A 54,448-nucleotide genomic window follows, 5' to 3' on the forward strand; every position below is an offset into this window, starting at 1 on the left:
CACAGTGGAGAGCCGCATGCGGTGAAAGCTGCACGTGCGGTTCGGCGGGGGGATCAGGGCTGACTCCATGAGCAGCACCAATCCTACCCGACTGAGCGAGACCATGGGCCCATACAACTACGACTGCCCGGCCTCGATCCTTGACCTGCTTGGTCCGCCGGCGAACGACTATGCGGTCAACTGGCGCGAGCATTGTCGCCAGCGGCTTGCGCTCACTTCGCGCCGGAAGCCCCGGCCGGGAGATACGCTGGTCTTGCCTGAAACCTTGACCTTCACCGACGGCGTTGCCGAACGCAGCTTCCGGGTCGCGCAGTCGGGCAAGAAGACCGCGCTGCGCCGGATGAGCGACGGGATCGGCGTGCGCATCTCCGGGCTGATGACCCGCGCCTGGACGATTGTTCCTGCACCGCTTGCACCAGCTGCGACCTGATAGCGGACATCAGAGCATTACCATGACCGACCCAGCCTTTTCCAAGCCTTCTGCCAAGCGGGCTAAACTATGTAGCATCGAGAACGCCAACCGGGTCGCAACCCAGGTCGCCGACCACATTCTCAGCGACACCGCCGTGGTCAAGACCGGCAATCCGCTTCAGCCCTTCCGGGTAGTGCTAGCAAGCAACGCGCCGCAGGGACGCACGGTGTCGCGGGTGGTCACCTGCAACGATGACGAGACCTGAACGACAGCCTTTCGCCTCTGCCATTCACTCGCGTGTCGGGTGGCATTCAAGCTTACAAAAAGTCGCGGGCAGTTGGTCAGTGATGCATTCTGCGTCGAGGCTGCTAAGGTCATCGACTATGCTTTTACTCCACATCTCCGACATTCACTTTCGCGAACCGCAATGCCTGAGGCCGGCCACCGATCCTGATCGTGTCTACCGCACACGGATGATCCAAGATCTGCGGGTCGAAATCGCGAAACTTGGCGAACCGGTCGGCGCAATTCTCATTGGCGGCGATATCGCATTTAAGGCGCATCCCGTCGAATACGGCGCAGCCGAGATCTGGATCAAGGAACTGGCCGATACTACGGGCTGTCCGTTCGAGCGCGTCTACGTCATTCCCGGCAACCACGACGTCGATCGGGGCATCATCGCAAAAACGCCGTCTGTGAAGAACGTCCAGGCTGCCATTTTCAACGCAGCCGACAACCGGCGGGAAGCAGTGCTGCGGGAGCAATTCGAGGATGCCGAAGCCGCTAATGCTCTGCTTCGGCCTCATGCAGCTTATAACGACTTCGCCAAGATCTTCAGCTGTCAGGTCTACTCGCCCGAGCACCTATACTGGAAGCAGGATCTCGATCTTGAACACGGCGTTCGCCTCCGTCTCAATGGCCTGACCTCGACGTTATTGTCCGGCCGTAACGGCGATGCCAACGAACGAATGGGACTCTACCTCAGCCCGTTGCAGACCGCGCTCGATCCCGAGGAAGATGTCGTCAACCTCGTCATTGCACATCACCCGCCGGACTGGTGCATGGACCATGATCAGATCGAAGCCTGTATCGCCGACAGGGCGGCCATCCATCTTTTCGGGCACAAACACACCCAGCGCGTAACCCTGACCGACAACTACGTCCGGATCGGTGCAGCCGGGGTTAATCCTGATCGCAACGAAGCGGGCTTCGATCCCGGCTACAATCTGATCGAAGTCCACGTTTCCGGTGAGGGAAATGGACGATCGCTCGACATCACAGCACACCTTCGGCATTGGCAGACGAACCCCGAGGGCTACCAGTCGCGCATGAACGGTAATCAGCCGGTCTATCGGAAATCGATTCCGATCCCAGCGCTCCCGCCACGGATCGGGGCAGTTCAAAACTCTCCGGTTGTGGCGGAACTCGTCGTGATCAAAGCCGAGCCGGTGACGCTACCCGACGCGGTCGATACGGAGGCCGCAATGAGCGATGAAACAACCCGAAATCTTGTCTATCGCTTCTGGAAGCTGACCAGCTCTCAGCGTCGCGATATCGCGGCAGATCTCGGTCTCCTAGAAGAAGAAGAAATGGCCTTGCTAGAACCGGAACGCTATGGCCGCGCGCTACTGCGCGCTGGTGAGCGCGGTCTCGTCGATGCGCTTGGAGCAGAAATCAAGAAAAGGGAGAGGGCATAATGGCAACCAAAGCGCTAGCACCTGTCGAAAGAGAATTCGCGGGTTGGTTTGCAACCTTGTCTGTCGGTGATGATGGCACTTTGCGCGGTCTGCGCCATCAAGGTGTGATCGCTGCGGTCGCCCAGGCAGATGCAGCGATGATCGAAACCTGGGTGCGACTTGCATTCAAATCGAAGAAATCGCCCTCGAGCGCAGCGATCGACGCTTTTCGTGTTCCGTTTGGGGTGGATGAAACTTTCCCCACCTCTGGCAACGCGCGCGAGCTCCAGGTTCTTGCCGCAATCTGCCTCGCTCAGATGATGGAAAGCAGCAATTGGAACGCGATAGCGGCACTCGCGGTGACAACGGCTTCCTGTCAGAGGGCCCGCGCTCCAAAGCTGCCTATGGACCTTGTCTCGCGCGCCGAGGCGACGATCCTCGAGATCGCAGAAATTCGTCGATCGCGCCCAGATATTTCCAGATTCATCTCGGAAGCAGGGCGAGAATTCGATTTTGCGGCAGCCAATGAGAAGATAACCACAACACCAAGCTTTGCTGGCGTCGAAGAAGCGCTAACCGAGGCCGCCGGCATTGTCCGCATCGCGTTTGATGTCTTGATCGATGAGCTTAACGTCGCATTCGGCAAGCTCGGGGAACATATCGAGATGAAGGACGAAGAGCTTCAGATGCTTTGGTGGCTGACAGGATCCCATAGCGTTGATCTCGATTGCGATTTTTCGGTAATCTCGGCGGATGCGCAACCGCTAGTCCTCGGCACCGAACTCGCTGGACTAACCGAAATTTTGCCGGGTCCGGCTTCGGTTAAAGGATTGCTGTCGCGCGCGGGCCTGAAGGCGCGCAAAAAGCTCACACTAGCTGAGGCGGTCAATGCGGTTCCACTCGATTGGGCGAAGACCATCGCCGAAGAGAAGGAGTTCTCACCAGTGACGACCCCGCTTCATTTCGCGCTCGCGCGGCGCCTAGAAACCGGGGGACACGATGATACCTGGGTCGGCAACTGGGCCAGCGTGTCTGAAATCCCGGCCGCCCATGACATGAGTTGCCTTGCACTCGGGGTCCAGTTCTACCGCGAGCGCCTTCTAGTGACACATGCCTGAGGATGTTGAAGCAGCCATGAGCGACGAAGCGGTCATCTGCTCAAACCCGGACTGTCGTGTCGCCGAGACGGGTAAATGCGTCGAGGGACTCGAACTCGCTGATTGCCCTCATTACGGCGAAACCGCCGAGGTCGAGGAGACCGAAGAGGGTGTCGAAGCCGAGTCCCCGCTTGGTGTCGCTCTGCCCAACGGTGCGGCGCTCAGTCTTGTCGATGCCGGCGTCCTGATCCGTCGTGCCGATTCTCGCCTGATAGCGCTGATCGGTCCGCGCGAGACAGGCAAGACAAGCTTGATTGTCGGCCTCTATGACCTGTTCCAGCTCGGCGAGGTTGATGGTGTCGGCTTCGCGCGTAGCTCGACCCTCCACGCGTTCGAGATGGCCTGCCACGACGCGCGGGACGCTTCGCGTCGCGGCGTGCCACATACCGAGCGAACCCAGCGAGGCGAGGTTCTCTTCTATCATCTCGACCTTGACGGCGGAACGGCCGGCGATGGGATCACTCTACTCCTCGCCGATCGATCCGGGGAAGAATATAGCGAAGTTGCCGACGACGTATCGGCAGCAGCCGAGCTGGCTGAAATCCGCCGTGCTGACGCGATCACCATTCTCATCGATGGTGGGCGTCTCCTCGACGCAGGTAAGCGCCACAATATCAAAAGCGAAGTGATCATGATCCTTCAGGGGCTGATCGATGCAGGGGCAATTAGCTGCGAACAGCGGATCGGCCTTGTCTTGACCAAGCTCGACCTCATCAAGGCTTCTGCCCACGAAGCGCGCGCCGAGGAAGATTTCACAGGCCTTCGGGACCAAATTCTTGGAAATTTCCCTGGCATCATCACCCGCGTCGATATCTTTCGGATCGCCGCGTCTCCGTCGATCAATGCAGGCATGCGCGGCGACGGTGTCGATGAAGTTCTGCAGTTCTGGCTCCAGCCGACTCCCACGATCGCAACCGCGATGATCACCCCGCCCCGGATCCAACGTCTGTTTGGTCAGCTTCGGCAACTTTCCGAACCGCTGGGGGACACCCAATGAGCGAGCAGTCGGTTGTGATCATCGGTCTGCCGGAATCGGGCAAGACCACCTACCTTGCCGCATTGTGGCATGTTGTCACCGCGCGTGACGTTCCAACGAAACTGCGCTTCGGCAATTTGCTTGCAGGCACAGCGAAGCACCTGAACGAAATAGCGGCACGGTGGCGCAACGCCCAGAAGCAGGAGCGCACGCTCATGCTCGGTAGCCGCGTCGTTTCCATGAATCTCAAAAGCGCCAACGATAGCGTCGTCAAGGTCACGTTCCCGGATGTTCCGGGAGAAGAGTATCGGCGGATGTGGGAAGATCGCGACGCCAATCCCGACGTGATCGCGATCTTGCGCGCCGGCGGCGTCCTCCTCTTCATGAATGCTGACGACATTCACGGACCCAACTGGATTGCCGACGAAAACGCCATGTACGCAAAATGGGGTCTTGCTCCGATCGCGCCTGGCGAACCTGTCCCCTGGCACCCACGCGCTGCACCGACGCAAGTCCAGCTGGTCGACATGCTCCAACTGCTCCGTTCACCACCAATCGACATCGGTCCCCGCAAACTCGCAATCATGCTGAGCGTGTGGGACAAGGTCAGTGGAGAAGGTCGGACGCCGGCAGCGTTCCTCGCCGAAAAGATGCCGTTGCTCGACCAATATCTCCGTCACAATGCCGACGCTTGGACGCATGTCACATACGGCATCAGCGCGCAGGGCGGCGACTATGACGATGTGGATCCCGAAAAGGAGAAGGCGCTCGAGGCTGAGGCGCTGCGTCAGTATGATAAGGCGTCCACGCGCGTCGATGTCGTGATGGGCGATGTTCATTCGCATGACCTCACCGAACCCCTGGCATGGCTGATGGAATGACGTCCGCAAGCGCCATCAAGATTCATCAGGCCCTCCATGGTTACACCGACGGCCATCGCGAACTCGCTCTCTCAGCGGCCCTAAGTGCCCGCGACACAAAAACGCTACTGACGCTTAGCGATCGGTCCGGACCCGGTGTGAAGATCCCGTCAGGCGGCTACCTGACAGGATATCCGCTTGCGGAATCGAACCTCTACGTCGTCGCGCGAACCTGGGCGGCACCCGAACTGCCGCGGCCCGGCTGCGTGTGGACACATAGTCTGCTCGTCGATTTTACCGACCTCGCGACAATCGAGGATGCGACCGGACTTCTTCGAATGTTCGTCCGGCCGGGGTCAGGCATTCCGTCAGTCTATCATGAGCCAATTCAGTATCTACCGGCCACCCCGAATTCGCCCGCGCTTTTTGGATCCGAGGCGCGGCCTATCCTTGCCGCGCTCTATGGCAGACCAACAGACCGGATCATCGCTAGCGTCTCCCAAGCCGATCCAGACATTCTGGCGCTCAGCGTCTGGAGCCAGCAATGGCCGCGCCTGAGGCGGGCCTTTAGGTTCTGCTCCTTGTCCGCGTCTGACCGCTCGACCGATTCTACGCCGTTCGACCTCCAACTTCTGCCGCCCGACAAGGTCGTCCGCAGCAGATTTCCAAAGAGCATTGAAGCGGAGCGCGTCTTGATACCCGACGCAACCTGGCTCGATGATGCGCTCGATGACTTGCTCCGACCCGGCGCGAACGGCCTGCGATTCTTTCTGCGGCGCGTCGGCGGCGATGTTGCTCACGGCCGAGAATCCTTCGCGTCCCTGTGCCGTCTGCACACAATGCTGGATCGGCTCGAACAGGATGCAACGAGCATTGATGAGGCTATCGCTTTGCTTGACCGGGAGTTCGAAACGGGTCAGGCGCGGTTCGCCCGCATCGCGATCACCCAGGCAGCCGCCTCTCAACCCGAACGACTTCATACCGGCGCGCTGGACTTCGTGCTCCGGAATTTGGAGTTCCTCGGCCCTAATCCTGCACCCGCAACACTCCAAAACATCGGTGTCGAGCTTTGGCGGCGTGAGCCCGAGCGGGTGGCTGTGATGCTTGCAGAGACGGGATCCGGCAATCGCATTGCGATTAGCGCCATCGATTCCGTGCAGCTCGATTCCCTGGTCGCCGGTATCAAGGCCGCGCCGTCGCTGTCGAACGAAGTGCTGCATCGCCGACCGCAAGTTGTGGGCGAACCGTCCTTTTGGTCGCTCGAAGGCTTGGATGTGCGTGCCGCTTTGACACTTGCCGCCTCCGACCTAAGTCTCGCTGCAGCCGCCTCGACCGCGCTAGTCGCGTCGACGCATGATCTTGCCTATCCCGCCGTAGAGGCACTCGGTGCCGCCTGTGTCGGCCGCGCGGTCTTGCAGGTTGATATGCCGCTCAATGTTGGTCGTTCGTGGTATGAAGCAGTGTCGGCCCATCCGCAGGCCGTTGCCGAGCTATTCGCCAGCCACGCGGTTAGCGCTCGGCAATCGCTCGTCCAGTTTGCACGTGCGATGCAGCCCGACACGATGCCAAACGACTTCGGTGCCGACCCGTGGATCACAGCGCTTGCGACGTCGCGCGGCGATGTTCCGGAGCACGACAGAGCGTATTTTCGCGCATTTATCTTGGCACGGGCTTTCGGAAACCGTTCCCAGCAGGCCGCGGAACTCGCAATTCAGACTTTCGAACTTATTCATAACGCGCTCGCCCATCGTCAAATGCCCGACGATGGATGGCAGCTCATCGAAAAACGTCTGCCTTGGTCCTGGGCGGACTGGGACCGTTGCAGCCGCGTCCGGGACGCGGTTTGCAAGCTCTTTTCGGAACGAGGCTTCCCGCCGACCGCTTTTAATCGACTCACCGCAAACGATCAGCTTTTCTCGGCACTGGCCGTTAACATGGCGTCGTCGAAACGTGGCCGCGACTACTTGAAGAATGTTTGGAAAGCGATGAAAAATTCAGGGGATGCTAAATATAACTCGCGCATTAAAATTCTTAGCAAGGTAATTTGAGCATAAATTATGCCTGATTGACTTGAATAATTGAAATTATTGATTGGTTGCGGCGGAAAAACATTCCGCCGACGCAAACTCAGATGTCTGGTCCGTCCTGTTGTGGTTGAGAGTCCACATCAAACGCCTGGTTGTTGCTCCGCATTTCCGACCAAGCATGCTAAAGATCTATATTCTGCCACGCAGTCTCCACTTTCAGCTTCTCGCGAAGTCCAGCAAGTGCGCGAAGTCATAAGCATCGGCGGCTTTCAGCGCTGAGATATAGGCGGCGCGCAACGTGCCGATATCACGCAAGGTTCCACCGCCCCAACTGAACGGTTCCCCGCCCAGTTGGGCGATGAGCAAATCGGCCATGAGCCGGGCATGACGACCATTACCATTGGGGAAGGGGTGAATTGCGACGAGCCCATGGTGAAGCCGGACGGAGATTTCATCGGGTGGGTAGCTTTGATGCTCGATCCAATAAGCAGCATCCCTGAGCAGCCCGCCCAGTTGAATGTGGATCATTTGCGGATCGATGCCGATGTTCTTGCCCGTACGCCGCGTTGAGCCGGCCCATGCCCAGACATCACCGAACATCCGCTTGTGGAGACCAAACACAAATCCTTCGGTCAGGATTTTCGTGTCGCGGCGGCGCTCAAGCCATGCCACAGCGCCGTCGATGTTTGCCTGTTCTGCCTCGTTGAGATCGGCCCGGGTCGTGATCCAGGTCTGAAGAAGGCCCTCGCGCTCTTCGGCGTCGAGGGGCGTGGCATCGTCAGGCTGCGCGAACAAATCTGTCACTGCGCCTCCCACAGATCCCGGTCGCGCAGCGCCGTCTCAATATAGGTCTGGATGCGCAGCTCCATGTCGCGATCTACCTGCTGATCTTCCAGCGCCATGGAATGGGAGACACGCTGAAGCGCCCGCTGGGCGATTTCGCGTGCCCGGCGGTTGACCATATCAGCCAGGCTCGTCTTGGGGACGATGGCATATACGAGTACGCATTCCATAGCTTCAGCAGCGCGACGCAGGGTGTTGAGCTGGATTGTCCCGGCTGCCTCCGAGCGCTCGAGGCCGACGATACCTTGCGGGCTGTTGCCGACGCGCTTGCCAAGCTGCGCCCCGGTCATGCCGATGGCGTCACGGATCGCGCGAATCCATCCCTTTGGGGGCATAGCAAAGCGGTCGAGGGGCCTCAGCGCCTCGAACTTCTTGTCCAGGCGGCCCCGGGCACGGTTGCGAATGGTAGCTTTCATAAGCTCATAGCTTTATCTCGACAGAAAATATTTCAACCCACGACTTTATAAACATCCCAGTATAATAAATCTACAGATTTAATAAGCTATGAAAAAATCAGGCCGTGGCTTGTCCGATAGGGACGTTGATGGGCCTCGCGATACAGGGCTTCAGAATGGACCGGGCCCCCGATCAACGAACCACGACCGGCCAAGCTCAAAGTCTGCATCGGGCGACACCAGCGGCCCATCCGGTGCCTCGCAAACATAGGGCGATACCAGATCCCTTCGCTGGACCCGCGACCGACTCAGCCAGGCAGCTGTGCGGCCACGCGCCTTGAGGATGGCCAGCAACCAATCCATCGCTTCCGCCATTTCACCGACGCCGCGCCCGGCGAGGCAATAATAGATCGCTCGCTGAAAATCATCGCAAGCCGTGCTCAGGATCGTTGCAAGGCGCGCGCGTCCGCCGTCCGCGCCTTCGTGGACCAGAGACACTGCCTCGCGCAGTTCGCGCACCGATAGCCAGGCATCGTCGATACCGACCCCGATGCACAGCGCGGCGATCGCGCGCCTGACCGGCGGCACGCCCGCGTCACACGACACATCGCGCAGCACAATGTCGAGATCAAACCCGCCCAGAACGTCATCCAGCTTCATCGCAATTCCTTTCGAGATTAGAACGTAGCGTGAACGCTCTAACCCCGTCAATTGGGGAAGGGAGGGGAGGGGGGATGAACCGGTGATCAATTGAAGGAGCCTGCCCATGACCACCAGCGTCGCCACCATCGCCCCATCGCCCGAAGCCCAAGAGACCACGAGGACCGCCGAAGTTGCCCGGCTCAACGATGCTGCCCGGTCCGGCACGCTGGCAAACTCCCGGACGGTGCTCACCCGTGCGCTCGCCGACCTGCTGGCAGGGGATTCGGACGATCCCGCGATCCGCCAGGTCAGGCTGTTCCAGGGCCAGTGCGCCATGCGTCGGTTGATCAACGAGACCCCGATCGATCCTGGCAACGATCCACACGGAGAGCGGGACTTTGGGGTGGTGACGTATCTTGAGCGCAAAATCTTCTGGAAGGTCGATGTCTACGAGAACGACGGAACCTATTCGTGGGGCGCTGAGACGCCCTGGGACGCCAAGACGAGCTTCCGTGTCGTCACCATTATGCTCGCGACCGACTACTGAGCCATGTCGCGCTATTCTTTGCGGCCGCTCGCCGAACATACCGACCTGTTCGAGATTGCGCTGGGCTGGGATCAGGGCCTCGGGACCTATTTCGTGACGGTGTTTGGCCCGCCCGACCGCGACCGCGAACCCGGCATTCGCCTGTGGTGCGGCACCAGCCCGCGTGAGATCGGCGTATCTTCCGAGATCGTCGCCATAGCTGCGGCCTATGCCGAGATTCCGGATGACCTCGCGCGCCAACTCGAGATCGACCGGCTCGCCTGTCCCCACAATCCGGACCGACCGGCAAGCAAGCTGCTTGAGGAACTCCTCGGGCGACCTCGTTCAGCCACTGGCTGAACCGCACCCCGTCCACCGGCGTCGATCACACCTGCGCCACCGCGCACATATGTTCGGCTCAGCTCAACAAGGGATCACCACCCATGTCCAACTGCTACACGCATTCCTGCTTTGTCCTGCATATCACCGCTGCCGAATGCGGCCTTCTGCGCGAGGCCATCGCCCTTGCACAATACATCGAAGATCAACCCGACGCTGAAGCCATCAACCAACACTGGCTCGGCCTGTCTGAGGCGTTCCGAACGATCTTCCCGCCTACCGGCGAGGAAGTGATATCGGGGTTCCTCGCCATCTTCCCCGACTGCGACTTCCCGACCTTTGGCACTGACTTTTCCTTCGAGCAGCAGGCCGATGGAATTGTCCGCGTGTTCGCCACCGCCGACCAGTTCGAGCCCGACGCGGTTGCCGCCCTGCTGCACCGCATTATCACCCATTCGCTCCCTGTCATGGTGACCTGGTCCTACGACAGTGATCGTCATCAGCCGGATGCCTTCGGCGGCGGCGGGTTTAGGATCGATGCCGCCGGCATCCACTGGATCGAGACCAGCAAGGTCCACGATACAGTCCACTTCGCCCCCAAACTGGTCATCGCCATGCGCGATCCCGAAGATGGCCTGCTGTTCTGGAATAGCAGAACAGGCTTCGGCTCTCTCGATATCGCTGACGTGTTCACCGAGAGCCAGGCGCAGAATACCGACCTGCCAATTGCGGACGACCAGCCCGAATGGCTCGCGCTACCTGCATGTCTGCCCGCCTGAAACACGCTGACGAATGTCCCCGATGGAAGGTGCCAGAGAAGGACTGCGGGCAGGGCCCGCAGCTCGGCCTGACGGCCGGGAGGGAAGGGGGGGTGGGAATGAGTGATCGGACAAGGGGTTCGGTCGCATTCAATCCAACATTCAGTCCACCTAGGAGAACGTCCATGAACATCGGTGAAATCAAGAAGAACGCCAGCGGCCAGCTGATCGGCACTGTCGAAACGTTGACGATGACGCGCACCATCGGCCTGCGGCCGGTCAGCTCGAGCAATGCCCGCGCGCCCAAGTACGAAATCGTCGCGCTCACCCGGAACGTGTTCCAGGTGCTGGGGCCTGTGCTCGATGCGCCCGCCGACTTCGTCCTGTGCTGGACCGCCGATGGCGAAGCCTCGGGCGGGACCGGTCAGGCAATCCGCATCGCCGCTGCCCACGGCGTTCCCGTCTACAATTTCCAGCGTCCGCGCGAGCGTGCGCACGTCGAACGCCACCTCTCACTCTGAGCATTGCCCTGCCGTTCCGGTCCCCGACGCACCTGCGCCGGGCAGCGCCAGTCTGGGGCGGCTGTGCGCTTCCCGCGAAGGAACTCCCATGTCCGCAATCCATCTCGCCCTCGATATTCCCTGCACGCGCGATGAAGCTGCCCGGCTCTTCGCCGTGCTCATTTTCCTGGCACAGCTTGAAACCGACCCGGATGCCAAACCGGGGCCGGAACTGGACGCGACCTTCGGCGCAAACGCGCGCGAGGCGCTGCTCGGAATCATCGGCCACCCCGTACCGCTCGGGATCGACTGCCGCTATGATCCCGTGACCGACCTGCTGTTGGTCACGGATATCGAGGGCAGGCCCAACCTTGCCGCCGTACCGGTGCTCCTCCTCTGGCTTTACCCCGACAAGCTGCCGCTCGCCTACGCGGTCCACACCGCCGAGCACCCCGAGCACAAGGTCTGGACGCTGATCGGGCTCAATCGCATCGAGATCACCGAGGATGCGGCCTCGGTCGAGACGCGCCTTGCCGCGCTACGGTCCGAACCCGGCGCGACGCGCCGGATCGACCTGCTGCCGACAAAGCCCTTGCCGAAGGGCGACTGACGCCTGGGTGCGTGCCCGCTCACGCAGCAGCGCAGTCCGGCGGGGTGTCGCCGGTTCGGCGCCAGGACCCACGCGGCGGCAGCGGCTCGCCTTCCTTCCACACCATGTGCGTGACGCCCTCGCCTGCGAGCAGGGCCTCGAGCGGTTCGTTGGCCTCGGTATCACCATCATGGATATGGATCGCGGTAGCATCCTCGCCGGTGTCCTTGAGCACCAGGCTGGCGATCGGCGTGCTGGCATCGAGGTTGACCCGCATGCCCTTCACGAACCGGCGCTTTTCAGCGACCGATTTGGCGATCAGATACTGCTCGTCGCTGCTTTCGTAGGGCAGCCATTCGCCGGTCACCGGCATCAGCGCCACCTCGATCAGGTCGAACGTCCCTTGCCTGCGCCGCGCGAACGAGCCGGCAACGACGAGGTGGCCCTGGTTCCCTTGTGCCTGCCACAGCGCCAGTTCGCCCGCGAACCGCTTGTGGAAGCGGCGCGCCATGTCCGGGTCCATGACGAACGGCATGTCCCCGACGTGGCGCAGCACGATCCGCTCAGCGCCATGCGCCTGAGCGATCTCCTTGATCTCGCCCACCACCACCATCAACTCGTCACGCGAACGGTAAACGCGCTCAAGCGCCGCCCGGCGGCGCGCGCGCAGGTCCTCCTTGTCCTCGAGCCGGAACGTCTCGGGCACGAACAGGACATGGGACAGGGTTTCCTGCTTGGCCTTGCAGCTGGCCGCGCCTTCGAGCAGCGCGCGGCGCACCACGAACCAGCTGCGCTTGCCCGCCATCTTGGGATGCCAGTGCGTCAGTTCGGCACGGTCCCACAGGACATGGAGCAGCCCCCGCATCGACAGCTTCTGGCCTGAGGACTTGACCGTCGGCTTGTCGTTGGTGAGTGCCGCTGGCGCAAGCCGCGCCGCGCCGCGCGACAGCGGAAAGGCGAGCTTCAGCGTCGTTTCGCCGGAAGCCTCGTCGTCGATCACGGCATTTCCCCGGACCTGGGCCATGCCAGTCAGAAAGTCCGGGGCCTCGTAATGGTCGCAGGCGGTCGCATGACGCGCGCCCGAACCGGGCCAGCGCGCCAGCACATAGCGATCATGGCGGTGACTGATATAGAGCGGCAGCTCTTCGTGCCTGCGGCATTCGCAGAGCACCCGCTCCTTGCGCGCATAGGCCGCGCCGAGCGCAGCCTGCAGGTCATCCTGGCCGCCGGTGACGACCTTCCCGAGCACACGGTATCGCTGGATCATTGGGATTCTCCAATTTCTCGCGATCGACGCTGCCCGTTCGACCTCTCGCGCATTCTCCTTTGGTTTGTCTGACGCGGCCCGCATGGCGCGCGCTGGGCCAAGTCTATCCTTGCCCGTGGCCCCCGGCAAGGCCGGCGGCGTATAGCGCAGCTTGCGGTCAGATAAGCTGGATCAGTCCGTTTCGCCCGCCTCGTGCGCGAGGCTTTCGGCAATTCCCTCGGCAAGCCCGAGGCACAGTGCGGCTTCTTCGCGGCTCAGCACGATTTCGCTCGCCGCCTGGTCGGCAAGCTTGCCTGCGAGCAGCGTCGCCATGGCCTCAGCAACCATGCGCGCGCTCGGCATCTGGATCTCCTGATCCATTCGCGATTCTCCCTTGCCAGTCGCATGGAAACACTGCCCCTGCGGGCGGTTCCAGGACGGCCCCCCAATAGCCTTTCTAGAGCCGCTGGTCGAGCATTGCCGCAATCCACTGACGCGGTGGGCCCGCCATGCGGGCGACAATCGCACATCGGTATTGGGCTAAAGGTGGATGGGGTGTTGGGAGGCAAAGGGCAGGGGAGAGGGCGGGGGCACCCCTACGCCCGCGCCCCGCGCGGGGCTTGGGGCGACCCGCTCTACTCGCTAGGGCGCGCGGTCGGCGCTCTCGCGCCGCCGCCCGCCCAACCTCGCCGGCAAGAATGCCGGCCCTTCGGGTGACGATCGGGGCCAGTCGGGAAGAGGGGAGGGCTTGGTTCGACAGTGCGGCCGCGCTAGGGATTGCCGATGCCCATCGTTCTCGCCGCTGCCGCCCTATGTCTTTCGCCAAGCGTTCATGATGGCGACACCATCCGCTGCGGCCGCGAGCGGGTCCGCATCGCCAATATCGATGCACCTGAACTGCCGGACAGTCCCAAGTGTCAGGACCGTCGCCGGTCCTACGCCTGGTGCGACTTCACTGCCGGGGAAGCATCGCGCGCCGCGCTCGTGCGGTTCGTCTCGCGCGGGCGGGTCATGATCACGCGGCTTGGCACCGACGCCTATGGGCGGACGCTTGCCACCATCTCGGTGAACGGCGTGGACGCCGGCGACTACCTGATCACACAGGGCCTCGCCAAACCCTGGCGCTGACGCGCCCATTCGCACGCGGTGGCACCCTGAAATTTCCGGATCAGCCCGCTCTTCGTGCAGGTGCTGACGCACAAGGCCGTTGCGGTAAGCGCAGAGAAATCGAGGTTTCTCGCGCGATCTCGTTCTGACTTGCCCGGACATGCGCAGGCGGGAGTACCGCTGCGAGGGGAGGGTGCGCATGGACACCAGCGTGGTGCCGGGGTGCCCTGACGGGATGCAACCAAGGCAGACGGGTAGGAACGCCTGGGAACCTGCGGCCTGAACTGACGAAACCGCCCTTCGTTTGCCGATGAACCCTGCAGCACCAGTCGCTGGCCGCAACCCAAAAGCAACGGACCGTGAAGCCCTGCGGGCTTGCCGCACCACTCCTCGCTTTTGGGTTTCCCTCACGCCCGTTTGATTTTTGGCGTTCGGTGCGGGCCCGCGCCTTTGGCCCTGCCTGTGGTGTTCATCGGCGGGCGGTTCCGCCGAATTCAAGCCACGGAGAAGCCCCATGAAGAACCTCGTCATCCTGATCGGCCGCATCGCTTCCGCGCCCGAAACCCGTCACGCCGGTGAAACCGCGATTACCTCCTTCACTCTTGTCACCGACCGCCCCAAGCTGGTCGATGGCCAGACGGTCAAGAACGAGGCCGGCTACACCGAGACCCTCGCTGAGTTCCACCGCGTCACCGCTTTCAACGGCCTCGGCACTTCGGTCGCCAAGCACAAGAAGAAGGGCGACATGGTCGAGGTCCAGGGCCGCCTCCACTACTCGAAGTGGACGGACCGCGAGGGCGTCGAACGCTACGCGGTCGAGATCGTCGCCGAGGAAGTCCTCTTCCTCTGACCGGAGCCCGGGAGGCGGCAGCGCCGCCTCCCAACGGGGGGTGAGGCCAATCCCTGCCGGATCGTTGCACCCCCGATTTCTCACAAAGACAGGAATTCCCCATGACGATCACTGCCGAAACGCCGGTGTGGGATACGCCGAGCGGCATGGGCGGCACCTTCACGGTGGCGCTGCTTGAAGACGATCCTGCCTGTCCGACCGTCCTCGCGCGGGTCTGTTATGGCCGCCTCGATGAGGCAGGCCGCTACCATCCCTGGCGCGAATGGGACGGCTACACGTTCCGTGTCGCCCGCACCGAACTCGCTCATCCGCGCCGGTTTGCCGATCCGACCCCGCGCTACCGGCCGCCGGGGTGAAGGTGGATGCCGCGTTGCACAAAATTCAACTGCCGGACCTTATTTCGCACTTGCAGCATTTAAGGCGTCACCCCATATCAGGAGTGCCTTTCAGGCATCCTCTCCCAAAACTTTCCAAGGGGCCGGCGCAAGCTGGCCCCATTTTTTTGCGCATGTCGATCTGGAGCGCAAGCCAACGGCACTGGCATTTGGCGGCCGCGGCCCATAGGGTCCGCCATCGCCAATTAGAGAAAGACCGCACGCAATGGCCGATGAAATGCTCCTGGATCACGTCGCTGATATTGTTTCGGCCCACGTCAGCAACAATTCGGTCGCGGTGGTCGATCTGCCGGGCCTGATCCAGTCGGTCTACGCATCTCTGGCTTCGCTTGGTCAGGTGCCCGAGCCGACAGAGGAAGTGCGCATACCCGCGGTCTCGGTGCGCGCGTCGGTCAAACCCGATGCGGTGACCTGCCTCGATTGCGGCGCGAAGTTCAAGATGCTCAAGCGCCACCTCAGCACCGATCATGGCATGACGCCGGCCGAATACCGCGTACGCTGGAACCTGCCTGCGGACTATCCCATGGTCGCGCCCGACTATGCCGCCAAACGCAAGGAACTCGCCGTCCGGATCGGACTTGGTCGCAAGCCCGGACAAAGTCCGAAGGCAGAGGCTATGCCGGTCGCGACCGCCAAACCGCGCAAAAAGCTTGGGGTCGCCTTCGGCTATGCCTGATGCGCCGACGTTGGATATCAGCTTCATTCCCTGGCTCCTTTTCTGTCGACTTATCGGTGCATGTCCTGCCGTCTGTGACACTCTGCCCCGAGGGCAAAGTGTCATCATCGACATCAGCCTTTGCAGGAGCGCGGGTGATACCCGCCCGTATTGAATGCTCTGCCGATCGAATTGGCTGACGATGCAGGTCCCGAATGTTCTGATGCGGTGCCAGGCAAAGTGTCACGGGCGACAAACGACATGGCCTGAACGAAAGGGGATTCACAGGATTCACCTTTTGTGCTCAATACTGATTCATGGAGCAACAGACACCGATCACTGGCGTTGGCGACATTTACGCGGTGCTGGCCGAAGTTTCGAGCCGGCCGCGCTACGCTTTCCTGGTTCTCCAACTCGTATCCGAAGCCGCCGACGGGCGAGGGCAGTCCGGTCCCTTCGTTGCCCGAGATGGAAAGCCCGCACTCCTGCGCGATTGGCTCTGCACCCAGCTGCTTCCTTTGAGCGAACAGCAGGGCCGCCGCGCGGCGCTGCGCGCCCGCGTTGCAGCCTCGCTCAGGCATGAACTCTCCGGCGATGAGGCCCGCGATGCCGCTCAGATTGACCAGGCAGTCGAGGAGCAGGTCCTGGCCGTGGGCCGCGCCAATGTCAGCCGCGCGATCTCGGATCTGGCGCGTGCGGGTCTGGTCACACGGCACTACGCTGGCTACGCCACCAACCACCGCAATCGCGGCGGCGGGCGCCATGCGGTCTACGTGGTGAACCCGGCGGTCCTGAAACTGCTGCGTCGGCCTGCGCTAATGATCGGCGCGGTTCGAGCGTCCGGTACGGGTCAGGGCGAACTGTTCGCAGCCTGACGTCCAGCTTGACAATTTTCGGAGAACGCCGCATATAATGACCTAAATATTGGCATATGGTGAGGCAAATGGCGAGCGCGGCATTTTTGAGCGAAGTCTCCGGCGACAAGGGCGTCTCAGTCGACAGGCTGTCGGCGGCGCTTCATATCACCAAGTCTGAACTGGCGCTCGCCGCGGGACTGTCACGCGATGCCGTCTCGAAGGCCGCCCGCAGCAACAGCATCGCCACCCAGTCGCGGCTGCGTGAAATGAGCGAAATCATCAACCGGGTCATTCCCTGGGCGGGTAGTGAACTTGCCGCCTATGCCTGGTACCGATCGCAGCCGCTGCCGTCCTTCGGCGATGCCACGGCGGAAGAGCTTGTCCGTCAGGGACAGGGCGAGAAGGTTCGCACCTATCTTGGCCGGATTGCCGCCGGCGGCTTTGCCTGATCTTTGGGCCTGATCTTTGAGCCAGATTTCGAAATCGGCTCTGCCGTTCACCCGGTTCGACGGCCTGGTCTATCGGGCGCATCATCCGGCGTGGGCTTATGATCCGGAATCGGGCGAAGGCGCGAAGCTTCACGGCGGCCGCTTCAACCGCGTCGGCACGGCGTGCTTCTATGCGGCGCTCAGCCTCGAAACCGCCTGGCTCGAGGCTCAGCAAGGGTTCGCCTTCAAGGCGCAGCCCCTGACGATCTGCAGCTACCGCGCCGATCTTTTGGAAATTCTCGACCTGACCAGCCCTGACGTGCGGGATGCAGCGCAGGTCACCTTGGCGCAGCTCAGCTGCGCCTGGGAGCGTCTTGCCGGAGACCGCAAGTCCGTTCCGACCTGGGAACTGGCCGATCGGCTCATTGCCGCCGGCTGCGCCGGCGTGATCGTGCCAAGCTTCGCTTCGCGAGCTACGGTCGATGACCGCAATCTGGTGCTGTGGTCCTGGAGCCGCGAGGCCCCGCATCGTCTTGAAGTGATCGACGACGAGCAGCGATTGCCGCGCGACCAGTCATCGTGGCCTGACAATGCGTGATTCATCTAAGCCATTGATTTAACATAAGATATATTATCAATCTTGAATTATCGCGCCAAATAGAGATGTCATCGCCCGCCTTGGGCGGACTGATTATCCTACAGATCGCGCTGATTGCCCGAATGTGGGATAAGCCTGAGGCTGGCGTTTCCGAGGCTCGATCAACCCGCTGCGGTATCGTTTGCTTGGTCCAGCAGGTCCATGAACGTGCGCGCCGCATCGCGGTCGCGCTCGTCCTTGAAGGCGACGTCGAGGTCCGGCGCCGAACCCAGCATGTAGAGCAGCGACCAAATCGCAAACCTGCGGCCCTTGTCGGCTTCAAGGCCAAACTCGACCTGCATCCGTTCGATACCGCTGGCCATCGCTGCGGGCGAAACCGCACCGAGATCATCGGTCCCGAAGAAGCGCCGCATCTGGTCGTCGAATTCCATCCGAGGCATCTCCTGATTTTTCTTATCGCCTTGCCGGTGCCCTTGCGGGCTAGCTGGCCGCATTGATCCGCCCCTCGATATCCGCGAGGCGGGACACCAGTTCTTCGAAGGCCGGCGGTTCCTCCATGAACATTTCCGCCATGGCGGCGTAGTCCGCCGCCAGTTCCTCGCGCATTGCTTCGGTGACCGAGAGCCGCAGTGTTCCGAGCTGCGCCGTTCCATAGGAGGCCTTGGCATCAGCGAAGAGCAGGCTCTTGTTCCTGACGACCTGCTCCAGCAGCACACGCTCGGTCAGCGCCCGTTCCGTGACGCCGGCAGCATCGAGCATGAACACATCGTAGAAGTGCCGCGACAAACCTGGCCGCAATTTGCCGCTGTGGTGCAGCGCATGCAGGATCGTCGCCTTCTCCCAGTAGGTCCTTTCGAGCGCAAGCGTTGGCATGGCAGTCACCGCATCGGGTACTTCGCCCGGAAAGTCCTCGGCGACATAGGGCAGGATGTCCCGCTGCTCGAATGGCTCGGGGTCGCCCCTTGCCCCAAACTCGAGCTTGATCCGCGGCTGCACGTAGCCGGTACGCCCGCCATAAGTATTGCCATAGTCGAGACCGTAGCCCGAGGATACCGGGTAGTTGAAGAGGACGGTCTGCCGATCCTTGTCATCGGGATCGGCCTCAATGCTCCAACCATCACGGGTGCCCAGGGCTGCCTCGATCGCTTGCGCGAGCGTCGGCAGGAGGATCGTCCCAACCCAGTCTTGCGCGGCAGCGCCGAGCGCCTTGCCGCGCCGTTCGCGCTCCTTGCCGCTGATGTCGCTCGCCATCGGCGAAGCAACCTCGCCGAGCAGCGGCGCTGCGCGATTGATGGTGAGATCGATGTCCTCTGAAAACCGTTTGATGATCCCGAATGCTTTTGAGAGCGAGGTCCCGCCCTTGAAGGTCAGGACCTTGGCCAGCTCGGGTACGCCCATCAGCCGGCGCAGGGTCCAGCACACCCAGAAGTCCTTCTCGACGATGAGCGGCGTGAGATCGCGGCGTGCGGCTGCTTCGGCAAAGAACGCCCGCCGCTCTTCGGCAGGCCGCCGGGCAAATTCATCCATGGTGCACCGCCCCGATCTTCAGCACGACATCGCCCATCCACCCCGGCATCTGCGCGCGGCCCTTGAGCAACGTCTGCACGTCCTTGTCATCGAGCCGCGCGGCAAGCTGCGAAATCGCATCAGCATTGATGTTGTCGCGCCCCAGTCCAGCCAGGTACTGGACCACGCCGTTGGCAACCTCCGAGGCATTGCCCAGCACTGGTGCGCGGCTGTGCTTCAGCGTGACGCTTCGGCCAGCGGCCTGGCGCACGCGGGTTCGTCCTGTCGTCGCATAGCTCGTCCTGGCAGGTACTTGCGTTGACAGGCCAAGCCTGTTCGCCGCTGCCGCTGCCGAGGGCGCGAGCCGGTCGCCGCTTTGCGCCGATACGGCCTGCGCGATCATCTCGGCATCGGGTGTCAACGCACCCAGCTTGTCGTGCAACTGCGGATAGTCGTAGAGGCCGCGCCCGATCCGGCGAATCTCCCCAGCCTGCGCTAGGCGCGACAGTGCCATGTCGACCGAGCCGCGTGTGCCGAAGTCGATGAAATGCTTGGGGGTGAATACCCACCCCCTCCCCTTCGCGCGAACGCGCTTCATGATCTTGTCGGCCATGGCGGACATGATTCGAGTGCTCCTTTCGTTAGAAACTAGCACACATATTTCTAACAAACCATATCCCCGTGAAAGGGTTTTTGATGACCATCATGATCATCGCCATCGCTTGCCTGCTGATCATCAACGTTGGCGCTTCTGGCATTGGTGATGCCGATGATCGGCAGGGTGCCAGACATCGCCGGTCAGAAGTGAAGGAGCGGCCCCGTCAAGATTGCCGCACTCGGTCCCGCGCGCCTTGCTGGCGCGCTCCTGCGGGTGCGGGGTTTCCTGCATTGGGCCGCCGGCACTCTTGCCTTCGCCTCCGTCGCCGTCCCGCGCCCGTGCGATGCACCAGACCACGGGCCGACTGACTGTCTCCGACAAGGGGTCCGTCATTTGTTGCTGGCTCCGCCGACCACGGCGCAGCCAGCGCGCGCCGCGACGACCCACCAACATTCTTCGGCCACGGCAATCAAGCGGGGCGCAGAGGACATGGCGTTTTGCGGTTAACCCCGAACGCCCAAATGGGGTTCGGGGGCAAAACCGTAATCTCTCTCTCATCTCGGTGGCTGAGCGAAATCAGCATCGCCATAGCATGACGCCTGGGAGATTGGCGGCCGTCAAGGATCGCGGGTGCCCCCCGATTTTGGCCTGCTGCGGCTACCGCCTTGCGAGCAAAAATCGGCTCCCCCCACGCCCGCTACTCGCGGCGGCAGCGCGTGCGCGCCGCCGTCCCTGACTGCCTGACTCCGGCGTCCTTCAAGGCTCACTTTCATCAGCCTGATGAGAGACAATTCCTTTTGGAGGTTATCATGACGGACCGTTTCTCGAACTTCGCCGACCTTGCCGAACATTATGCGCGCGAAATCGCCACTCCCGACTATGCCGCCGCATTCATGGAGCAGACCGAGCTTGCCAAGCTCTCGATCGAACATGAACCGAGCGCTGCCGAAATGCCCGATCCGGATGTGGCGCAGGCGGCAATCGAGATGATGCTGGCAACGGTGTTCGACCTGTTCCGCGATACCCGGATGGAGGACATGGCAAGCGAGGTCGCCTGGGGCATCGCCAACAGCTTCCATGTCGTCGCCAAGCGGCTCGACACCAGAGAGGATTCGATGGCGAACCGGCTGCAGGAAAAGCTGCGCGAATATGATCCTTCGGAGGTCTATGCGACCGATCTGGAAGACCTCACCATGCAGGCCCGCAGCCTGGCCGAGTGCCGCGATGCGATGGAATGCATGCGCGATCATGCCGCGAAGATCTACCTCGTGGAGACCGGCCGTCCCTTCTCACCGGTGCGCGGCTCGCGGGTGTCGTCCAAGACCAATGCCTCGATGATCGAAGCGCGCGATTACCTTGCCGCACAAAAGGCGCAGCGGCGCGAGCAGTTTGCGCCCACGGGCCCGGTTGTGGTGTTCTCGGGCGGGCAGCAGTTCACCGACATTGCTCAGGTTGAAGACTACCTCAATGCAATCCGGACGCGCATCCCTTCGATGGTGCTGGCAACGACCGCACAGAACAAGGGCGCTGACGTGATCGCGGCAGCCTGGGCATCGAGCAAGAACGTCCCCGTCATCCTGTGCAAGCCCGATGCGTCGCGAGGTCCTTCGGCGCCCTACCAACGCAATGCGCGCATGCTCAGCTTCAAACCGGTCGAGGCGGTGGTGTGCAGCGGCGGCGGCATCCAGGCGAACCTCGCCGACCGGCTGCGCGAGGCGCGCGTGCCGATGCACATCGTGCGCGAGGCCGGTGTCCCGAACGAGGCTCCCCCAGCCCGGTCAAAAGCACCGGCTCAGGCAGAACGCGGCGGTGCAAAGCGCACGGTCAATGGTGACGATCTCCCGCCGTTTTGAGCGGGAGACAACGTGATCCGACTTTACCGAAGGGTGTCCGGTCTAACCGCCGGATGCCCTTCTTTTTTGTCGATTGGAACGCCCCTGGTCTGCCCCGGCTCGCTCGCTGGGCCCCGGGTGACGGCCTGTCGGCCTGCCCGGTTCCCAGCCTTCGCATCGGCCGGGCGGCAGGCCAGCACTTGGACCCACCGGCGGTGCGGACCAACAGGGGTTAAAACTCTCGCAGAATTCCAAGCATGATGACCGCCATTGGCCCGCGTCAAGAAGGGCGGTTCCCCCAATTTTTCTTGCCACTCCGGCTGCGCCTACGCTCCAGAAAAATCGGCACCCCCACCCCCGCTTCGCGGCGGGCCGCGGGCGGCCCGTTCCTGACCCGGGCCAAGCTCGGTCATCGTTTCGGAGGCCTCTTCAATGATTTTGACAGGAGGCTTCCCATGAACGCTCTTACGACCGCACTCGACATCCCGGCTTTCGATCCCATCAGCTATGACGCCGCACTGCGCGCCGCCACTGTCCGGGCCCAGCACAGCTTCTTCGACCAGCACGTTATCGAGGACGACGAGGGCTGCTTCGTCGCCATCGACGAGGGCGACTACAATGCGCTGCCCCAGAACCTGATCGACCGGATCGTCCATACGGTGCCAGGCATGATGGCCGATGATTTCGACGAGGCGAACATCGCCCGCGCCGCAAGTTTCATGAGCGTGGTAATGGATCCCGAATGGGACGCGGACTGCCCGTTCTGACATGCAGAAACATCGCACAGCGCCGGAGGGCTCCTCAGGGGCTCTCCGGCCCCTTTTTTGCTCCGGTTCATAAAGCGCAGCCGGGGCCCCCTCGACTGCCTGCGGATGCAGGCAGTAATTTTGGGAACCCCGGCTGTGCTGGTCTCTTGCGAGACCGGTTTCAGCTTTTCGCCAAGCGCTTTTCCGCTTCGGCCAGGCCGAGCTTTCCGAGTGCGGCGAAGAAGCCTTCAACCCGCTCGAACGGTGCCTTGCCGAGTGCCGATTTTCTCAGCAGTTCGGCCATGGCATGCTGCTCGCTTTCCCGCAGCTTCGCTTCGCGCGCTTCCAGCGCGTTTCGCTCCCTTGCGATTGCCTGTCGTTCCGCTTCAAGACTTCCTTTCCTGGCCATGATGATACCTCTTGGGTTGGCGCTGAAACCTCCCGGCAGAAGCATCACAACGCCAACGCCGGTTGGCAAGTCCTCTTGTTCAAACCATCTGTAATTTGCCGTGGCCTGCGAAGCATAGATTGCTGCTGCTGCGCCTAGAGACTGGCACTGAAGGCCCGATCCTCGATCCTGAAAAAACCAGCAATCCAACGCGAACCAAGTTGCATCGGATCAAGGGGTAAAGGTGCAGACCGTACACTGCACCGCATTAGGAGAAATTGGCAGAACTTCGCGCGTATACAGCAATGCCATTCCTGTATCACAATGTGTGATAATTGCTGAACACAATTGGGGGCGACGCAATTGCGCCATTTTGCGCGTAATACATTTGAATACGGCAGGCACCGGCTCCCCCTTCCCTTGCCAAGCCATCGGCGATGGCCTAAAACATCCAGGCGCAATCTCCACCGGGCCCTTTTCGAAGGGTTTGGTGATGACAGAAACAGTCCTGATTTCGGTCCGGCTTCCCGGACCCGTTGCCGAGGCGGCCAATGCCGCTGCGGTCTCGCGCAGTATCTCCCGATCGAAGCTTCTGCGAATCGCCATCGAGCGCTTCATCGATGACCTTTGCGGTTCATCCGAGCAGGATCGCCGGCGTCAGTTCTCGTCCGAGTATACCTTCCTCGCCCTCGACCTCATCGTCCAGCGCGAATACCCCGAGGTGCACACCGAACTTCTGACCGAAGCCGAGCGGCGCATGGAGGCCTTTCATGGCGGGGCCTGACACCTGGTCCGACCGCGCCCGGCCGGGCAAGCTACAGCACCATTCGGCGCGCGGGACCATGCCGCGCAATGCCGGTGATTTCACCCGCGGATCGCAGCTCATCACCCATGAATTCCTGATGTGGTTTGCCTCCGCGCGCCTGCCTTTCATGGTTTGGTTTTCTACCTTCCTCCTCGTGCTCTCGGTCGCGCTCGCGCTGCGTCTCCACGAACATGAAGTGCAGATGATACTCATGCGGATCTATGCAGCCGGATGGGGGTTCATGGAGTTCAATCCCGGCAAGGTCATCAACCTCACCCTGCCCTCTGGCGAAGTGATCCCGGCGCCGATTTCGATGGTCGCCTCACACCCCGATGTTGCCATCGCCTGGAACCGGATGATGCGCGCGGTCTGGGGCTCGCTGTTCATCTCGCTGTTCCTCGCCGTACCGCTCGCCATCTGGTTCGTCGACTTCTCGAAGCGGCGCGGCAAGTCGATCCTTGAAGAGCGTCACCAGCGCGGCGCGATGCTGGTCGACGGCGTAGAGCTGGCAGCCGTCATCAATGCCCACAACCGGGCTGCGCTCGACCAGGAAATCGCCGAGCGGCTTCCCGACATGAGCTTCGACGAGGTTATGGCGATGCCGCTTGCCCCGCGTAAAGCGGCCGGCATTCACCACGCCTATTCGCTCGCCGGGGTCGCCTTCCCCTGGCGCACCGAACAGTCGCATACGATGATGATTGGCTCGACCGGGACCGGCAAGACCACCCAGATGCGCGCGCTGATTGCCCAGATGCGGGTGCGCCGCGATCGCGCCGTCGTCTTCGACCTCACCGGTGCCTACGTCGAGGCGTTCTACAATCCCCAGACCGACGTGATCCTCAACCCGATGGACGAGCGCTGCCCGTCCTGGTCGGTGTTCGGCGAGGCGAAGAACCATGCCGACTTTACCGGTATCGCCGCGGCCCTTTTGCCCGCCGATGGCGGCGGGGCAGAGCCGTTCTGGATGCTCGCTGCCCGCACGCTGTTTGTCGAGACCTGCATCAAGCTCATCAAGGATGGCCAGGCGACCAACCAGGCGCTCGCCAGCCGGTTGATGATGGCGGATCTCAAGGAGGTCCACAAGATGCTCGAAAACACCGTCGCCGATCCCCTGACTGCGCCTGAAGCGGCCAAGATGGCGGAGTCGATCCGGGCCGTGTTCAACACCAATGCCCAAGCTCTGCGCTTCCTGCCCGAGGGCAAGGAGCCCTTCTCGATACAAGCGTGGATCTGCAACGATGACAAGCCGGGCAGCATCCTGTTTATCACCTCCTCGCACAACGAACTCGTCCTCAACCGCGCACTGCTCTCGCTTTGGATGAACCTGGCAGTGCACACGCTGATGCGCCTGCCGCGCACGCGCTCGTTGCGCACCTGGTTCTTCTTCGACGAGGTCCATGCGCTGCACCGCCTGCCTGCAATCGAGGACGGCTTGCAGACCGCACGGGGATTCGGCGGAGCCTTCGTTCTCGGCATCCATTCCTTCGCCAAATTGTCGGAGACCTACGGCAAGGAAGGCGCGCAGAACCTATCTTCGCTGGCGCGCACCAAGCTCATTTTGGCCGCCGCTGATCGCGATACCGCTGAGCATTGTTCGGACTACATCGGCCACCGCGAGGTGCGAATGATGGATGAGGCCTACAGTTACGGCTATTCCAACATCCGCGATGCCGCGACAATTACCCCGCGCTCGGAAGTCCAGCCTCTGGTCCTGCCCGACGATATCATGAAACTGCCCTCGCTGCGCGGGTTCCTGGTATTCCCCGAGGGCTTCGATGCCGCGCGGATCAAGCTCACCTACAAGGACTACCCGGCGGTCGCCGAGGGCTACATCCTGCGCGAGAATGTCGAGCCAATCGAGTTCGCGAAGCCCGCCAGCGACGACGATGCAGACGAAGAAGGTGGTGGCCGAGAGCCCGCACGCGCATGCGGCAGCTGGATGTTGAAGGGCTGGATGTTCTTCTGCGGAAACCGCGACCAGACCGCGCCACCCGAATAGTAACCCGCCGACTGGCCCTGGTAGGCGCTGGGCCCGGTGATGTTCCCCTGCACGCCCATGTCGGACATGAAGCTCTGCATCTCGCCTTCGACCCCGGCGAGTGCCGGGGTCGGGGAGGCAAGCACGACCGATCCGGCGAGCAGGGTGCCGAGCACCCGCTTCGAGCCACCGGTAAGCCGGGTCAGGAACTTCACTGCGGAGCGGTGGGAGGCACGAGATTTGCGCATCAGTAGTCACTCCCCGCCGCAACCTGGGTCAGCTGGAACACCCGGTCCATGATCTCGTCCTGGCTGAGGATGCCGTAGCCGATCGGCATGGGCTGCTTGGTCACGCTGTCGAACAGGACGAGGGCAGGCACCTGCCGGTCGGCGCCCATGCCAAGGCGCTCGTATTGGCCGCTATCGACCATGTAGCCCGGGAAGACAGCCGAGGGGCCGCCGTCCATCGAGACGGCGAGCACAGAGAGACCGTATTTGTCGCTGACGGCTTTGAGGATCGGCGAGAAGATGTCGCAGGCCCCGCAGCTCGAGGCGTAGAAGTAGAATACCCCGTAACGCTGCGAGAGCTGGGCCATGACCAGGTCGCGGTCGGTCTTGCGCTGGTCGATCCACGCGCGCTTGCCAAGCGTCGAGACCGGGCGCTGCAACGTGTAGTCGAGCCCGGGATCCTGCCACAGTGCGCGCTGCCAGACGTCGGCGAACATCGAGGAGCGATCAAGCTGCTCACGCTGGAAGCGGACATAGGCAGTGACGTTCACTGGGCTCGGCTCGAGGATCGCGCGCGCCTTAAGCTCCTCAAGACTGGTGCTGATCGCGGCCAGGCGATCCCGCGCCGATACCTGCGGTGCGGCGTCGGTCCGAGACGTCTCTTTCGGCTTCTCGCAGTAGAACCACGTGCCGAGCTGGCGCTCCTTGCAGTAGAGCGCGTCCTCTTGTCTCTCGACTTCCACGCCATCTCCGTCCGCTGCGATGGCGGGCGTGATGGATGTTACCAGCACTGCCGCGCATGCGGCGAGGGTCATGGTGCGATGAAGAATCATAATTCGTTCCTCTCGAATTCCTTGATCAGCGACAGGAAGACCGCGACGTCGAGCAGGCGTCGCCCAGCGTCGAGCATCCGCACCATGGCGGCGTAGAAGCCGCGCAGGGCCTCGATGCCCTCCTCGCCGATTGTGTAGGTGCCCGCGGCGCAGTGCACCCAGCCCCTGGCCCTGAGCGCAGTCAGTGCCGGCCCGAGCGCGGCACTGCGCACCGGCTTGCCGAGCCAGGCCGAGACCGCATGGGCAAGATCGCGTGGCGACATGGCCCCGCCGCGGGTCAGCGCCATGCCGACCAGAAACTCGACCACCGTCATGTCGGCGGCGATGCCGCGCTTGCCGAGGGTGACGATGTCGTCATCCATCGCCCGGCTCACGGCTTATTCGCGGCGTAGTAATCCGCGATTTTCTGCTGGATCGAGACGAGGGCAGCAGCCTCGTCGGGGAGCTTGGCGGCTTCCATGAAGTCGGCGTAGACTTCGGAGAAATCCATCACCGACAAGTCGAGTTGCTGGAACTCGAAGATCGAGAAGCCCTCGCAGGTCTCGGTCTTGGGCTTGCCCCAGGGTTTGCCGATCTGCGGGCGGCCCTGCTCCTGCAGGATGCGGCTGATCTTCGACTGGAAGCAGCAATAGACGTCCTTCTTGGTGACGCAGATGCCCAGGAAGCTTGAGGAACAATAGGTGCCGACCTTGTGGCAGAGCCCGGCATCGTCCTTCTCGTCGAGCAGCTTTTCGGCAGAGCTGCACAGCCAGGGGGTTAAAAGCGGAATGCCCTTGCCCGAACAGCAGTTCGAGAGCCCGAAGACCTTGTGCGAGCAGCTCTCGCGCGTTCCCCGAAACAGGGTGAGCGCGGCTTCGTCGAACTCGGCATTGGCTTGGCCGAGCGCGTTGAGCGCAACGGCGGCATCCTTGAACTCGTCGGAGGCCTCGCGCTCCACCGCCTCGCACTCGCCGTTCACGCAGTAGACGTCGCCGCCGCAGATATACTGGGTGGGTTCCTGGACCGTGCCCGGGATCGGGCAGGTGTAAACGCGCTCGAGCACGTCGCAGGTGCCATCACCGCGCGGCGGATCGTCGAGGCAGATCTCGCGCGCCAGGCTGCAGCCCGCAGTCGCCTCGAGCGTGCCGCAATCGTTACCGCCGCCTACCACGGTCTGGCATTGGTATGTTTTGGTCACTTCCCAGCACGGCCTGGTGACCGCGACGCCGCCGATGACCCGTGTCTCGCCCGCTGCTGTGCATTGCTCGCTGGCGAAAGTGCAGGAACCAAGGTCGATGGCGCAGGCGTTGTCGGTCCAGGTTTCAACGAACCATTTCGAAATCGAACTCTCTGCCGTCATCCCCGCAATGTTCGCGGTACAGACGTAGACCTCTTCGGGCGCTGCGGGTTCGAGGCAGGTGAGATAGCCGCCTCCGAAAGGGTCGCCGATGAAATCCCAGGCCTTGCACAGCGAGCGCTCGGCCAGGCCCGCAGCGGTGGCGCTGGTGGCCGTGCAGCTGGCATTGGAGGCAATCGACCCGCATTGCTGCAGGCCGGTCAGGTATTGCAGCGGCGTGCCGGTGACGGGATCGAAAGTCAGGGCATCGGTGATGCCTTGCGTGTTGCAGCGATAGACATTGCTCACGACCTGAAATGCGCCCGCAGGCGGCGGTTTAGGCAGCGTGCCCATCAGATAGACGTTGGGGTCGCTGACCGGGCTGTCGCAGTCGTAATAGTCGACCGTCAGGCCATATTCGGGAACCGGATAGCTCGCGGTCTTGCGGCACATGGCGTTGCCGGCAAGCGATGCGCAGCCATCGAAACCAGAGCCTGTGACGCAAAGGTACTGGTAGAGCGTGTCGTTCCATTCCGCGACCGACAGGCTGCGGGTGCAGGTTCGCGGCTGCTCGACCACGCTTGACCCCACATGGCAGGTCCATTCGGCCACATTGGGCGTGCCCGAGCCCGGTGGCAGCGGGGTGCAGGAGCCGGTCGAGCCGTCGGCGCTCATGCCATCGAGATAGGCGTTCGGATCGGCCGCGATCGCGGTGGCGCGCGCGAGATCGCTGCGGGTGACATCGACCGTAGGGCGGGTCGTCGAATTGGCGGTCTGGTAGGCCTCGCTGTTCCAGCCCGCCACCGCGCCGTCGGTCTGCATGGCTTCGGGGTTGGTGTAATAGCTCGTCTGGCCTGGATAGGAGTCCTGGTAGCCCGGGATCTGCCCGGCTGCACCCGGTGCCTGAGTCAGCCCCTCGTAGGCGCCGCGCAGGGCGCTTCCCGTCGTCCGCGCCTCGGCCTTGGCCTCGTCCGGGGTCATGGTGCTCGGCGCGGAAGGGGGTGGCGGTGCAGGCAGAGCGATGCCAGGGTCGATGGCGGAGGGGAGGACAGGCAGGTCTTCGATCAGATCGTCGGGCGGCGGGATATAGACTTGGGCGTTTGCCGGCCCGGCCGCGAGGGCCGCGCCGAGCAGCAGCAGGGCTGGCGCGAGCCGGGACCAGGCTGGCCCAGGGAGGGCGCGCGGCTGCATGGTCAGTCCCGCTTGCGCATGTTGGCGAGCGCGACGCCGGCGACACCGGCACCCGGCCCGCGTGCCGAAGCAAAGCTCTCGAGCGCGTATTCGACCGTGACATTACCACTCATGCGGTCGTGTTCGGGCGCGGCGCTCGAACAATCGAACCCGTCGCACAGCTCGTATTCGCGGCCCGTCACCATGAAGGTCGGCGCGGCGGTGACCTTGAAGGCGCGGAACAGCCGCGGGTCGATCGCGATATGGGCTTCCTGCGCCTGGTCGGTGACCACGCGCTTCAGCCCTTCGACAAAGGCCTTGGTGCTGCCATTCGGAAATCCCCGGAAGGCCTGGCCGACGAGCGCGCCTTCGCGGCTCACCACTCGGCCCCGCACCCCGGTCTTGCCGCCGAAGGCGATGAAGCCCTTGACGTCGGAGACCGCGTAGCGCCCGCCCGGCTGCGGGCAGGTCATGCGCTGAAGCTTGACGTAGACCTTCTCCGAGGAAAGGTCGGCGCGCGCCGCGCCATTGACGAGGCAGCCCGCTATATTGGTCGTGAGCAGCCGCCCGTTTTCGTAGACCGAGCGTGCGGGTCCAGTGATGCGCAGCACCACCGGCAAGGGATCGGTCTGGCTCTCGACCCCGGCATTGGCATCGACTCCGACGATCACTTTGGCGACCGCGATCGAATTGGGCGGCAGGTAGTTCGCGCTGTCGGTAAATACCGTATTGCCCTTGGGCACAGGCGTGCCCGTCCCGCTCGCGCCTTCGCTGAATGATACGAGGCTCACTTCGTTGCCGCGCATCACCGGAAGGCCTGCTGCCGAGGCTGCCGCCTGTCCGGCCGGTGTCGTCGGCACCGGTCCTCCGACACGCGGCGCGCCGGCAACCTGGTAGCTTGGCGGGCTGGTGCGCCCGTAGAGCGCGTTCGGCCCGGCATTGGCACCGACAGGTGATTGCCGCGCTGCATTGAGGGCAGCGCGCAGCTGCTCGTTTTCAGCCTGGTAGGCCGACAACACGCGTTCGGTATCGGAGGAAATGGCCCCGCCCTGGCCCCCGCCTGCGCCTTGTGCGCTCGCCAGTTGCTGCTCGAGTTGGTCGGCGCGCTCGGCTCGGGCGGCGAGCGCGCGCATGTTCGAGTTCATCGACATCATCTGCGCTTCGGACTGCGCACGCCACTCCTTCTCGGCCATGTTCTTGTTGACCATCTCATCGACCGATACGCCTTCGGCGGCCTCCTTGACCTCGGAGTCGCTCGCCTTGCCGCTATCGTCGAAGATATAGAGCGACCCCATTACCAGCGCCGCGGCGCCGGCCGAGCCCAGGAGCAGCATCTGCTTTTTTTTCACCGTCTCGTTGGCGGCGATCGCATCACCGAGCGGCGAGGCGTCTTCGTCGCTACCCGCATCGAGCGCCTTGGGCTTCTTCTGGAATATCCTGCGCAAATCCATCACCGGCCTCCATTTGCCTGGATGAGGTAGACGGCCGTTTCCTGGCCTGCGGCGAGCTCGCTCACCGGCGTCATGAAAGCGACGGCGCCGCGTGCTGCGAGCATGTTCTCGTTGAGGACCTGGGCATCGCGGCCGCTGTTGCGCACGCGAAGGATCAGGCCCTTGAGATCCGCGCCGCGGTATTCGCCGACCTGCTGGACTTCGAGTTTGCCGACCGTGACCGGTTCGAGCACCGACTGACGGATGTCGAAACCGTCCAGCACTTCGCTGCGGTACATGGCCTGGGCAAGCCGTACCGCCGCGTCTTCGGGCGAGGACCGCACTTCCCAGTCACGCGCCTGCTCGGCCTTGATCGCCGCATTGGCGATGAACACCTGCTCGGCGTCTTGCCCTCGCACCTGGCAGACAAACTTGTAGACGAAGCCCTTGCGGGTCGTGCCGAAGAACGAAAGGTTGGGCCGAACGAAGCCATCGGGCACCGAGATGTAGATATCGCCGCGCACCGGCTCGTTGACGACCTTGAAGTCCTCTGTGGGCACGCCGGTGGTGATCTTGGAAACCGAAGCAAACTGGTCGCCCGCGAGGCTGATCCGCGTCAGGTCCTTCGCCGAGGCCACGCATTGCACCGTGCCATTGTCGGCGGCCATGACGTTCTGGTCGGCAAGTGCGGGCGATGCCAGGCATAGTGTGCCCAAACAAATGAGTGCTGCTCCCAGCGGGCGCCCGGAAATCGTCAAGGGCCGTCCCGCCAGCACGGCGCCCGCGAAGCAAGCGCCCCATCCGAGCCCTGCCATCATGGCTGCTCTCCCTTTTTCTCAGCGTCTGTGACTCGGCCGAACCCGGCGAGCTTCAGCGACACTCCCGAGTAGCTCCACACGAAGCGGAAAGTGCGCGCCTCGGCGGTCACTTCCTTCGAGCCGACCACGGTGTGCAGCGTGCCATTGACCTCGCTCGTGAGATTGTCGGGATCGACGCTCAGCTTTTGGATCGTAAAGTACTGCGAGACGTTCGAGCCGCTCTGCTCACCCACCACCTTCATCAGCTCGGCCTTCATCCGACCGTGCGTCCTCGGATCGGTTATGCTGAGGATCGATTCCATCCAGTACTGGAGGTTTGACGGCGAGCGGTTCAATGTCAGCAGCGCCGCATCGCGCGTCACCAACTCGAGATAGTCCTTGTCGACCTGGCTCGAAGTCAGCGTCAGCGGTCGCGCCAGCACGGGTTGAAGCACCACCTCGCGATCGCGCTTTAGCGCGGTCAGCGTCAGCATCACCGAGACGCCGAACAAGACCAGACAAGAACTGGCCAGCAGGTTGCGCTGCTTCAGGAGCCGCTGCGATTGCTGGTGCGTGATCGAGAGGTCCATGTCAGCCCGCCATCAGTCGAAGATGTGAGGGCGGCGTCGCCTTCAGACCCATGAAGGCACCCGGCAGGTACCAGTAGGCCGTATGAATGATCCACGAAACGGCGCGTCCCGCCTTCAACTTGCGCAATCCCCACCAGGCCAGCACGCTTGAAATGAGCCCAATCAGAATATGTTGAGACAGGACGCCCCAGGCGAATGGCAGGATCATCGCGAGAAACTCATCAAGCGTCCAAAAGCCGATGAGCTCGGGATCATCGAGATGCGCCGGGACCGTGTATCTGTTCATGAGGCAACCCCGCCCTCGGGCCGGTCCGCGCTGAGCTTGTTGAGGCCCAAGCGGATCGGCAAACCCGGATCAGACCGTCGCGGTGACGGCGGCGGTGACGATCGGCACGCCCGTGCCCGCGCCGACACCGACTCCAACCGGGATCGCGACCTGGCCGAGGCTGAAGCGGCCCGAGGCGAGACCGACGATGCCGCCGGCGAGCGAAAGCACGGTGATGATCTTGCCGCCAGAACCTTCGAGGAAGCCGGTGAAGCTGGAGAGCGCCGTGTTGAAGGTCGTGTCGGCGCCCGCCATCGCAACTTCGCTTCCAAAAAGCGCAGCGACGGCGACCACCGCCGCTGCCTGCAGAAGTATCGCGCCCTTCCCTTTGAACTTGTCTTGCATCGCATCGTTCCCTTTTCCGAAACCGCCCGCATCATTCAGGGGCCTCTCAAAAGAATAGGGCGGCGCGCCGCTCGGCAATCAACGATTGGTTTCTTGCGCCATGCGGATCACGGAATTTACCGACGGAGGATTCAAAACCGCTATTGTTTGCCTATGAGGGGGAATCCGATTCCGATATCGGGAACTCGACTTGTTCGGTCGGGCAACTGTGATTCCCTTCTTCGGGGAATCTGGTTCCCGTCGTCGGGAAAAGTGACAGGCGAATCGGGTGCCGCAGGCACAGATTCGGAAATTTAACGTTTGTGCCCCATTATCGCGCCAACATGGAAAACCGGGCGCGAACTCAATGGCGAGTGGAACACGCAATATCCGGATGCTTTTGAGCCAGGATTGCTTCGATCTACTGGCCGATGCTATGTGCCAATTCTCCAAGAAATCCGCCAAATTCCAGAGCCTTCGCTCGACTGTGCAGCATGCCTGCGAACGAACGCGGTCGCTCGAATTTGACCGACATTACATCGACCGGTTCGTCTTCGAGCATCCAGTAGACGGCAGGGTCGCCGTCTGGCTCGAGGTGAAGCCCGACTGGATTGCCGACTATGATGAGATGCGCCAGAAAATCGCGCAAATCAGCGGGAAAACCGTGCACGACAAGGTAGTTATCCCGTTTGTCGTCCACCTCGCGCAGGTGAACCACCTTCTTTGATCCATTTTGGATTGTGTAGCCGCTACAAAGCTTTGGACTCTTGACACTCTATGGCATCCCATAGAGCAACCCTCTTGGGGAGGGACGAGCCATGCCGCACAGCACCGTGACACCCGATACCGTATTCAGACCGAGTCCGGCCTCGGGCCAAGAATCGGCATTCTCTTTCGGCGAGCCGCCACAGCGCCTCAGCGAGCAGCAGCAATACAAACGGCTGATCGATGCGGAAGCCGCCCGGCAGGGGATCCCGCTCGCTCACTTGGCTGATCGCCTTCACATGCACCGGACCCGGTTGCACAAGGTGATCCGGCAAACCCGTGCGCTTAAAGACGAGCTGCGCGACAGGCTTTTTGCGGAGCTTGGCATCGATCATGTTCGGGCCAAGTTCAGCGTGGCACTCTTGCATGACTATACGGCCTACGGCGAACAGGCTGTGTTTCTGGCCTGCGAGGGCCTAAAGAGCTTCTATTGCGAAGTCGCCACGTGCCGCCGCGGCGAAATCCAGGTCGATCTGCGCCCCGCGATTATTCATGAGGCGCTGCGCAAGGCATACGAGATGCTTCTCTCGCATCAGGCCCGCGTGCTCGAGCATAATCGGACGCTGCAGGCATGAGACCCGAGGCAGCACAAGCCTGGACGCAGCTATACGCAGCAGTTGGTCTGCTGGCAGCGATCTGCGCGGTGTGTGCGCTGATCAAGACCGTCTACGAGGTGCGGAGCCACGCGGTTGAGTTTCGTTGCGCCACAACCCTGCAGAAGTTGCTTTGCCTGCCCCGCATCTGGTTGCACTTCCAGCTCAGCTACTTCTGCGGGTTTCCGTGCATTCTTGGCATCGCCCTGCTTTATGCACACTACATCGGATTTACGGCGTTCAATCCGTCGTAGCGGACCAATTCAACTCTCCGGTAGCCCGACGCATGCACGGCCACCATGGCCGCTTCACCGCGACTTGTTGCATCGCTGCCCCCGACACCCAATTGCGCCAAGCGTGCCCAATTGGTGGTGATCGTGCGAACATAGTTCCGGGTCTCAGGGATCGCTGGTACGTAGCCAGCGCTCAGCGATCGGCGTTCGGGGCCTGCATTGTAGGCGGCAAGCGCCAGGTCTACCCGGCCGAAGCGATCGAATTGCTGACGCAGGTAACGCGCGCCTGCCCGCATGTTAGAGACTGGATCGAACGGGTTTACGAGTCCAAGTAGTCGAGCGGTTCCCGGCATGATCTGCATGATGCCCATGGCACCAGCGGTGCTGATGGCCCAAGATTTGTAGCCGGATTCCTGCGCGATCACGGCGTCGAGCAGGTTGGTGGGGAGGCCAAACTCGCAGGCTATGGCCGAAACCTGATCAAAATACAGGGTCCTGCGACTTTCGACATCGCGTGAGAGCCACCACGCTGCAGCGTAGCGGGCGCCGTCGCAATGGTCGGAGGCCCAGGAACGGAAGTCGCTTTCGAAGCCAAGTTGTATTCCCGACTTGGTAATCGACGCTCTTGTTCGACTTTGTATCCAGTCCGGGATAGCGAAATTTCTCGTCGGCAGATCGCCGACATGATGACCAAACCCATTGAGTTCGAAGTGTGTCTGCATCGCCATTGCGATGCCTTCACCTGGAGGGCGAGCGCGCCAATCGGTATCCAGCTTTGCCTGCGTGCTGACGGAAGACCTTGAGAAGTCCAGTACATCGGCTTCCCGCGCAAAGGCACCGCAGCACCAAATTGCCGAGAGGCCGACACAGACCGTAAGTCTTAGTATCTTCACCGCACGCCTCCATTTGGCGTGCTGTCTTGATGGAATCGCGCTCTTCCCATGAGGGCGGCATTACGATGGTAAGTCAAGCCCCTAGTATCTCCGGTATCTCGACGAAAGGCCTATTATTTGCCAGTTCGCTCACCGACGGCCTGCAGGCCCCAAAGATCGACCTTGATGTTATCCAACAGTTGCTTTGGGGTAACGACCACGGTGACGCGCGCAAGAAGTGGGATGTTGTCAGACACATCAATACGCCATGAGCCAGGCCGTTTCGGTATTCTTTAACAATCTCTTGGTCACGCCTCCCAGTAGTCTCTCAGCGAATTCTCCACGGCTATAGATTCCGGCAACTATCAGGCTGGCGCCTTCCCGATGAACTTGGTCCACCAAATCCAGGTCAACTTCACCTTGAGTGCTCGGAATATGCCGGAAATCGCTCGTCACTCCATGACGTTGAATGTGCTCGCCGACCGCTTCCAGGCTGGTGATGGAAACTTCATCCCCTACACCTAAGATCGTCACTTTATTGGCGAGTTTAAGGATGGGCAGCGCTTCATGCAGAGCGCGGCGTGCTTGCGAGCAATCCTTCCATGCCACTAGCACATTGACAAAGCGCGCCTCCGCCATGTTCGTGCCCAGACGCAGGACGGGGGTGCCCGATCGCAAGGCAAGGTCGGCAGCGTCCGGCGAAGCGCACGTCTTGCTTTCAGATGCGCTGGTGATGAGCAGGTCTGCGGTCAACAGATGATCTCGCAGTGCAACATTCGGCTCAGCAATGCCAGAGCACCACTCGGCTTCAACCGCGTTGTCGCCAAAGACAGCGTCGAAAATGCTGCGCGCGGTATCCAACGCATCACTCATCTCCCGCTCCTGCAACTGAGCGGTTAGTGCGTTTCCAACCAGTGGACGCATGTCAGAATACTGCGGCCAAGCATAAGCAACCACTGATAGCCTCGCCCCGAATTCGAGAGCCATCTTTCTCGCAAATTCGAGCGTCTGCTGGATGTCCTTCTTGGGGCAAGCATCGACGACGATGTCACAATAGGTCATGATTCTTATGTCCACTTCCACCCGATAACCAAAATCCTGGCGGCCTCGACGTTCATTGCTGGAATCCCATTCCAATTGGTTATTCCGGCAATGGCGTCGAAGCGCGGAATCAAGGAGGTCCGAGCCTGCAGTCTAACTGCAACCCCCATCGCCGCCTTGTCTCGATTCGCAGCTCGATTTCTTCGAGTTCGCCGCAACCAAGCCATAGACCTTGGCATTGCGTACAAAGGTCGATCTCAATGCCGAGCCACACCGACGTAGTGAGCGCGATGCGGCAGACGGGACAGTGTTTAATCTGGGACGAATATAACGGTGAGCCCATTCTCGTTCCACTTCTTCTGGTCCGCCCGCTTCAGTCGATCAACCCGCAGGCCGTTACAGAACATTCGAGCCTCAATGCCATCACAAAAATAGGGCATCCCAAGACTTGGCGTGCTCAGTCTTTTGGTATGTTGAGTAGTGTCATTCATTAGGTATTGCGTGGTTTCATCCCTGCCTTGTTCGGTGAACGATTTGGTCCCTTGGACGCACGGATAGGTGATGAGCGGCGGCCTTGTCGTCGGAATGTTCACACCCCCCTCAGAATCCCTTTCGGTTTGATTGTCCGCCTACAAGCAGGTGATTGAAACTCAAAAATTCTGGCCGGAGGCGCGGCAGGGGCAGCGCAGCACCTCCGGCGGGGCCGCTCTTTCCGACATGTCCGGGGTCTCGCTTGGTGGAGACAATTTCCTTCCAACACGGGGGGCGGCCAATCTCAAGCATGGAGCGCAGCTTCATCATCACAGGGAACGGCTTCGGCCTGGATCGTCGAATGATGGATGCCAAACCTGCCCTCAAGCATCGCTGCGACTGCGGCGCGCGTTGCGAACGGCTCCGCGCCCGCAGCCAGGACCACATGTGCGGTCAGACTGGCATCGTCGCCAGCGACGGACCAGACATGAAGGTCGTGCGTGCTATCGACGCCGGCCACGTCATTGACCGCCTTTCGAATCTCTTCGAGGTCCATCCCGCTCGGCACACCTTGCAACAGGATGTGCGTCGTGTCCTTTAGCAGCATCCAGGTCCGAGGAAGCACCCACAGTCCTATGGCTATGGCGACGATGGCATCGATCCAGGTGAGCCTTGTGAAGTAGATAGCAACAGCCGCCCCAATAACGCCGAGCGAGCCCAACATGTCGGCCCAGACTTCGAGATAGGCGCCCTTTACATTGAGACTGCTATCTTTGCCGGCCACGAGCACGCGCATGGCCACGAAATTGGCAAGGAGTCCGAATGTTGCGACAACGAGCATACCGAGCGAGGCCACTGGCTCGGGGTCGATAAGCCGATTGATGCCTTCCCAAAGAATATAGCCCGCGACAGCAAAGAGCAGCAACGCGTTGAACGATGCGGCGAGAATTTCGAACCGGCGGTAGCCATAGGTGCGTTGCTTGTCGGCCGGCCTCTGCCCTACCTTGATTGCAACGAGCGCAATTGCAAGCGCGGCCGCATCGGTGAACATGTGCGCCGCATCGGAAAGCAGCGCGAGACTGTTGAAGACAAACGAGCCGACAAGCTCGGCAACGAGAAACGTGCTGGTGATCGCCAAGGCAATGGTCAGGTTTCTGCCATTCGCTCCCGCGCCGTGATTATGTCCTGGCGTTCCGTGTCCGGCGTCTGCGTGGCTGTGGCCTGAGCCCATGATCAAGCCCTTGTGTTGGCGGCATGACCTTCTGTCACCACCGTAGGCCGGAATGTCCAGAACAGCAGCAGCGCATTGAAGGTGACCAGAATTGTCGCCCCTGTATCGGCGATGATGGCGGTCCACAGATTGGTGATGCCGAACACGGCAAGCACCAGGAACACGAGTTTAAGCCCGACCGCGATGACAATGTTGGTGAGGATCGTGCTGCGGGTCTTGCGGGCCAGCCGGATGGCATCTGGGACGCCCCACAAACGATCCTTGAGCAGGCCGACATCGGCAGTCTCTATCGCGACATCGGTGCCGCCGCCCATGGCCAGGCCAAGCGTAGCGGTGGCAAGCGCGGGAGCATCGTTGACGCCGTCACCCACCATCAGGACCGGCGCTTCGGCCTTGAGGGCTTCGATCCGTTTGAGCTTGTCGGCTGGCATCAACTCGCCCTCGGCCTCCATCCCTAGCCCCTGCGCGACGGCCGTTGCCGTCCGCTGATTGTCGCCACTGAGCATTAGCGAGCGAATGCCAAGCGCATTAAGGGCGGCAATGGCGGGTTTGGCATCGTCGCGTGCTTCATCGCGAACCGCGATGTGACCCTGATATTTGCCGTCCACCAGCAGCACCGCGACCGTTTTGCCCGCGCGTTCGAGCGTATCGATGCTCGCTGCAACATCGGTATCGAGCGATCCCGCTGCGCGCGGGCTGAACAGCGCCACCTGCTTGCCGCCAACCATGCCCACCGCACCCTGACCCTGCTTTATCGTGACGTCCGTCGATTTGGGGATGGCTACTTTCAGCCGCTCTGCTTCTGTAACGATCGCCTTGGCGACTGGATGCGTCAATCCGGTCTCGATAGCCGCGGCCAGTTTGAGCGTGTCCTGGCCTGCGACATCGGTGACCACAGGATGTCCGCGCGTCAGCGTGCCGGTCTTGTCAAAGGCGGCGATGCCGATCTTGGCGAGCTGTTCCAGCGCTTCGCCGCTCTTGATCAAAATGCCGCTGCGTGCCGCAGTTGCGATGCCGGTGGCAATCGCGGCAGGCGTTGAAAGCACCAGCGCACAGGGGCAGGCAATCAGCAGCACCGTCAACGCGCGATAGGTCCAGGTTGCCCATTCGCCCCCAAAGGCCAGCGGTGGCACCAATGCGATCAGTGCCGCCAGGATGATCGCGGCAGGCGTGTACCAGCTGCTGAAATTGTCGATGAAGCGGGCGGTAGGTCCGGTCGACGCCTGAGCCTGCGCCACGAGATCACCGATCCTCGCTACCACGCTGTTCGATGCGTCCTTGGTCACTTCGACTTTCAGCGTGCCATCGCCGTTGATCGATCCGGCAAAGACATCCGCACCAACCGTCTTTTCCACGGGACGTGATTCTCCCGTGATCGCCGCTTCGTCGAGCGCGGAGCTGCCATTGATGATGCGGCCGTCGGCGGCGATTCGGTCTCCCGCCGAGACCAGCATGATCGCACCGATGTTGAGCGTTGTGACATCCACAGTGCGCCGCTCACCATCGACCTCGATGACGGCTTGCGATGGCAACAGCTTGGCCAGCGCGCTCAATCCGGAACGTGCTCGGGCCGCGGCAAAACCCTCAAGCAGTTCGCCCAGCGAGAACAGCGCCACCACGACAACGGCTTCGGCCCCGGCGTCGATCGGAATTGCGCCCAGCACCGCCACTGTTACCAGTGTTTCGATGCTGAACGGGCGGCCCTTCAGCGCCTTGGTGAATGCCGTTCGGGCGAAGGGCGCCACCGAAAGCACTGCGCCCACGCCGTAAGCCCACCGCGACCATTCGGGTTGCAACCACGAAACGCCATAGGCAATGCCGGCCACCAGGCAGGCGAACAGGAAAATGCGCAAGCCCGTTTCATCACCGCCGCCATGCGCGTGGCCGTCATCGTCACTGTGTTCAGACCCCATGCGCACTCTCCTTCGACCGGCCATCAGCCGATCAGTCGAACAACTCGGCGAGAAAACTCTTGCGGCGCTTGCCACCATGATGTCCCGACCGGCGATAATCGTCATAGCCGCGCTCGCCGTCTTCGGGACGAACACCGGCAGCAGGTGCCGATGCCGGCGGGGCAGCCCGTTCGGATCGCTCGATGATCTTGTCGAGTTCGCCCCGGTCGAGCCAGACCCCGCGGCATTGCGGGCAAAAGTCGATTTCGACTCCTTGTCGCTCCGACATTGAAAGCGGCACGCGGCATGCGGGGCAAAGCATGGCCTGTTGCGAAACTGTTGGCTGGTTCATGTTGCGTTTTCTCCTTATTTGTCGACGATGGGCTCACCGAGCACCGAGACATCGCTGTAATCCCCAGGAACGTGCTTCTTGTGGCGACCACGCAGCAGCAGATGACTGATCGCAGGAAGCACGAAGAGCGTCAGCAGGGTCGAGGTAATCAGCCCGCCGATCACCACGATCGCCAGCGGCTTCTGCACCTCGGCACCGGTGCCCGTCGCAATCGCCATGGGCACGAAGCCGATGGCCGGGACGATTCCGGTCATCAACACCGCGCGAACGCGCTCCATCGTGCCTTCCGCGATCGCTTCATCGACCGGCTTGCCCGCATCCAATCGCGTGTTGATGCTGGTCATCACGACCAGGCCGTTGAGAACGGTGACGCCCGACAACACGATGAAACCGACCGCCGCCGACACCGAGAACGGCAAACCGGTCAGCAGCAGCGAGAATACACCGCCCGCCAGCGCCAGCGGAATTGCCGAATAGACCGCGATCGATTGGCGCACCCCGCCCAGAGCCAGGAACAGGATGCCAAAGATCGCGGCAAAGATGATCGGGATCACGAGTGAAAGCGTCTGCGATGCGGCTTGCAGGTTCTTGAACTGCCCGCCCCATTCGATGAAGCTTCCGGTTGGCAATTTGACTTGGGCGTTCACCTTCTCTTGGGCTTCGGCAACGAACGAGCCGAGATCGTTGCCACGGACATTGGCCTGAACGACGACACGTCGTTTGCCGTTTTCGCGGCTGACCTGATTCAACCCTTCGGAGAAGTTGAACCGGGCGACCTCGCGCAGCGGAACCGACACTCGATCCACGTCCTCGCCTGGCAGCATCACCGGCAACGCTCCGACGGCGTCGAGATCGTTGCGGGTGAGGTTGTCGAGCCGGACGACGATATCGTAGCGTCGGTCGCCCTCGAACACGATGCCCGCCTCGCGCCCGCCCATTGCGGCCGCCACGGTATCGCTCACGTCCTGAAGGCTCAGCCCGTAGCGCGCGATGGCGTCGCGGTCGAACTGGACGTCGAGAACGGGAAACCCCGCGGTCTGTTCGACCTTGACGTCTGCCGCGCCCTTGACGGTTTTCAGAACGCTCGCGATCTGCTGAGCCGACTTGCCCATCGCGTCGAGATCGTCTCCATAAACCTTGATGGCGATATCCCCGCGAACCCCGGCGATCAGCTCGTTGAAACGAAGCTGGATCGGCTGGCTGATCTCGACCTGATTTCCAACCAGCGGCTCGAGCTGCTTTTCGACGCGCGCGATGACATCGTCCTTGGTCTCGACACCGGCCGGCCAATCGTCCTTCGGTTTGAGGATGATGAAGGTGTCCGATGCGTTGGGCGGCATCGGGTCGCTGGCGACCTCTGCGGTGCCGGTCTTCGAATAGACGAACGCCACTTCGGGCAGCTTGGCGACACTTACCTCGACTTGCCGCTGCATTTCCGTCGATTTTGCCAACGATGTCGAAGGTATGCGCAAAGCCTGCATCGCAAGATTGCCCTCCCCTAGCACGGGAAGAAATTCGCTCCCGAGCATCAGGAAGACGAGCATCGCAGCACCGAACGTACCGGCACCCGCGCCGACCCACGGCCAGGGGCGATCGATCACGCGCTTCAGAATAGGCTCGTAGCGGTCCTTGACCCAGGCGACCGCCTTGACTTCCTTCTCCGCAACTTCGCCCCGGATCAGCAGTGCAACCATAGCTGGAACGAAGGTCAGCGACGCGACGAATGCCCCGGCCAACGCCAGCATGACCGTGATTGCCATTGGCGAGAAGGTCTTGCCCTCGACACCGGTGAAGGTCAGCAGTGGCACGAAGACGAGGAAGATGATTGCCTGGCCGTAAAGCGTCGGCTTGACCATCTCGCGCGATGCTTCGAACACCTCGTGCAGCCGTTCGTTGAGGTTGAGCACCCGGCCCAGCTGTTGCTGGCGGTGCGCCAGCCGTTGCAGACAGTTCTCGATGATGATGATCGAGCCATCGACGATCAGACCGAAGTCCAGCGCGCCAAGGCTCATCAGGTTGCCCGACGTGCCGGTGATGTTCATCCCCGTTCCCATCACGAGGAACGAGATCGGGATAACGAGCGTGGCGATGACCGCGGCGCGGAAATTGCCGAGCAGCCAGAACAGCACCGCAGCAACCAGCAGAGCGCCTTCGACGAGGTTCTTTTCGACTGTGCCGATCGTGGCATCGACCAGTTCGGACCGATCCAGTACTGTCTTGACGGTAACGCCCGGTGGTAGCGACTTGGCGACTGTGTCAAGTCGATCGGCAACCGATTTCGCGACGATACGGCTGTTGCCGCCCGCCAGCATAAGAGCCGTACCGACGACAACTTCCTTGCCGTTCTGCGTTGCCGCGCCTGTCCGCAGGTCGCCGCCGATGCGGACTGTCGCGACATCGCGGACCATGACCGGAACGCCCCCACGGGAATCGATCGATGCACGCGCAATCTCGTCGAGCGTGCGGATGCGGCCATCGGCGCGGACGAGGAACGCCTCGCCCCCGCGTTCGACAAAGTTCGCGCCGACCGAAATGTTGGACTTTTCGAGCGCGTCGGCAAGTTCGGTAAACGAGATGCCATAAGTCGACATCTTCGCGACGTCGGGTGTCACCACGAACTGCTTTTCATAGCCGCCGATGGAATCGATCCCCGCGACGCCCGAAACCGTCTTGAGTTGCGGACGGATCACCCAGTCCTGCACCGAACGAAGATAGCCTTCCTTGGCGACGGCATCGGTCAGCAACTCGCCCGCAGGCGTCAGATATGACCCATCAGGTTGCGGTCCGGGCTTGCCTGCGATCTTGGGATTGGCTTTGGTTCCTGATGGCGCGAAATCGACGACATACATCAGAACTTCGCCAAGCCCGGTCGAAACCGGCCCCATCGACGGCTCGACCCCGGCAGGCAGCGTCCCCTTGGCTTGATTAAGCCGTTCGGCGACCTGCTGGCGGGCAAAATAGAGGTCGGTGTGATCCTCGAAGACCACCGTGACCTGCGAAAACCCGTTGCGCGAGATCGAGCGCGAACTTTCCAGCCCCGGTATCCCTGCCATTGCGGTTTCGACCGGGAAGGTGACGAGCCGCTCCATGTCGAGCGGGCCGAGGTTCGGCGCGACCGTGTTGATCTGCACCTGCTTGTTGGTGATGTCCGGAACGGCATCGATCGGCAGCTTCAAGAGCTGGAAGACACCATAAGCGGAAACGATTAGCGTCAGGATGACCACGCCCCAGCGGAAGCGGATCGACGCATCGAGAAGTTTTTCAATCATCTCAGTGCTCCGCCTCGCCCTTGCCGAGTTCGGCTTTGAGCAGGAACGCGCCCTTGGTCGCGACGACCGCGCCCGGTTTCAGCCCGTCGATGATTTCGATCCGTCCCCCGCCGCGCTTGCCGGTGACCACATTTGTCGCCTGGAACCCCTTTGCGGTTCGCACGAACACGACATCGCGTCCCTCGAATGACTGCACGGCCTCCTCAGGTAGCGCGATGGCGCTGCCTGCTGCTGCCCCGCGCGGCGTAATCCGCACGCGCAATCCCTGACCCTGAGTCAGACCGCCAACGCCCTGCGGCTGGAGCACGACCGTCGCCGACTTGCTTTCGGGATCGAGGCTGGGCGTGGTCGAGCGGACTACGGCGCTCATGGTCTCGCCTCCAAGCAATTCGATTACCGCCGTATCGCCCGGCTGGATGCGCCGGGCATCGGCGGCCAGCACCGAGGCGTTGATCTGGATACGATTGGGGTCGGATACGCGGAACAGTTCGGCCCCGGCGAGCACATAGGCACCAAGCTTGGCATCGGACCTGGTGACGCGACCCGAAATCAGGCTGACCACGGCAAGCGTCCGTCCGTCGCCGCTCACTTTCGATGCCGCTGCGGCAGATTGGCTGCGCCGCGCTTCGGCTTCAGCTTCTGATAGCGCAGCCTGCGCGCCCTCGAGATCCTGTCGCGCAGTGACGCGCGCGTCGAACAGGCGCTTTTCACGCGCATAGGTCGAGCGCGCCAGGGCGAGTTTGGCCTGTGCCGTGCTGCGCTCCGACGCGATGCTTGCCGCGTCGCGGCTTTCCATCGTCGCAATCGACTGGCCAGCCTGGACATAATCACCAAGGCGGCGATTGATGGCGGTAATCGCTCCATCGGCGCGCGCTGTCAGCACCGCTTCGCCTTCGGGTGTCGCGGCAACGACGCCTTGTGCGAGGATTTCCGAGCCGAGGCCTCCGGACTGGAGTGTTTCAGTGACGATCCCCGCGCCTTGCGCACGGGCAGAATCCATTTCGACGAAGCCCTCCGGGCCGTGGTTTTCCTCTGCCTTCTCATCCGGCGCGGCGGCCTCGGTAGGTGCAGCATCGGGTGCGAGCAGCGTGCGGCCCAGCATGATACCGCCACCGGCGAGAACCAATGCGCCTGCCGCCACTGTGGCGATCAGGGCTTTTCTGTTTTCTGCAAATTCCATGGGATAATTCCTTACTGCGCGTTCGCGCGAGCCAGCGCGGCGAGCGCGCGGGCGCGATCCAGTTGCGCTTCGATGATGGCGAGACGAGTGCTGGTGAGCGCTTGCTGCGCGTCGATCAGTTCGAGCAGCGAGAACTTGCCCGCCCGGTAGCCGATGCCGGCCAGGCGTTCGGCCTCGGTCGCCTGGCGCAGGCCAGGGCCGGTGAGAGCCGCAAGCCGCTCGTTTGCCGCCGACAATAAGGTCTGCGCCTCCTGTCGGGTGAAGCTGGTGTCGAGGCGGGTCTGGGCAAACATTGCCTCTGCGGCATCGCTGTCCGCCCTTGCCGCCGCCACACCGCTGCGGCCGCGATTGTTGAATGGCAAGGGAACCGAAAGACCCATGACAACGGCCGTCGCTCCGCTCTCCCGGAAACTGCGAAAACCACCCGACGCTGTGACGTTTGGCACAGCCTCCGCCCGCGCCAGCGTGATGCGAGCCGAGGCGGCATCGCGCTCGGCCGCAGCCAGTCGTTCATCGAGACTCGCGGTTCCCGGGGGTAGAGGCACGGTCGGGACCGGGTCTCCACCGATCGCCGACAGGTCTGGGTCTTCACTGCCGATGAAGAGACCCAGCTTCCTTCTTGCAGTCAGCAACAGCCCGAAGGAGCGCAGACTCTCGGCCTCGGCCTCGGCCAGCAAAGCGTCGGCGCGCAACTTGCGCAGCGGCGGATCACGCCCGGCATCGACAAGGGCTCCGGCGATCCGCGCCAGTTCCTGCGCGCGGGTCAAATTGCCACGGGCGAGCACCGCCCGGTCGTCCGCCGCGCGCAATTCCGCATGAGCGACCGCAATATCATAGGAGAGATCGGCGGCCGCCCTGCTCAGCGACAGCCGGGCAAACTCGCGTTCGGCTCCCGCCACGGCCTTGCGCGCCCGCCGCTCGCCGCCCAGCTCGAACTCCTGACTGACCGCGACCGTGACTTCGCTCTGGCGAAACGAGCGATAAGGACCGGTGCCGCTGAAATTCTCGACTTCAACCCCGATCGTGGGGTTTGGCCGCAGCCCGGCCCGCACCGCACGCGCTTCGGCGGCCCTTAACTCCGCCTCGGCACGGGTTATGCGCGGGGAGACTTCACGGCCCTTGGCAAGCGCATCATCCAAGGTCACCGGCTCGGCCCATGCCGGGCCGGCCTGTATCACCAGCGCACCGGCCATCAGCAGGGCGCGCAATCGTATTGGCATGGGAAACTCCTGATCAATGCAAGATGGCGCGGGCAATGCGTGCCCGCGTCAGGCAAAGATCAGGCTGAAGGCGGTTGTGTGGGGGGGGCTGTAGACCAGGAGTTGAGGCTGGCTTGCCTGTCTGCCGGACGTGGCTGACCGGCCTTCAGGCACGGCTGCTGCGATATGTCTGCTGGCTCGGCCAAACTCGCAGTACAATGTCCATGCGCCATGTGCCCGACCGCACCAGTCTGTGACTTACCTGACTCATCGCTGTCCTGCGAGCTATCCTCGCTTGAGACTTGGCTTGAGACTTGCGCAAAGCCTGCGACTTCCACTACCGGATTGGCGAGCAATGGCGAGCCCGCGATGTCGCACGCGAGCACCGACAGCATCATTATCAGACAAGATACCCAGCGAGCCATGGCCGGGCCTATATCGGTCGCATTCTGGCGTTGCAACAGCTTTTCTGGCAACATGTTGCAAATAAGAAAATTTGCCATTCTTATGTGACAATATCACCTGTTGCGACTCCCTGTTACACTATTCTAATTTGTTCGCCAACTTGGTATTTTTCGACATAACAACTTTGCACTTCTATTTTTACTTGCGGACGATGTGTAAGTGCGCGCATCGAAAAAATTAATACGCAAAATGATGATCGCGAGGCTTTGAATGAGCGTTTTCAGAGAGACCTTAATTGCCGCGCCTCCCGAGCAGGTCTGGGCGGCGCTTGTTTCCTTTGACGACTATGCGAAGTGGCATCCCATGGCTCGGATCGAGGGCGAACCCGGAGTGGATGCACCGTTGCGCTACTCGATCAGGACTGACTACCGAAATCCGAAATTCATGACGGTCGATGCGCAGATTGTGACCTTCGAACCGCAGCGCGTTCTCGCCTTTCGCTATGGCCTCGGGATGCTGCTATCGATCCACGAGCAATTTTCAGTTGAAACGCATGGCAAGGCGGCGACGCGCCTCGTGCACCGGTATGACATAAGCGGCATGGCGGCATGGTTGGCAATGTCGCGTGCAAAAAGGAATCTGACGACCCTGACAGAAGCCGTGGGGTCGGCTCTGAAGCCCTATCTGGAACAAGCGGCACGACGGAAACGGTAGGGCGCGTCACCTGGCAACTTCATCGATGACATCGCGCAAGTCGTCAGGTATCGGCATTGGCGCAAAAGCGCTGACGTTTGAGCGGCCGGTATTTCCCTTCGGGATGCGCCCGGTAAGCGTACCAAGCGGTGCAAGAACTAAGCGTGCGAGCTGACCACTAATCTCCCGGGCGTCGTGAACTGCCACCGCGAATTTAAGCATTTCCCAGTGACTGTTCAGGTGCAGCCCAATATGGAGTTGCGAAATTATGTGGGCGCGTTCGAGCGCGCGCCATGCCTTCTCGATGCTCCCCTCGATCCGCGCGTTCCGGAAAGCGGCCATCTCGTTTGCAACAAGCAAAATTGTCTGATCCCGGGTCATTCTGCGACCAACCGCAACTCACCCAGCGCCTGCCGCAGCACCTGAGCGCTTCCGGTCAGCGCCAGTGCGGCCATAACGCTCGCAACGATCAGGTCAGGCCAAGCGTTACCGGTGCCGAATACGCCAACGGCCGCCAGCATAACCGCGACATTGCCAATCGCGTCATTACGCGAGCATATCCAGACCGAACGCATGTTCGCGTCGCCCGTCCGGTAGCGATAGAGCAACAACGCAACCCCGACATTGGCTGCAAGCGCCAGCGCGCCGACTGCGCCCATCGTCGTCGGGTCCGGCGCGGTGCCGTTCACAAACGCCAGTATTGCGCTGCCAAATACCCAGGCGGCAAAGCCGAGCATGAACAGCGATTTGAGCAACGCCGCCCGTGCGCGCCATGACAACGCTGCCCCGACGACCGCGAGGCTGACGGCATAATTGGCCGCGTCCGCCAGAAAATCGAGTGCGTCGGCTTGAAGCGCACGGCTATCCGCCGTCGCACCAGCGACCATCTCGACGAAGAACATGGCCGCATTGACGATCAGCGCCGCCCATAGCACCCGCCGCCAGCGCGTTCTCACTTCCGCAGGCGCTCGCGCAGCAATCGTCAGCCATGTCCGGTAGTCCCCTTCGCGGCCCGCCCGCTGGAAAGCCTGTGATTATACCAGCCGCCCAGAACCACGATCGCTATCGTCAAAAGCTGTGCGCCTAATGCCTTGGTCGAGGTGATCCACCGGCGCGGACCATGGCGCAGCTACGAAGCCGTCGAGTTCGCAACACTGGAATGGGTCGACTGGTTCAACAACCGGCGACTGCTGGAGCCTGTCGGCAACATCCCGCCCGCCGAAGCCGAACAACGATACTTCGCCATGCTGGACGACACACTCATGGCTGCGTAATTTAATCCAAATGGCCTCCGACAATCCCGGGGCGGTTCAGTCCCACCAATGTTTGCCGGTCCAGGTCGACAATTTCAAGGGGCCCAACGCCGCCTTCAATGGACAAACACACCATGAAACAATCCGGGGATGATGATGATGACCTCTCACAGTCGATGTGTCGTTAGATTGTTGAGCGTACGAAAGACAGATAAACGCATGCCGTTTACAGGATACTTCTCTGGTCATACGTCAGCCAAGTAAGGAGATTATCATATGACCACGGCCATCCAGGACATCCTGTTATATGGAAACCTATCCCAATCGCATGCCGCGATGGGCTCTCGACGAAGCGGTGCGGCTTGCCGACCAATTTGGAGCACGTCTTTCCGGAATCCTTTGCGAGACCCACATCCCGGCAGTCGGCAATTGGCTTTCGGATAAATTCGCACATACCAACGCGCTAGTCGCCACCGAAAATATCCGAAGCCTAGAGGCCGCTCAGGAACTTCTGGACGAATTCTCTTTGCTCGTCAGCGAAGATCGGCGTGGCGAGCAATTCCTTGTCGAATGCGGCCTGATCGGTAATCCCACCGAGCCAGCGCGCCTAGCTCGCACGCATGACCTCGCCGTGGTTCCGGTCGAAACAAATGTCGAATACCAGGTCGCCGCTGAGGGCCTGATATTCGATTCGGGTCGCCCTGTCCTGCTTCTCCCCCAGCCCGTGTCCAGCGGGCGCCGATTCGATAATGTCATCATCGGGTGGGACGGTGGTCGATCGGCCGCTAGGGCGCTGGCAGAGGCGCTGCCGATCTGCCGCACCGCCCGGTCCATTCGTGTGCTTGCGATAACGGGAGAGAAGGCGCTTGACGCGGCACTGATCCTCAAGGAGGTTCATCGTCACTTGGTTTGCCATGACTTAGCCAGTAGCATGGAGCAAGTGCCTGCTGATGGATGCGATGCAGGTACGGCCCTCTTGAAACGCGGCGTTGAGACCGGTGCAGACCTTCTGATCATGGGGGCATATGGTCACTCGAGAACACGGGAGTCCGTGCTCGGAGGCGCGACACGGTCTGTCATTCATGATCCTCGATTACCGGTCCTACTTTGCCACTAAGCGAAGCGGCAGCGGCACAAATCAAATTGCCCAGCAGATGGACAGGCGGCGCAATTCTCCAACCATCTAGGCCAACAACGGCTTTGATCGATTCAACCTAGCTGAGTTTTCCACCAGCCTCCGCACGCTCTGCAATGCCGAAACGCCGGCGCCTATGACTGTTGCTGCAATGCCACACCCCGGAAGAAATGTGCCGTGACTGGCGGCAGGATTTGTGCAGTGCACCATTCCAAGTTAAGGGGAAATGCCTTTCGATAATACGCCCCATTCCCATGAGGGCTAGCCGAGAGACCGCAGGATGAACGAATTTCGGATCAATAAGGAAATTCGCTCATGAAGAAGACTGTTCCAATCGTTGTGGCGGCCTTTGTGGTTGTCCTATCTTCGCCCGCGTGGGCTGACGAAACCGACCCCCCTGCCAGCGATGTTACGATTTCGGGCGGTGCGACGCTCGTCAGCGACTACCGATTCCGCGGCATTTCCCAGACGGATAAAAACTTCGCCGTCCAAGGAACCTTTACTGTCAGCCATTCCTCCGGATTCTACGCTTCCGTTTGGGGTTCTTCGGTCAGCGACTACATCGCCAGCAACAGCCAGGAAATCGATCTCGTTGGCGGCTACAAGCACTCCTTCGGCGCCACCACCGTCGATGTTGGCGCGACCTACTATTATTATCCCGGTTCGGCTTTGCCCTTTTCGGACTTCATCGAACCCTATGTCGCCGTTTCGCACACACTGGGCCCTGTCACCGGCAAAGTCAGCCTGCTCTACGCTCCCAAGCAACAGGCTCTTTCCGTCAACGGTGTCACGAAGGATGACAATCTCTATCTTGCGGCGGATCTTTCTGCAGGCATTCCTGACACGCCAATCAGCCTTTCGGCGCATGTCGGCCATAATTTCAGCCCAAGCTACATCACGTTCGGCAACAAATATACGGACTGGAGCATCGGCGCGACTTACACTTGGAAAAATCTGTCGCTCGGGGTTTCTTACGTCGATACCGACAAGGACATGATAGTGGGAACGCGCAATGAAACCAAGGCAGGTGTTGTCGGGACCTTGGGAGTCGCTTTCTAGTTCGGCGGTAAAATGAGTGAAGGGCCGCAAATGAAGGGCGGCCCTTCGCAGGTTCGAGCAGGCCCTCGGGACGAGCCGAATCGCGCAAGGCTTCGGTGTTGGTTCGGAACGCCTGCTGGAGAGACTGTTGCGGGAAAGGAGCACCTTTCGCCGCTCAGCCCTCGGTGTCGTTGCCGAGTTGTCGCCGAACGTCTCTGTCGCGAATCACCCCGCTTGGCATGCGCTTGTCGGGAAACATTTCTCGCGCACGAGCTACCACCACACTCGGATCGATACGCAAGCGCTCCGCATCCTCCAGGATCGTGCCATGCGTAAAGGCATCCTTTGACTTGCAGGACTGCCATTGCGCGCTTGGAATCAGAGCTTCGCGAGCATAAACATCGGCATCCTCATCGATTGCCGACATCGCGGGAGCTGCAATCTCATCGAAGATCCCATCATATTCGCCTGGCGCAATATGGAGAACGAGATGGCCAAGCTCGTACATGAGCGCAAGCCAGAACCATTCAAGTCGATAATCCCGCAAAGTCAACGCAACGATCATCTGGCCGGCCGGAGTACGAATGGCGCCTCCATCGATCTGCATGCCTGGCAAAGGCGACTCGATTATGAAATGGATGCCAATGTCATTCAGGTGGCTCTTGATGCGTCTGACGCCGCCCCGGATCGCGCTGAACCGAGCTATGGTACGCACCCATGCGGGATTGACCTTCACAGGGTCGAAGGCAGTTTCGAGCGGTCCTGCGTCGGCTAGGCTTATCACTCTGGCTTCCCATGCCGATATGGCTCCCTCATGTGGAACCCCCTTCGACCTGACGTGACGGTTACGTGATGCGGGATTTGATCCGTAGGCCTTGGCCAAGAATCGTTCGAGACGCCCCGGAGCTTCTTTGGCAGCGTCGATCGCGCCACCATCCCACGGCCCGATCCATCCCCGTGTGTACATCTCGCCTATTGGAAAACGGGCTGTCTTCGTCGCATCGACAGGACCCATCGTCCGATTTCCCATCAGGTTCCCTGCCTGATGTATCTTGACGCCCAACGCTTCTGCAATCGTGATAAGGCGCCATAAGCTGGTCGCCCGATAGCGATCCTCCTCATATTGCTGGATTTGCTGCATTTTGTACCCCAAGAATTTGGCTAAATCCATTTGGGTCATGCCGCGCGCGATTCGGGCCGCAATCAGGGTTTCGGGTAGATCTTCCAGACTTTCGGATGGCAGGAGAGTATCGTCGCTGATCTGCAAGCGGCCATGAAGTTCGATTTCCTTTTCAAGCTGGTCAATTTCGGCAATAAGCTTTACCCGAAACTCCTCATTGGATGGCGTCTCGCCCCTGCTGTAGGCGCCATTAAGTTGATCGAGTTTCCCCTTGAGCTCCTCGACCCGCCCGCGCGCCATCTTTACTTGCATGCTTGATTTCAACATGACTTAAGCATTCCGTTCAATTTCCCTCTTAACTCGGGAATAAAATGAACCTGGGTCTACCGTGGTTGGTATCATCTGATCTGGGCGCCGATTTCGGTTCAGGACCACTCGCCACCTCGGCAACGTTCCTCGTGCGGCGACGAATGGCAATGAAGCGATGGAATGCCATCATGATGAATGCCACGAGGGCGAGGAAGCTAACGGCCGAAGACATGCGTTACCCCTACAATGCCCCTTCCGCCCGCAGTTCGTTCAGTTCGATGGTCGCCTGCCGAACGATCTGCCAGCCTCCGCTGATCCCGAGCAATGCCATGACGAAAGCGACCAACTGGTCGGGGATGCCGCTGCTGCTCCACATCACGGCGAGTCCCGCGCCGATCACCAGAAGATTGTTGATTGCATCGTTGCGCGAACATATCCACACCGAGCGCATGTTAGAGTCACCGGTCCGGTAACGATAAAGCATTAGCGCGACCGATACATTCACTACCAGCGCCATGAAACCGACGACACCCATCGCCAGTGGATCGGGCGTCACGCCTTCGATCAAGCCCCAGACAGCCGACGCCAGAACAGCCAGCCCGAACAGCAGGATTGTAAGACCCTTCACAAGGGCCGCGCGAGCGCGCCATGCCAGCGCCATCCCTACGACGCCCAGACTGATCGCATAGTTTGCCGAGTCGCCCAGAAAGTCGAGAGCATCGGCCTGAAGCGAACGTGATCCCGTAACGATACTGGCAATGATCTCGACCGCGAACATTGTCGCATTGAGACCAAGTGCGATCCACAGCACCTTGCGCCAACGCGGATCGTTGAGTGTGTCCTTGGCGCCGCAAGCGCTGGCGCAACATTGATCAGCCATCGCTCACGCTCCTCCCGGCCTCGTTGTTTCCCGTGTTGCCGCTCGCCGTTCGTTATACCAAATGCCCCAGATGACGGTGACAAGCGCCGCCACTTGTGCCAGCACGGATTGCCAGGACGGGAACAGGCCAAGGACCGAAATTCGCGGGACCTGGCTGAGCGGGCTGATGCCGATCATCCCGGCCTCCTGCAGGCCGGCAACCCCCTTTCCGGCAAGCACCACGGCGAGAACCGCGATGAGCGCCGAACTGTATTTGAAGAACTGGCTCACCGGCAATCTGGCGCTGTATCGCAGCATGATCCAGGCCAAAACCGCGAGAAGGAACGTCGCAGAGCCAGCCCCGGCTAGTACGACCGCACCGTTACCCTGAGCTGTCAGTGCGGCATAGAACACGATGGTCTCGAACACCTCGCGATAGACCACGATGAAGGCCAGTCCGAACAGAAACCAGGCCGACTGCCGCGATAGAGCGCGATTCAGTGTTTCGTGAACGTAGCGCTGCCACTCGCCGGCCTGCGACTTGCCGTGCATCCATATACCAACGGACAGCAGGACGATGGCGGCAAAAAGCGAGCCAAACCCTTCGGTGAGTTCCCGGCTTGCCCCGCTCACCCCGATGAAAAACGTGGCCACGGCCCAGGTTGCGGCGCCTGCCACCAGTGCTGCGATCCATCCGGCATGGACATGCCGCAGCAGTTCAGGCCGTTCCGCCTTGCGCAGGAAAGCGATCATGGCCACCACGATCAGGAGCGCCTCAACACCCTCGCGTAGCAGGATCGTGAACGAGCCGATGAAGGTCGAGACAGAGTTCTCCGCCTGCGGCGAGATTGCCTCTTCGGCGTCGGCGAACAAGGTATCGAGAGCCGCAACCTGATCCTTGACCGCAGAGACCGGCTCTCCCTTGCCGATCATCGCGCGCAATTTCCCCATCTCGCCTTCGATCTGGCCCATGAGCGTCGCATTGCGCGTCGCGAGAACCGCTTCGACCGGTTCGAACCCGTCAAGGTAAGCCGAAAGCGCCAGCTTGGCAGCGTTATCGTGGTCGCCGCGCTCATACGCCGCGAGGCTTTGTGACAGGCGGTCGCGCGACAGTTTCAACGATCCCGCGGGCGCAGCTTGCAACGCCACGGGGTGCGCGCGCAGATAGGCCATGAGCGCATCGGCTTTATGCTCTCCGATCCCACCGGCAAGGGCAGCAGGCGTCATGCCTGCCAGCGTCGCCATATCGGGGACGCGCTTGCGCAATGCCGGATCGCTCAACCACAGGGCCTGACCGCGGTCGCTGTCGGCAAAGGCAAATCTGGATACGTAGAAAGCCAGATTCCATCGGTCCTGGACCGGCAGTTCGCTGAAGCTGCGCATCGCCGTACCGTCGAGACCCTGGTCAATGACCTGAGCGAGCGCGAAGACGCTGCGCTCGCGCGCACGCGCCTTGTCGGTGAACGCCACCGGCTTGGGATTCAGTTTGGCGGCATCAGGGCCTTGGCCGTCCCCATTGAGACCGTGGCAACTCGCGCAATTCTCGGCATAGAGCGCAGCACCGCGCTTCAGGTCCGGCATCTTGTCCGGCGCCAGCGGCACCGGGTAAGCCTTCAGCAGATGCGCGCTGAGCGCCCGTGCGGATGTCGCCACGGCCACCGGGTCGGCCTTGCGCGCGACGGACGCCTTGAAGTCTCGTGCTTCGGACAGCAACGCTGCGCGCCGGGGTGACGCCGGAAGGGCTGAAATTTTCGTTTCGACGGACTGCGAGAACTCGACCATCTCGGCGAATTCTTGCGGATTCTTGATGGCCCCGTGCTCGACCGCGCCGCGATAAT

The 54,448-nt window shown here is 61.6% G+C and carries 62 protein-coding genes and 2 pseudogenes (1 of these 64 cut by a window edge); 30 read left to right on the forward strand and 34 right to left on the reverse strand.

Going from position 1 to position 54,448, the window contains the following annotated elements; genetic code table 11:
- Window positions 1–67 precede the first annotated feature (67 nt).
- From FHS92_RS15740 to FHS92_RS15770, 7 genes are all read left to right on the forward strand, one after another.
- Window positions 68–430, forward strand: a complete 363-nt coding sequence (locus tag FHS92_RS15740) for a DUF6927 domain-containing protein (protein WP_246352062.1) — start codon at window positions 68–70, stop codon at window positions 428–430.
- A gap of 22 nt (window positions 431–452) precedes the next feature.
- A complete protein-coding gene (locus FHS92_RS15745; RefSeq protein WP_184081712.1) occupies window positions 453–677 on the forward strand; it encodes a hypothetical protein in 225 nt (74 codons plus the stop codon).
- Between the two features lie 118 nt (window positions 678–795).
- Complete coding sequence (locus tag FHS92_RS15750) at window positions 796–2,109, forward strand: metallophosphoesterase (RefSeq protein WP_184081713.1); 1,314 nt, start codon at window positions 796–798, stop codon at window positions 2,107–2,109.
- Window positions 2,109–3,206, forward strand: a complete 1,098-nt coding sequence (locus tag FHS92_RS15755) for a GTPase-associated system all-helical protein GASH (protein ID WP_184081714.1) — start codon at window positions 2,109–2,111, stop codon at window positions 3,204–3,206. The genes FHS92_RS15750 and FHS92_RS15755 overlap by 1 nt, the downstream gene beginning before the upstream one ends.
- Window positions 3,207–3,222: 16 nt before the next feature.
- Window positions 3,223–4,242: a TRAFAC clade GTPase domain-containing protein gene (locus tag FHS92_RS15760; protein ID WP_184081715.1), complete on the forward strand. Its 1,020-nt coding sequence runs from the start codon at window positions 3,223–3,225 to the stop codon at window positions 4,240–4,242.
- Window positions 4,239–5,102 (forward strand): TRAFAC clade GTPase domain-containing protein, encoded by an 864-nt coding sequence (locus tag FHS92_RS15765; RefSeq protein ID WP_184081716.1) that lies wholly within the window; start codon window positions 4,239–4,241, stop codon window positions 5,100–5,102. The genes FHS92_RS15760 and FHS92_RS15765 overlap by 4 nt, the downstream gene beginning before the upstream one ends.
- Window positions 5,087–7,129 (forward strand): GAP1-N1 domain-containing protein, encoded by a 2,043-nt coding sequence (locus tag FHS92_RS15770; protein WP_184081717.1) that lies wholly within the window; start codon window positions 5,087–5,089, stop codon window positions 7,127–7,129. Before FHS92_RS15765 ends, FHS92_RS15770 begins: the two co-directional genes overlap by 16 nt.
- Window positions 7,130–7,324: 195 nt before the next feature.
- Here FHS92_RS15770 and FHS92_RS15775 read toward each other — a convergent pair whose 3' ends face one another.
- The 3 genes from FHS92_RS15775 to FHS92_RS15785 form a co-directional block, all read right to left on the reverse strand.
- The gene (locus tag FHS92_RS15775) at window positions 7,325–7,912 is read right to left on the reverse strand and encodes a mobile mystery protein B (protein WP_184081718.1); all 588 of its coding nucleotides are present in this window, start codon (window positions 7,910–7,912) and stop codon (window positions 7,325–7,327) included.
- Window positions 7,909–8,367 (reverse strand): mobile mystery protein A, encoded by a 459-nt coding sequence (locus FHS92_RS15780; protein ID WP_184081719.1) that lies wholly within the window; start codon window positions 8,365–8,367, stop codon window positions 7,909–7,911. Before FHS92_RS15780 ends, FHS92_RS15775 begins: the two co-directional genes overlap by 4 nt.
- A 150-nt stretch (window positions 8,368–8,517) precedes the next feature.
- Window positions 8,518–9,006 (reverse strand): hypothetical protein, encoded by a 489-nt coding sequence (locus FHS92_RS15785; RefSeq protein ID WP_184081720.1) that lies wholly within the window; start codon window positions 9,004–9,006, stop codon window positions 8,518–8,520.
- 106 nt (window positions 9,007–9,112) lie between these two features.
- On the opposite strand from FHS92_RS15785, the gene FHS92_RS15790 reads away from it, so the two are divergent.
- The 5 genes from FHS92_RS15790 to FHS92_RS15810 all read left to right on the forward strand — a co-directional run bounded on the left by FHS92_RS15790 (window position 9,113) and on the right by FHS92_RS15810 (window position 11,721).
- A complete protein-coding gene (locus FHS92_RS15790; RefSeq protein ID WP_184081721.1) occupies window positions 9,113–9,535 on the forward strand; it encodes a DUF3768 domain-containing protein in 423 nt (140 codons plus the stop codon).
- A gap of 3 nt (window positions 9,536–9,538) precedes the next feature.
- Window positions 9,539–9,874 carry a hypothetical protein gene (locus FHS92_RS15795; protein WP_184081722.1) on the forward strand — a complete coding sequence of 112 codons (336 nt, stop codon included), beginning with the start codon at window positions 9,539–9,541 and terminating at the stop codon, window positions 9,872–9,874.
- Between the two features lie 83 nt (window positions 9,875–9,957).
- On the forward strand, window positions 9,958–10,632 hold the full coding sequence (locus FHS92_RS15800) for a hypothetical protein (RefSeq protein ID WP_184081723.1): 675 nt from the start codon (window positions 9,958–9,960) through the stop codon (window positions 10,630–10,632).
- A 164-nt stretch (window positions 10,633–10,796) separates the two neighbouring features.
- On the forward strand, window positions 10,797–11,132 hold the full coding sequence (locus tag FHS92_RS15805; RefSeq protein ID WP_184081724.1) for a DUF736 family protein: 336 nt from the start codon (window positions 10,797–10,799) through the stop codon (window positions 11,130–11,132).
- A gap of 88 nt (window positions 11,133–11,220) precedes the next feature.
- Entirely contained in the window at window positions 11,221–11,721 is a 501-nt protein-coding gene (locus FHS92_RS15810) for a hypothetical protein (protein WP_184081725.1), read from the forward strand.
- A gap of 19 nt (window positions 11,722–11,740) precedes the next feature.
- Here the strand turns inward: FHS92_RS15810 and FHS92_RS15815 are convergent, their stop codons facing one another.
- Both FHS92_RS15815 and FHS92_RS15820 read right to left on the reverse strand, forming a co-directional pair.
- Window positions 11,741–12,967: a DUF1173 domain-containing protein gene (locus FHS92_RS15815; protein WP_184081726.1), complete on the reverse strand. Its 1,227-nt coding sequence runs from the start codon at window positions 12,965–12,967 to the stop codon at window positions 11,741–11,743.
- 171 nt (window positions 12,968–13,138) lie between these two features.
- Window positions 13,139–13,327, reverse strand: a complete 189-nt coding sequence (locus tag FHS92_RS15820) for a hypothetical protein (RefSeq protein WP_145075492.1) — start codon at window positions 13,325–13,327, stop codon at window positions 13,139–13,141.
- A gap of 402 nt (window positions 13,328–13,729) precedes the next feature.
- On the opposite strand from FHS92_RS15820, the gene FHS92_RS15825 reads away from it, so the two are divergent.
- From FHS92_RS15825 to FHS92_RS15855, 7 genes are all read left to right on the forward strand, one after another.
- Window positions 13,730–14,074 (forward strand): thermonuclease family protein, encoded by a 345-nt coding sequence (locus FHS92_RS15825; RefSeq protein ID WP_145075489.1) that lies wholly within the window; start codon window positions 13,730–13,732, stop codon window positions 14,072–14,074.
- 493 nt (window positions 14,075–14,567) lie between these two features.
- Window positions 14,568–14,903, forward strand: coding sequence for a single-stranded DNA-binding protein (locus FHS92_RS15830; protein ID WP_184081727.1), 336 nt, complete (start codon window positions 14,568–14,570; stop codon window positions 14,901–14,903).
- A gap of 101 nt (window positions 14,904–15,004) precedes the next feature.
- On the forward strand, window positions 15,005–15,259 hold the full coding sequence (locus FHS92_RS15835; RefSeq protein WP_066213941.1) for a hypothetical protein: 255 nt from the start codon (window positions 15,005–15,007) through the stop codon (window positions 15,257–15,259).
- 244 nt (window positions 15,260–15,503) lie between these two features.
- On the forward strand, window positions 15,504–15,974 hold the full coding sequence (locus FHS92_RS15840; protein ID WP_184081728.1) for a Ros/MucR family transcriptional regulator: 471 nt from the start codon (window positions 15,504–15,506) through the stop codon (window positions 15,972–15,974).
- A 296-nt stretch (window positions 15,975–16,270) separates the two neighbouring features.
- Window positions 16,271–16,828, forward strand: coding sequence for a hypothetical protein (locus tag FHS92_RS15845; protein ID WP_184081729.1), 558 nt, complete (start codon window positions 16,271–16,273; stop codon window positions 16,826–16,828).
- A gap of 68 nt (window positions 16,829–16,896) precedes the next feature.
- On the forward strand, window positions 16,897–17,259 hold the full coding sequence (locus FHS92_RS15850; RefSeq protein ID WP_145075440.1) for an antitoxin Xre/MbcA/ParS toxin-binding domain-containing protein: 363 nt from the start codon (window positions 16,897–16,899) through the stop codon (window positions 17,257–17,259).
- Window positions 17,260–17,275: 16 nt separating this feature from the next.
- On the forward strand, window positions 17,276–17,836 hold the full coding sequence (locus tag FHS92_RS15855; RefSeq protein ID WP_221231116.1) for an RES family NAD+ phosphorylase: 561 nt from the start codon (window positions 17,276–17,278) through the stop codon (window positions 17,834–17,836).
- A 161-nt stretch (window positions 17,837–17,997) separates the two neighbouring features.
- Here the strand turns inward: FHS92_RS15855 and FHS92_RS15860 are convergent, their stop codons facing one another.
- Genes FHS92_RS15860 through FHS92_RS18595 form a run of 4 tightly spaced genes read right to left on the reverse strand, consistent with a single transcriptional unit; the run spans window position 17,998 to window position 20,134 of the window.
- On the reverse strand, window positions 17,998–18,267 hold the full coding sequence (locus FHS92_RS15860) for a hypothetical protein (RefSeq protein WP_184081730.1): 270 nt from the start codon (window positions 18,265–18,267) through the stop codon (window positions 17,998–18,000).
- A 49-nt stretch (window positions 18,268–18,316) separates the two neighbouring features.
- On the reverse strand, window positions 18,317–19,363 hold the full coding sequence (locus FHS92_RS15865; protein ID WP_184081731.1) for a nucleotidyl transferase AbiEii/AbiGii toxin family protein: 1,047 nt from the start codon (window positions 19,361–19,363) through the stop codon (window positions 18,317–18,319).
- Window positions 19,356–19,964: a DUF6088 family protein gene (locus tag FHS92_RS15870; RefSeq protein ID WP_184081732.1), complete on the reverse strand. Its 609-nt coding sequence runs from the start codon at window positions 19,962–19,964 to the stop codon at window positions 19,356–19,358. Before FHS92_RS15870 ends, FHS92_RS15865 begins: the two co-directional genes overlap by 8 nt.
- A 41-nt stretch (window positions 19,965–20,005) precedes the next feature.
- Window positions 20,006–20,134, reverse strand: a complete 129-nt coding sequence (locus FHS92_RS18595) for a hypothetical protein (RefSeq protein ID WP_275229495.1) — start codon at window positions 20,132–20,134, stop codon at window positions 20,006–20,008.
- Window positions 20,135–20,749: 615 nt separating this feature from the next.
- On the opposite strand from FHS92_RS18595, the gene FHS92_RS15875 reads away from it, so the two are divergent.
- Entirely contained in the window at window positions 20,750–21,793 is a 1,044-nt protein-coding gene (locus tag FHS92_RS15875; RefSeq protein WP_184081733.1) for a DUF2493 domain-containing protein, read from the forward strand.
- Window positions 21,794–22,227: 434 nt separating this feature from the next.
- Entirely contained in the window at window positions 22,228–22,539 is a 312-nt protein-coding gene (locus FHS92_RS15880; RefSeq protein WP_184081734.1) for a hypothetical protein, read from the forward strand.
- Window positions 22,540–22,699: 160 nt separating this feature from the next.
- Here FHS92_RS15880 and FHS92_RS18430 read toward each other — a convergent pair whose 3' ends face one another.
- Window positions 22,700–23,116: a hypothetical protein gene (locus FHS92_RS18430; RefSeq protein WP_246352063.1), complete on the reverse strand. Its 417-nt coding sequence runs from the start codon at window positions 23,114–23,116 to the stop codon at window positions 22,700–22,702.
- Between the two features lie 283 nt (window positions 23,117–23,399).
- On the opposite strand from FHS92_RS18430, the gene FHS92_RS15890 reads away from it, so the two are divergent.
- On the forward strand, window positions 23,400–23,690 hold the full coding sequence (locus tag FHS92_RS15890; RefSeq protein WP_184081735.1) for a CopG family transcriptional regulator: 291 nt from the start codon (window positions 23,400–23,402) through the stop codon (window positions 23,688–23,690).
- Window positions 23,677–25,710 carry a type IV secretion system DNA-binding domain-containing protein gene (locus FHS92_RS15895; RefSeq protein WP_246352064.1) on the forward strand — a complete coding sequence of 678 codons (2,034 nt, stop codon included), beginning with the start codon at window positions 23,677–23,679 and terminating at the stop codon, window positions 25,708–25,710. Before FHS92_RS15890 ends, FHS92_RS15895 begins: the two co-directional genes overlap by 14 nt.
- Here FHS92_RS15895 and FHS92_RS15900 read toward each other — a convergent pair.
- The 9 genes and pseudogenes from FHS92_RS15900 to FHS92_RS15940 form a co-directional block, all read right to left on the reverse strand.
- Window positions 25,626–25,937, reverse strand: a pseudogene (locus FHS92_RS15900) (conjugal transfer protein TraH); the annotation flags it as partial. The gene FHS92_RS15895 and the pseudogene FHS92_RS15900 overlap by 85 nt on opposite strands.
- Entirely contained in the window at window positions 25,937–26,731 is a 795-nt protein-coding gene (gene traF, locus FHS92_RS15905) for a conjugal transfer protein TraF (RefSeq protein WP_425506260.1), read from the reverse strand. The gene traF and the pseudogene FHS92_RS15900, both read right to left, overlap by 1 nt.
- Before the next feature lie 14 nt (window positions 26,732–26,745).
- Complete coding sequence (locus FHS92_RS15910) at window positions 26,746–27,111, reverse strand: hypothetical protein (RefSeq protein ID WP_184081737.1); 366 nt, start codon at window positions 27,109–27,111, stop codon at window positions 26,746–26,748.
- 8 nt (window positions 27,112–27,119) lie between these two features.
- The gene (locus FHS92_RS15915) at window positions 27,120–29,255 is read right to left on the reverse strand and encodes a conjugal transfer protein TraN (protein ID WP_184081738.1); all 2,136 of its coding nucleotides are present in this window, start codon (window positions 29,253–29,255) and stop codon (window positions 27,120–27,122) included.
- Window positions 29,256–29,257: 2 nt separating this feature from the next.
- Entirely contained in the window at window positions 29,258–30,685 is a 1,428-nt protein-coding gene (locus FHS92_RS15920; RefSeq protein WP_184081739.1) for a TrbC family F-type conjugative pilus assembly protein, read from the reverse strand.
- Entirely contained in the window at window positions 30,685–31,479 is a 795-nt protein-coding gene (locus FHS92_RS15925) for a TraK domain-containing protein (protein WP_184081779.1), read from the reverse strand. Before FHS92_RS15925 ends, FHS92_RS15920 begins: the two co-directional genes overlap by 1 nt.
- Window positions 31,479–32,051 (reverse strand): type IV conjugative transfer system protein TraE, encoded by a 573-nt coding sequence (locus tag FHS92_RS15930; protein WP_184081740.1) that lies wholly within the window; start codon window positions 32,049–32,051, stop codon window positions 31,479–31,481. Before FHS92_RS15930 ends, FHS92_RS15925 begins: the two co-directional genes overlap by 1 nt.
- Window position 32,052: 1 nt before the next feature.
- Window positions 32,053–32,337 carry a type IV conjugative transfer system protein TraL gene (gene traL / locus FHS92_RS15935; protein ID WP_019054103.1) on the reverse strand — a complete coding sequence of 95 codons (285 nt, stop codon included), beginning with the start codon at window positions 32,335–32,337 and terminating at the stop codon, window positions 32,053–32,055.
- A gap of 69 nt (window positions 32,338–32,406) precedes the next feature.
- Window positions 32,407–32,721, reverse strand: a complete 315-nt coding sequence (locus FHS92_RS15940) for a hypothetical protein (RefSeq protein ID WP_184081741.1) — start codon at window positions 32,719–32,721, stop codon at window positions 32,407–32,409.
- Between the two features lie 268 nt (window positions 32,722–32,989).
- Here FHS92_RS15940 and FHS92_RS15945 point away from each other — a divergent pair, with 268 nt between their 5' ends.
- The 3 genes from FHS92_RS15945 (at window position 32,990) to FHS92_RS15955 (ending at window position 34,312) form a co-directional block, all read left to right on the forward strand.
- The gene (locus FHS92_RS15945; RefSeq protein ID WP_343056752.1) at window positions 32,990–33,427 is read left to right on the forward strand and encodes a hypothetical protein; all 438 of its coding nucleotides are present in this window, start codon (window positions 32,990–32,992) and stop codon (window positions 33,425–33,427) included.
- A 91-nt stretch (window positions 33,428–33,518) separates the two neighbouring features.
- Window positions 33,519–34,040 (forward strand): hypothetical protein, encoded by a 522-nt coding sequence (locus FHS92_RS15950; protein ID WP_184081742.1) that lies wholly within the window; start codon window positions 33,519–33,521, stop codon window positions 34,038–34,040.
- On the forward strand, window positions 34,037–34,312 hold the full coding sequence (locus FHS92_RS15955; RefSeq protein WP_184081743.1) for a hypothetical protein: 276 nt from the start codon (window positions 34,037–34,039) through the stop codon (window positions 34,310–34,312). The genes FHS92_RS15950 and FHS92_RS15955 overlap by 4 nt, the downstream gene beginning before the upstream one ends.
- Here the strand turns inward: FHS92_RS15955 and FHS92_RS15960 are convergent.
- The 10 genes from FHS92_RS15960 to FHS92_RS16000 form a co-directional block, all read right to left on the reverse strand.
- Window positions 34,279–35,019, reverse strand: a complete 741-nt coding sequence (locus FHS92_RS15960) for a lytic transglycosylase domain-containing protein (RefSeq protein ID WP_184081744.1) — start codon at window positions 35,017–35,019, stop codon at window positions 34,279–34,281. The two genes, FHS92_RS15955 and FHS92_RS15960, sit on opposite strands and share 34 nt — an antisense overlap.
- Window positions 35,020–35,297: 278 nt before the next feature.
- Window positions 35,298–35,420 (reverse strand): hypothetical protein, encoded by a 123-nt coding sequence (locus FHS92_RS18600; protein WP_281377836.1) that lies wholly within the window; start codon window positions 35,418–35,420, stop codon window positions 35,298–35,300.
- Between the two features lies 1 nt (window position 35,421).
- Complete coding sequence (locus FHS92_RS15965) at window positions 35,422–36,300, reverse strand: universal stress protein (protein ID WP_246352066.1); 879 nt, start codon at window positions 36,298–36,300, stop codon at window positions 35,422–35,424.
- A gap of 34 nt (window positions 36,301–36,334) precedes the next feature.
- Window positions 36,335–36,547, reverse strand: a complete 213-nt coding sequence (locus FHS92_RS15970; RefSeq protein WP_184081745.1) for a zf-TFIIB domain-containing protein — start codon at window positions 36,545–36,547, stop codon at window positions 36,335–36,337.
- A gap of 432 nt (window positions 36,548–36,979) precedes the next feature.
- On the reverse strand, window positions 36,980–37,906 hold the full coding sequence (locus FHS92_RS15975) for a cation diffusion facilitator family transporter (RefSeq protein ID WP_184081782.1): 927 nt from the start codon (window positions 37,904–37,906) through the stop codon (window positions 36,980–36,982).
- Between the two features lie 2 nt (window positions 37,907–37,908).
- Window positions 37,909–39,819, reverse strand: coding sequence for a heavy metal translocating P-type ATPase (locus FHS92_RS15980; RefSeq protein ID WP_184081746.1), 1,911 nt, complete (start codon window positions 39,817–39,819; stop codon window positions 37,909–37,911).
- A gap of 31 nt (window positions 39,820–39,850) precedes the next feature.
- Complete coding sequence (locus FHS92_RS15985) at window positions 39,851–40,150, reverse strand: TFIIB-type zinc ribbon-containing protein (protein WP_184081747.1); 300 nt, start codon at window positions 40,148–40,150, stop codon at window positions 39,851–39,853.
- Window positions 40,151–40,164: 14 nt separating this feature from the next.
- The gene (locus tag FHS92_RS15990) at window positions 40,165–43,419 is read right to left on the reverse strand and encodes an efflux RND transporter permease subunit (protein ID WP_184081748.1); all 3,255 of its coding nucleotides are present in this window, start codon (window positions 43,417–43,419) and stop codon (window positions 40,165–40,167) included.
- A gap of 1 nt (window position 43,420) precedes the next feature.
- Complete coding sequence (locus tag FHS92_RS15995) at window positions 43,421–44,599, reverse strand: efflux RND transporter periplasmic adaptor subunit (RefSeq protein ID WP_184081749.1); 1,179 nt, start codon at window positions 44,597–44,599, stop codon at window positions 43,421–43,423.
- An 11-nt stretch (window positions 44,600–44,610) separates the two neighbouring features.
- Window positions 44,611–45,819, reverse strand: a complete 1,209-nt coding sequence (locus FHS92_RS16000; RefSeq protein WP_184081750.1) for a TolC family protein — start codon at window positions 45,817–45,819, stop codon at window positions 44,611–44,613.
- Window positions 45,820–46,473: 654 nt separating this feature from the next.
- Between FHS92_RS16000 and FHS92_RS16005 the strand changes: the two genes are divergently transcribed.
- The gene (locus FHS92_RS16005) at window positions 46,474–46,917 is read left to right on the forward strand and encodes an SRPBCC domain-containing protein (RefSeq protein ID WP_184081751.1); all 444 of its coding nucleotides are present in this window, start codon (window positions 46,474–46,476) and stop codon (window positions 46,915–46,917) included.
- A gap of 6 nt (window positions 46,918–46,923) precedes the next feature.
- Here FHS92_RS16005 and FHS92_RS16010 read toward each other — a convergent pair whose 3' ends face one another.
- A complete protein-coding gene (locus FHS92_RS16010) occupies window positions 46,924–47,277 on the reverse strand; it encodes a DUF3703 domain-containing protein (protein ID WP_184081752.1) in 354 nt (117 codons plus the stop codon).
- Window positions 47,274–47,798 carry a cation efflux transmembrane domain-containing protein gene (locus FHS92_RS16015; protein ID WP_184081783.1) on the reverse strand — a complete coding sequence of 175 codons (525 nt, stop codon included), beginning with the start codon at window positions 47,796–47,798 and terminating at the stop codon, window positions 47,274–47,276. The genes FHS92_RS16010 and FHS92_RS16015 overlap by 4 nt, the downstream gene beginning before the upstream one ends.
- Window positions 47,799–47,993: 195 nt before the next feature.
- On the opposite strand from FHS92_RS16015, the pseudogene FHS92_RS16020 reads away from it, so the two are divergent.
- The 3 genes and pseudogenes from FHS92_RS16020 to FHS92_RS16030 form a co-directional block, all read left to right on the forward strand.
- Window positions 47,994–48,170, forward strand: a pseudogene (locus FHS92_RS16020) (IS3 family transposase); the annotation flags it as partial.
- A 286-nt stretch (window positions 48,171–48,456) separates the two neighbouring features.
- Entirely contained in the window at window positions 48,457–49,266 is an 810-nt protein-coding gene (locus FHS92_RS16025; protein ID WP_184081753.1) for a universal stress protein, read from the forward strand.
- A 333-nt stretch (window positions 49,267–49,599) separates the two neighbouring features.
- Window positions 49,600–50,343: a TorF family putative porin gene (locus tag FHS92_RS16030; protein ID WP_184081754.1), complete on the forward strand. Its 744-nt coding sequence runs from the start codon at window positions 49,600–49,602 to the stop codon at window positions 50,341–50,343.
- 154 nt (window positions 50,344–50,497) lie between these two features.
- Here FHS92_RS16030 and FHS92_RS16035 read toward each other — a convergent pair whose 3' ends face one another.
- From FHS92_RS16035 to FHS92_RS16045, 3 genes are all read right to left on the reverse strand, one after another.
- Window positions 50,498–51,769, reverse strand: a complete 1,272-nt coding sequence (locus FHS92_RS16035; RefSeq protein WP_184081755.1) for a helix-turn-helix domain-containing protein — start codon at window positions 51,767–51,769, stop codon at window positions 50,498–50,500.
- Between the two features lie 223 nt (window positions 51,770–51,992).
- The gene (locus tag FHS92_RS16040; RefSeq protein ID WP_184081756.1) at window positions 51,993–52,631 is read right to left on the reverse strand and encodes a cation efflux transmembrane domain-containing protein; all 639 of its coding nucleotides are present in this window, start codon (window positions 52,629–52,631) and stop codon (window positions 51,993–51,995) included.
- A gap of 3 nt (window positions 52,632–52,634) precedes the next feature.
- A protein-coding gene (locus tag FHS92_RS16045) for a cytochrome c/FTR1 family iron permease (RefSeq protein ID WP_246352069.1) crosses the window boundary here: on the reverse strand, window positions 52,635–54,448 show its 3' portion. The gene runs 103 nt beyond the window's last position; only the last 1,814 of its 1,917 coding nucleotides appear in the window; its start codon lies off the right edge, out of view — the gene reads right to left on this strand; its stop codon occupies window positions 52,635–52,637.

It is taken from the genome of Sphingobium subterraneum, assembly GCF_014199435.1.
Classification (GTDB): domain Bacteria; phylum Pseudomonadota; class Alphaproteobacteria; order Sphingomonadales; family Sphingomonadaceae; genus Sphingobium; species Sphingobium subterraneum.

Coding starts and splice junctions, on each gene's coding strand:
- traL (WP_019054103.1), bottom strand. CDS start 32,337: ATGAACAGATACACGGTCCCGGCGCATCTCGATGATCCCGAGCTCATC.
- FHS92_RS15770 (WP_184081717.1), top strand. CDS start 5,087: ATGGCTGATGGAATGACGTCCGCAAGCGCCATCAAGATTCATCAGGCC.
- FHS92_RS16010 (WP_184081752.1), bottom strand. CDS start 47,277: ATGACCCGGGATCAGACAATTTTGCTTGTTGCAAACGAGATGGCCGCT.
- FHS92_RS15850 (WP_145075440.1), top strand. CDS start 16,897: ATGGCGAGCGCGGCATTTTTGAGCGAAGTCTCCGGCGACAAGGGCGTC.
- FHS92_RS15835 (WP_066213941.1), top strand. CDS start 15,005: ATGACGATCACTGCCGAAACGCCGGTGTGGGATACGCCGAGCGGCATG.
- FHS92_RS18595 (WP_275229495.1), bottom strand. CDS start 20,134: ATGTCTGGCACCCTGCCGATCATCGGCATCACCAATGCCAGAAGCGCC.
- FHS92_RS16015 (WP_184081783.1), bottom strand. CDS start 47,798: ATGTTCTTCGTCGAGATGGTCGCTGGTGCGACGGCGGATAGCCGTGCG.
- FHS92_RS15740 (WP_246352062.1), top strand. CDS start 68: ATGAGCAGCACCAATCCTACCCGACTGAGCGAGACCATGGGCCCATAC.
- FHS92_RS15930 (WP_184081740.1), bottom strand. CDS start 32,051: ATGGACCTCTCGATCACGCACCAGCAATCGCAGCGGCTCCTGAAGCAG.
- FHS92_RS15980 (WP_184081746.1), bottom strand. CDS start 39,819: ATGGGGTCTGAACACAGTGACGATGACGGCCACGCGCATGGCGGCGGT.
- FHS92_RS15975 (WP_184081782.1), bottom strand. CDS start 37,906: ATGGGCTCAGGCCACAGCCACGCAGACGCCGGACACGGAACGCCAGGA.
- FHS92_RS15840 (WP_184081728.1), top strand. CDS start 15,504: ATGGCCGATGAAATGCTCCTGGATCACGTCGCTGATATTGTTTCGGCC.
- FHS92_RS15780 (WP_184081719.1), bottom strand. CDS start 8,367: ATGAAAGCTACCATTCGCAACCGTGCCCGGGGCCGCCTGGACAAGAAG.
- FHS92_RS15755 (WP_184081714.1), top strand. CDS start 2,109: ATGGCAACCAAAGCGCTAGCACCTGTCGAAAGAGAATTCGCGGGTTGG.
- FHS92_RS16040 (WP_184081756.1), bottom strand. CDS start 52,631: ATGGCTGATCAATGTTGCGCCAGCGCTTGCGGCGCCAAGGACACACTC.
- FHS92_RS15860 (WP_184081730.1), bottom strand. CDS start 18,267: ATGGAATTCGACGACCAGATGCGGCGCTTCTTCGGGACCGATGATCTC.
- FHS92_RS15800 (WP_184081723.1), top strand. CDS start 9,958: ATGTCCAACTGCTACACGCATTCCTGCTTTGTCCTGCATATCACCGCT.
- FHS92_RS15995 (WP_184081749.1), bottom strand. CDS start 44,599: ATGGAATTTGCAGAAAACAGAAAAGCCCTGATCGCCACAGTGGCGGCA.
- FHS92_RS16000 (WP_184081750.1), bottom strand. CDS start 45,819: ATGCCAATACGATTGCGCGCCCTGCTGATGGCCGGTGCGCTGGTGATA.
- FHS92_RS16030 (WP_184081754.1), top strand. CDS start 49,600: ATGAAGAAGACTGTTCCAATCGTTGTGGCGGCCTTTGTGGTTGTCCTA.
- FHS92_RS15815 (WP_184081726.1), bottom strand. CDS start 12,967: ATGATCCAGCGATACCGTGTGCTCGGGAAGGTCGTCACCGGCGGCCAG.
- FHS92_RS15920 (WP_184081739.1), bottom strand. CDS start 30,685: ATGGATTTGCGCAGGATATTCCAGAAGAAGCCCAAGGCGCTCGATGCG.
- FHS92_RS15880 (WP_184081734.1), top strand. CDS start 22,228: ATGAACGCTCTTACGACCGCACTCGACATCCCGGCTTTCGATCCCATC.
- FHS92_RS15760 (WP_184081715.1), top strand. CDS start 3,223: ATGAGCGACGAAGCGGTCATCTGCTCAAACCCGGACTGTCGTGTCGCC.
- traF (WP_425506260.1), bottom strand. CDS start 26,731: ATGACCCTCGCCGCATGCGCGGCAGTGCTGGTAACATCCATCACGCCC.
- FHS92_RS15940 (WP_184081741.1), bottom strand. CDS start 32,721: ATGCAAGACAAGTTCAAAGGGAAGGGCGCGATACTTCTGCAGGCAGCG.
- FHS92_RS16035 (WP_184081755.1), bottom strand. CDS start 51,769: ATGTTGAAATCAAGCATGCAAGTAAAGATGGCGCGCGGGCGGGTCGAG.
- FHS92_RS15820 (WP_145075492.1), bottom strand. CDS start 13,327: ATGGATCAGGAGATCCAGATGCCGAGCGCGCGCATGGTTGCTGAGGCC.
- FHS92_RS15870 (WP_184081732.1), bottom strand. CDS start 19,964: ATGTCCGCCATGGCCGACAAGATCATGAAGCGCGTTCGCGCGAAGGGG.
- FHS92_RS15960 (WP_184081744.1), bottom strand. CDS start 35,019: ATGGCGATGCAGACACACTTCGAACTCAATGGGTTTGGTCATCATGTC.
- FHS92_RS15925 (WP_184081779.1), bottom strand. CDS start 31,479: ATGGCAGGGCTCGGATGGGGCGCTTGCTTCGCGGGCGCCGTGCTGGCG.
- FHS92_RS15805 (WP_184081724.1), top strand. CDS start 10,797: ATGAACATCGGTGAAATCAAGAAGAACGCCAGCGGCCAGCTGATCGGC.
- FHS92_RS15895 (WP_246352064.1), top strand. CDS start 23,677: ATGGCGGGGCCTGACACCTGGTCCGACCGCGCCCGGCCGGGCAAGCTA.
- FHS92_RS15810 (WP_184081725.1), top strand. CDS start 11,221: ATGTCCGCAATCCATCTCGCCCTCGATATTCCCTGCACGCGCGATGAA.
- FHS92_RS15890 (WP_184081735.1), top strand. CDS start 23,400: ATGACAGAAACAGTCCTGATTTCGGTCCGGCTTCCCGGACCCGTTGCC.
- FHS92_RS15750 (WP_184081713.1), top strand. CDS start 796: ATGCTTTTACTCCACATCTCCGACATTCACTTTCGCGAACCGCAATGC.
- FHS92_RS16005 (WP_184081751.1), top strand. CDS start 46,474: ATGAGCGTTTTCAGAGAGACCTTAATTGCCGCGCCTCCCGAGCAGGTC.
- FHS92_RS15915 (WP_184081738.1), bottom strand. CDS start 29,255: ATGCAGCCGCGCGCCCTCCCTGGGCCAGCCTGGTCCCGGCTCGCGCCA.
- FHS92_RS15910 (WP_184081737.1), bottom strand. CDS start 27,111: ATGGATGACGACATCGTCACCCTCGGCAAGCGCGGCATCGCCGCCGAC.
- FHS92_RS15865 (WP_184081731.1), bottom strand. CDS start 19,363: ATGGATGAATTTGCCCGGCGGCCTGCCGAAGAGCGGCGGGCGTTCTTT.
- FHS92_RS15745 (WP_184081712.1), top strand. CDS start 453: ATGACCGACCCAGCCTTTTCCAAGCCTTCTGCCAAGCGGGCTAAACTA.
- FHS92_RS15765 (WP_184081716.1), top strand. CDS start 4,239: ATGAGCGAGCAGTCGGTTGTGATCATCGGTCTGCCGGAATCGGGCAAG.
- FHS92_RS15845 (WP_184081729.1), top strand. CDS start 16,271: ATGGAGCAACAGACACCGATCACTGGCGTTGGCGACATTTACGCGGTG.
- FHS92_RS15785 (WP_184081720.1), bottom strand. CDS start 9,006: ATGAAGCTGGATGACGTTCTGGGCGGGTTTGATCTCGACATTGTGCTG.
- FHS92_RS15985 (WP_184081747.1), bottom strand. CDS start 40,150: ATGAACCAGCCAACAGTTTCGCAACAGGCCATGCTTTGCCCCGCATGC.
- FHS92_RS15875 (WP_184081733.1), top strand. CDS start 20,750: ATGACGGACCGTTTCTCGAACTTCGCCGACCTTGCCGAACATTATGCG.
- FHS92_RS15990 (WP_184081748.1), bottom strand. CDS start 43,419: ATGATTGAAAAACTTCTCGATGCGTCGATCCGCTTCCGCTGGGGCGTG.
- FHS92_RS15830 (WP_184081727.1), top strand. CDS start 14,568: ATGAAGAACCTCGTCATCCTGATCGGCCGCATCGCTTCCGCGCCCGAA.
- FHS92_RS15955 (WP_184081743.1), top strand. CDS start 34,037: ATGAGACCCGAGGCAGCACAAGCCTGGACGCAGCTATACGCAGCAGTT.
- FHS92_RS15825 (WP_145075489.1), top strand. CDS start 13,730: ATGCCCATCGTTCTCGCCGCTGCCGCCCTATGTCTTTCGCCAAGCGTT.
- FHS92_RS15970 (WP_184081745.1), bottom strand. CDS start 36,547: ATGGGCTCACCGTTATATTCGTCCCAGATTAAACACTGTCCCGTCTGC.
- FHS92_RS15950 (WP_184081742.1), top strand. CDS start 33,519: ATGCCGCACAGCACCGTGACACCCGATACCGTATTCAGACCGAGTCCG.
- FHS92_RS16025 (WP_184081753.1), top strand. CDS start 48,457: ATGGAAACCTATCCCAATCGCATGCCGCGATGGGCTCTCGACGAAGCG.
- FHS92_RS15790 (WP_184081721.1), top strand. CDS start 9,113: ATGACCACCAGCGTCGCCACCATCGCCCCATCGCCCGAAGCCCAAGAG.
- FHS92_RS15795 (WP_184081722.1), top strand. CDS start 9,539: ATGTCGCGCTATTCTTTGCGGCCGCTCGCCGAACATACCGACCTGTTC.